The 55,206-nt window shown below is 62.8% G+C and carries 61 protein-coding genes and 1 pseudogene (1 of these 62 only partly in view); 32 read left to right on the forward strand and 30 right to left on the reverse strand.

The window, feature by feature from the left end; genetic code table 11:
- Positions 1–576 precede the first annotated feature (576 nt).
- On the reverse strand, positions 577–1,725 hold the full coding sequence (locus NF699_14125) for an SMI1/KNR4 family protein (GenBank protein ID USU04175.1): 1,149 nt from the start codon (positions 1,723–1,725) through the stop codon (positions 577–579).
- 175 nt (positions 1,726–1,900) lie between these two features.
- Here NF699_14125 and NF699_14130 point away from each other — a divergent pair, with 175 nt between their 5' ends.
- Positions 1,901–2,728 carry a hypothetical protein gene (locus tag NF699_14130; protein ID USU04176.1) on the forward strand — a complete coding sequence of 276 codons (828 nt, stop codon included), beginning with the start codon at positions 1,901–1,903 and terminating at the stop codon, positions 2,726–2,728.
- 251 nt (positions 2,729–2,979) lie between these two features.
- Here the strand turns inward: NF699_14130 and NF699_14135 are convergent, their stop codons facing one another.
- Both NF699_14135 and NF699_14140 read right to left on the reverse strand, forming a co-directional pair.
- Positions 2,980–3,327 carry a lysozyme inhibitor LprI family protein gene (locus tag NF699_14135; GenBank protein ID USU04177.1) on the reverse strand — a complete coding sequence of 116 codons (348 nt, stop codon included), beginning with the start codon at positions 3,325–3,327 and terminating at the stop codon, positions 2,980–2,982.
- Positions 3,328–3,440: 113 nt separating this feature from the next.
- Positions 3,441–4,331, reverse strand: coding sequence for an EamA family transporter (locus NF699_14140; GenBank protein USU04178.1), 891 nt, complete (start codon positions 4,329–4,331; stop codon positions 3,441–3,443).
- A gap of 106 nt (positions 4,332–4,437) precedes the next feature.
- Between NF699_14140 and NF699_14145 the strand changes: the two genes are divergently transcribed.
- Positions 4,438–4,911 carry an Lrp/AsnC family transcriptional regulator gene (locus NF699_14145; GenBank protein ID USU04179.1) on the forward strand — a complete coding sequence of 158 codons (474 nt, stop codon included), beginning with the start codon at positions 4,438–4,440 and terminating at the stop codon, positions 4,909–4,911.
- Between the two features lie 242 nt (positions 4,912–5,153).
- Here NF699_14145 and NF699_14150 read toward each other — a convergent pair whose 3' ends face one another.
- Together NF699_14150 and NF699_14155 are read right to left on the reverse strand one after the other, a co-directional pair.
- Positions 5,154–5,534, reverse strand: a complete 381-nt coding sequence (locus NF699_14150) for a glyoxalase superfamily protein (GenBank protein USU04180.1) — start codon at positions 5,532–5,534, stop codon at positions 5,154–5,156.
- Between the two features lie 265 nt (positions 5,535–5,799).
- Positions 5,800–6,840 (reverse strand): annotated as a pseudogene (locus tag NF699_14155) (beta-lactamase family protein).
- A 712-nt stretch (positions 6,841–7,552) separates the two neighbouring features.
- Here NF699_14155 and NF699_14160 point away from each other — a divergent pair.
- The 3 genes from NF699_14160 to NF699_14170 all read left to right on the forward strand — a co-directional run bounded on the left by NF699_14160 (position 7,553) and on the right by NF699_14170 (position 10,915).
- Positions 7,553–8,587 (forward strand): hypothetical protein, encoded by a 1,035-nt coding sequence (locus tag NF699_14160; protein ID USU04181.1) that lies wholly within the window; start codon positions 7,553–7,555, stop codon positions 8,585–8,587.
- 410 nt (positions 8,588–8,997) lie between these two features.
- The gene (locus NF699_14165) at positions 8,998–10,122 is read left to right on the forward strand and encodes a catalase family protein (GenBank protein USU04182.1); all 1,125 of its coding nucleotides are present in this window, start codon (positions 8,998–9,000) and stop codon (positions 10,120–10,122) included.
- 223 nt (positions 10,123–10,345) lie between these two features.
- Positions 10,346–10,915: a sigma-70 family RNA polymerase sigma factor gene (locus NF699_14170; GenBank protein ID USU07104.1), complete on the forward strand. Its 570-nt coding sequence runs from the start codon at positions 10,346–10,348 to the stop codon at positions 10,913–10,915.
- Positions 10,916–11,090: 175 nt separating this feature from the next.
- Here NF699_14170 and NF699_14175 read toward each other — a convergent pair whose 3' ends face one another.
- Together NF699_14175 and NF699_14180 are read right to left on the reverse strand one after the other, a co-directional pair.
- Positions 11,091–11,921, reverse strand: a complete 831-nt coding sequence (locus tag NF699_14175) for a trypsin-like serine protease (GenBank protein USU04183.1) — start codon at positions 11,919–11,921, stop codon at positions 11,091–11,093.
- 175 nt (positions 11,922–12,096) lie between these two features.
- Entirely contained in the window at positions 12,097–12,444 is a 348-nt protein-coding gene (locus NF699_14180; protein ID USU04184.1) for a glyoxalase, read from the reverse strand.
- Between the two features lie 925 nt (positions 12,445–13,369).
- Here NF699_14180 and NF699_14185 point away from each other — a divergent pair.
- Entirely contained in the window at positions 13,370–14,290 is a 921-nt protein-coding gene (locus NF699_14185) for an AraC family transcriptional regulator (protein ID USU04185.1), read from the forward strand.
- Positions 14,291–14,454: 164 nt separating this feature from the next.
- On the opposite strand, the gene NF699_14190 is transcribed toward NF699_14185, so the two are convergent.
- Both NF699_14190 and NF699_14195 read right to left on the reverse strand, forming a co-directional pair.
- Positions 14,455–15,096 carry a Crp/Fnr family transcriptional regulator gene (locus NF699_14190; GenBank protein USU04186.1) on the reverse strand — a complete coding sequence of 214 codons (642 nt, stop codon included), beginning with the start codon at positions 15,094–15,096 and terminating at the stop codon, positions 14,455–14,457.
- 250 nt (positions 15,097–15,346) lie between these two features.
- Positions 15,347–15,889 carry a hypothetical protein gene (locus NF699_14195; protein ID USU04187.1) on the reverse strand — a complete coding sequence of 181 codons (543 nt, stop codon included), beginning with the start codon at positions 15,887–15,889 and terminating at the stop codon, positions 15,347–15,349.
- 326 nt (positions 15,890–16,215) lie between these two features.
- Between NF699_14195 and NF699_14200 the strand changes: the two genes are divergently transcribed.
- Positions 16,216–16,932, forward strand: coding sequence for an IS6 family transposase (locus NF699_14200; protein USU04188.1), 717 nt, complete (start codon positions 16,216–16,218; stop codon positions 16,930–16,932).
- A 78-nt stretch (positions 16,933–17,010) separates the two neighbouring features.
- Complete coding sequence (locus NF699_14205) at positions 17,011–17,313, forward strand: hypothetical protein (GenBank protein USU04189.1); 303 nt, start codon at positions 17,011–17,013, stop codon at positions 17,311–17,313.
- A 47-nt stretch (positions 17,314–17,360) separates the two neighbouring features.
- Here the strand turns inward: NF699_14205 and NF699_14210 are convergent, their stop codons facing one another.
- A complete protein-coding gene (locus NF699_14210; GenBank protein USU04190.1) occupies positions 17,361–17,669 on the reverse strand; it encodes a hypothetical protein in 309 nt (102 codons plus the stop codon).
- A 43-nt stretch (positions 17,670–17,712) separates the two neighbouring features.
- Positions 17,713–18,048 (reverse strand): hypothetical protein, encoded by a 336-nt coding sequence (locus NF699_14215; GenBank protein ID USU04191.1) that lies wholly within the window; start codon positions 18,046–18,048, stop codon positions 17,713–17,715.
- 197 nt (positions 18,049–18,245) lie between these two features.
- On the opposite strand from NF699_14215, the gene NF699_14220 reads away from it, so the two are divergent.
- The 3 genes from NF699_14220 to NF699_14230 all read left to right on the forward strand — a co-directional run bounded on the left by NF699_14220 (position 18,246) and on the right by NF699_14230 (position 20,697).
- On the forward strand, positions 18,246–18,641 hold the full coding sequence (locus NF699_14220; protein ID USU04192.1) for a BLUF domain-containing protein: 396 nt from the start codon (positions 18,246–18,248) through the stop codon (positions 18,639–18,641).
- A 92-nt stretch (positions 18,642–18,733) separates the two neighbouring features.
- Positions 18,734–20,323 (forward strand): GAF domain-containing protein, encoded by a 1,590-nt coding sequence (locus NF699_14225; GenBank protein USU04193.1) that lies wholly within the window; start codon positions 18,734–18,736, stop codon positions 20,321–20,323.
- A gap of 11 nt (positions 20,324–20,334) precedes the next feature.
- Positions 20,335–20,697, forward strand: coding sequence for a response regulator (locus NF699_14230; protein USU07105.1), 363 nt, complete (start codon positions 20,335–20,337; stop codon positions 20,695–20,697).
- Positions 20,698–21,006: 309 nt separating this feature from the next.
- Here the strand turns inward: NF699_14230 and NF699_14235 are convergent, their stop codons facing one another.
- The gene (locus tag NF699_14235; GenBank protein USU04194.1) at positions 21,007–21,780 is read right to left on the reverse strand and encodes an alpha/beta fold hydrolase; all 774 of its coding nucleotides are present in this window, start codon (positions 21,778–21,780) and stop codon (positions 21,007–21,009) included.
- A gap of 326 nt (positions 21,781–22,106) precedes the next feature.
- Between NF699_14235 and NF699_14240 the strand changes: the two genes are divergently transcribed.
- From NF699_14240 to NF699_14255, 4 genes are all read left to right on the forward strand, one after another.
- Positions 22,107–23,027 (forward strand): AraC family transcriptional regulator, encoded by a 921-nt coding sequence (locus NF699_14240; GenBank protein USU04195.1) that lies wholly within the window; start codon positions 22,107–22,109, stop codon positions 23,025–23,027.
- A gap of 117 nt (positions 23,028–23,144) precedes the next feature.
- On the forward strand, positions 23,145–23,876 hold the full coding sequence (locus NF699_14245) for an SDR family oxidoreductase (protein USU07106.1): 732 nt from the start codon (positions 23,145–23,147) through the stop codon (positions 23,874–23,876).
- 14 nt (positions 23,877–23,890) lie between these two features.
- Positions 23,891–24,784, forward strand: a complete 894-nt coding sequence (locus NF699_14250) for an SDR family oxidoreductase (GenBank protein ID USU04196.1) — start codon at positions 23,891–23,893, stop codon at positions 24,782–24,784.
- 306 nt (positions 24,785–25,090) lie between these two features.
- A complete protein-coding gene (locus NF699_14255; protein USU04197.1) occupies positions 25,091–25,960 on the forward strand; it encodes a dipeptidase in 870 nt (289 codons plus the stop codon).
- A 46-nt stretch (positions 25,961–26,006) separates the two neighbouring features.
- On the opposite strand, the gene NF699_14260 is transcribed toward NF699_14255, so the two are convergent.
- The 4 genes from NF699_14260 to NF699_14275 form a co-directional block, all read right to left on the reverse strand.
- Complete coding sequence (locus NF699_14260; protein ID USU04198.1) at positions 26,007–26,708, reverse strand: DUF1311 domain-containing protein; 702 nt, start codon at positions 26,706–26,708, stop codon at positions 26,007–26,009.
- Between the two features lie 171 nt (positions 26,709–26,879).
- A complete protein-coding gene (locus NF699_14265) occupies positions 26,880–27,833 on the reverse strand; it encodes an AraC family transcriptional regulator (protein ID USU04199.1) in 954 nt (317 codons plus the stop codon).
- A gap of 153 nt (positions 27,834–27,986) precedes the next feature.
- Positions 27,987–28,616 (reverse strand): DJ-1/PfpI family protein, encoded by a 630-nt coding sequence (locus NF699_14270; protein ID USU04200.1) that lies wholly within the window; start codon positions 28,614–28,616, stop codon positions 27,987–27,989.
- A 127-nt stretch (positions 28,617–28,743) separates the two neighbouring features.
- On the reverse strand, positions 28,744–29,496 hold the full coding sequence (locus NF699_14275) for an SDR family oxidoreductase (protein ID USU04201.1): 753 nt from the start codon (positions 29,494–29,496) through the stop codon (positions 28,744–28,746).
- Between the two features lie 126 nt (positions 29,497–29,622).
- Between NF699_14275 and NF699_14280 the strand changes: the two genes are divergently transcribed.
- The 4 genes from NF699_14280 (at position 29,623) to NF699_14295 (ending at position 32,017) form a co-directional block, all read left to right on the forward strand.
- Entirely contained in the window at positions 29,623–30,483 is an 861-nt protein-coding gene (locus NF699_14280; GenBank protein USU04202.1) for an AraC family transcriptional regulator, read from the forward strand.
- A 237-nt stretch (positions 30,484–30,720) separates the two neighbouring features.
- Positions 30,721–31,023 carry a hypothetical protein gene (locus tag NF699_14285; GenBank protein ID USU04203.1) on the forward strand — a complete coding sequence of 101 codons (303 nt, stop codon included), beginning with the start codon at positions 30,721–30,723 and terminating at the stop codon, positions 31,021–31,023.
- A gap of 96 nt (positions 31,024–31,119) precedes the next feature.
- On the forward strand, positions 31,120–31,587 hold the full coding sequence (locus NF699_14290; GenBank protein USU04204.1) for a hypothetical protein: 468 nt from the start codon (positions 31,120–31,122) through the stop codon (positions 31,585–31,587).
- A gap of 43 nt (positions 31,588–31,630) precedes the next feature.
- Positions 31,631–32,017 carry an ester cyclase gene (locus tag NF699_14295; GenBank protein ID USU04205.1) on the forward strand — a complete coding sequence of 129 codons (387 nt, stop codon included), beginning with the start codon at positions 31,631–31,633 and terminating at the stop codon, positions 32,015–32,017.
- 16 nt (positions 32,018–32,033) lie between these two features.
- On the opposite strand, the gene NF699_14300 is transcribed toward NF699_14295, so the two are convergent.
- Positions 32,034–32,906, reverse strand: coding sequence for a LysR family transcriptional regulator (locus NF699_14300; protein ID USU04206.1), 873 nt, complete (start codon positions 32,904–32,906; stop codon positions 32,034–32,036).
- A gap of 136 nt (positions 32,907–33,042) precedes the next feature.
- Between NF699_14300 and NF699_14305 the strand changes: the two genes are divergently transcribed.
- Complete coding sequence (locus NF699_14305; protein USU04207.1) at positions 33,043–33,819, forward strand: SDR family oxidoreductase; 777 nt, start codon at positions 33,043–33,045, stop codon at positions 33,817–33,819.
- A gap of 69 nt (positions 33,820–33,888) precedes the next feature.
- Here NF699_14305 and NF699_14310 read toward each other — a convergent pair whose 3' ends face one another.
- The gene (locus NF699_14310; GenBank protein USU04208.1) at positions 33,889–34,893 is read right to left on the reverse strand and encodes an enoyl-CoA hydratase/isomerase family protein; all 1,005 of its coding nucleotides are present in this window, start codon (positions 34,891–34,893) and stop codon (positions 33,889–33,891) included.
- Positions 34,894–34,970: 77 nt separating this feature from the next.
- On the opposite strand from NF699_14310, the gene NF699_14315 reads away from it, so the two are divergent.
- A complete protein-coding gene (locus NF699_14315) occupies positions 34,971–35,396 on the forward strand; it encodes a helix-turn-helix transcriptional regulator (GenBank protein USU04209.1) in 426 nt (141 codons plus the stop codon).
- On the opposite strand, the gene NF699_14320 is transcribed toward NF699_14315, so the two are convergent.
- The gene (locus NF699_14320) at positions 35,367–36,254 is read right to left on the reverse strand and encodes a LysR substrate-binding domain-containing protein (GenBank protein USU04210.1); all 888 of its coding nucleotides are present in this window, start codon (positions 36,252–36,254) and stop codon (positions 35,367–35,369) included. The two genes, NF699_14315 and NF699_14320, sit on opposite strands and share 30 nt — an antisense overlap.
- A 128-nt stretch (positions 36,255–36,382) precedes the next feature.
- Here NF699_14320 and NF699_14325 point away from each other — a divergent pair, with 128 nt between their 5' ends.
- Positions 36,383–36,778, forward strand: a complete 396-nt coding sequence (locus NF699_14325) for a RidA family protein (GenBank protein USU04211.1) — start codon at positions 36,383–36,385, stop codon at positions 36,776–36,778.
- A gap of 1 nt (position 36,779) precedes the next feature.
- Positions 36,780–37,934, forward strand: coding sequence for an NADH:flavin oxidoreductase (locus tag NF699_14330; protein USU04212.1), 1,155 nt, complete (start codon positions 36,780–36,782; stop codon positions 37,932–37,934).
- Here NF699_14330 and NF699_14335 read toward each other — a convergent pair.
- On the reverse strand, positions 37,900–38,298 hold the full coding sequence (locus NF699_14335; protein USU04213.1) for a RidA family protein: 399 nt from the start codon (positions 38,296–38,298) through the stop codon (positions 37,900–37,902). The genes NF699_14330 and NF699_14335 overlap by 35 nt on opposite strands.
- A gap of 129 nt (positions 38,299–38,427) precedes the next feature.
- On the opposite strand from NF699_14335, the gene NF699_14340 reads away from it, so the two are divergent.
- The gene (locus NF699_14340; GenBank protein ID USU04214.1) at positions 38,428–39,012 is read left to right on the forward strand and encodes a TetR/AcrR family transcriptional regulator; all 585 of its coding nucleotides are present in this window, start codon (positions 38,428–38,430) and stop codon (positions 39,010–39,012) included.
- A gap of 29 nt (positions 39,013–39,041) precedes the next feature.
- Here the strand turns inward: NF699_14340 and NF699_14345 are convergent, their stop codons facing one another.
- Positions 39,042–39,428 (reverse strand): helix-turn-helix transcriptional regulator, encoded by a 387-nt coding sequence (locus NF699_14345; GenBank protein USU04215.1) that lies wholly within the window; start codon positions 39,426–39,428, stop codon positions 39,042–39,044.
- A gap of 97 nt (positions 39,429–39,525) precedes the next feature.
- Here NF699_14345 and NF699_14350 point away from each other — a divergent pair, with 97 nt between their 5' ends.
- Positions 39,526–40,251 (forward strand): SDR family oxidoreductase, encoded by a 726-nt coding sequence (locus tag NF699_14350; GenBank protein USU04216.1) that lies wholly within the window; start codon positions 39,526–39,528, stop codon positions 40,249–40,251.
- 100 nt (positions 40,252–40,351) lie between these two features.
- Here NF699_14350 and NF699_14355 read toward each other — a convergent pair whose 3' ends face one another.
- Complete coding sequence (locus tag NF699_14355) at positions 40,352–41,236, reverse strand: LysR family transcriptional regulator (protein ID USU04217.1); 885 nt, start codon at positions 41,234–41,236, stop codon at positions 40,352–40,354.
- A 100-nt stretch (positions 41,237–41,336) separates the two neighbouring features.
- Between NF699_14355 and NF699_14360 the strand changes: the two genes are divergently transcribed.
- Positions 41,337–42,176 (forward strand): SDR family oxidoreductase, encoded by an 840-nt coding sequence (locus NF699_14360; protein USU04218.1) that lies wholly within the window; start codon positions 41,337–41,339, stop codon positions 42,174–42,176.
- On the opposite strand, the gene NF699_14365 is transcribed toward NF699_14360, so the two are convergent.
- Complete coding sequence (locus NF699_14365) at positions 42,149–42,400, reverse strand: hypothetical protein (GenBank protein ID USU04219.1); 252 nt, start codon at positions 42,398–42,400, stop codon at positions 42,149–42,151. The genes NF699_14360 and NF699_14365 overlap by 28 nt on opposite strands.
- Positions 42,401–42,475: 75 nt before the next feature.
- On the reverse strand, positions 42,476–43,066 hold the full coding sequence (locus tag NF699_14370) for a TetR/AcrR family transcriptional regulator (GenBank protein USU04220.1): 591 nt from the start codon (positions 43,064–43,066) through the stop codon (positions 42,476–42,478).
- Between the two features lie 75 nt (positions 43,067–43,141).
- Here NF699_14370 and bdcA point away from each other — a divergent pair, with 75 nt between their 5' ends.
- Together bdcA and NF699_14380 are read left to right on the forward strand one after the other, a co-directional pair.
- Positions 43,142–43,855 (forward strand): SDR family oxidoreductase, encoded by a 714-nt coding sequence (gene bdcA, locus NF699_14375; protein ID USU04221.1) that lies wholly within the window; start codon positions 43,142–43,144, stop codon positions 43,853–43,855.
- A gap of 7 nt (positions 43,856–43,862) precedes the next feature.
- Positions 43,863–44,510, forward strand: coding sequence for an NAD(P)-binding domain-containing protein (locus NF699_14380; GenBank protein USU04222.1), 648 nt, complete (start codon positions 43,863–43,865; stop codon positions 44,508–44,510).
- A 145-nt stretch (positions 44,511–44,655) separates the two neighbouring features.
- Here NF699_14380 and NF699_14385 read toward each other — a convergent pair whose 3' ends face one another.
- The 4 genes from NF699_14385 to NF699_14400 are packed head-to-tail and all read right to left on the reverse strand — an operon-like array spanning position 44,656 to position 49,312.
- Positions 44,656–45,678 (reverse strand): beta-lactamase family protein, encoded by a 1,023-nt coding sequence (locus tag NF699_14385; protein ID USU04223.1) that lies wholly within the window; start codon positions 45,676–45,678, stop codon positions 44,656–44,658.
- Positions 45,679–45,689: 11 nt separating this feature from the next.
- The gene (locus NF699_14390; GenBank protein ID USU04224.1) at positions 45,690–46,685 is read right to left on the reverse strand and encodes an AraC family transcriptional regulator; all 996 of its coding nucleotides are present in this window, start codon (positions 46,683–46,685) and stop codon (positions 45,690–45,692) included.
- 23 nt (positions 46,686–46,708) lie between these two features.
- A complete protein-coding gene (locus NF699_14395; GenBank protein USU04225.1) occupies positions 46,709–48,187 on the reverse strand; it encodes a S41 family peptidase in 1,479 nt (492 codons plus the stop codon).
- A 45-nt stretch (positions 48,188–48,232) separates the two neighbouring features.
- The gene (locus tag NF699_14400) at positions 48,233–49,312 is read right to left on the reverse strand and encodes a helix-turn-helix domain-containing protein (protein ID USU04226.1); all 1,080 of its coding nucleotides are present in this window, start codon (positions 49,310–49,312) and stop codon (positions 48,233–48,235) included.
- 229 nt (positions 49,313–49,541) lie between these two features.
- On the opposite strand from NF699_14400, the gene bla reads away from it, so the two are divergent.
- The gene (bla, locus tag NF699_14405) at positions 49,542–50,468 is read left to right on the forward strand and encodes a class A beta-lactamase (protein USU04227.1); all 927 of its coding nucleotides are present in this window, start codon (positions 49,542–49,544) and stop codon (positions 50,466–50,468) included.
- A gap of 197 nt (positions 50,469–50,665) precedes the next feature.
- Here bla and NF699_14410 read toward each other — a convergent pair whose 3' ends face one another.
- A complete protein-coding gene (locus tag NF699_14410) occupies positions 50,666–51,109 on the reverse strand; it encodes a hypothetical protein (protein ID USU04228.1) in 444 nt (147 codons plus the stop codon).
- Positions 51,110–51,218: 109 nt separating this feature from the next.
- On the reverse strand, positions 51,219–52,481 hold the full coding sequence (locus NF699_14415; GenBank protein ID USU04229.1) for a glycoside hydrolase family 47 protein: 1,263 nt from the start codon (positions 52,479–52,481) through the stop codon (positions 51,219–51,221).
- A gap of 431 nt (positions 52,482–52,912) precedes the next feature.
- Here NF699_14415 and NF699_14420 point away from each other — a divergent pair, with 431 nt between their 5' ends.
- The 3 genes from NF699_14420 to NF699_14430 form a co-directional block, all read left to right on the forward strand.
- Positions 52,913–54,325, forward strand: a complete 1,413-nt coding sequence (locus tag NF699_14420; protein ID USU04230.1) for a PLP-dependent aminotransferase family protein — start codon at positions 52,913–52,915, stop codon at positions 54,323–54,325.
- Between the two features lie 124 nt (positions 54,326–54,449).
- Complete coding sequence (locus tag NF699_14425; protein USU04231.1) at positions 54,450–55,193, forward strand: SDR family oxidoreductase; 744 nt, start codon at positions 54,450–54,452, stop codon at positions 55,191–55,193.
- Positions 55,190–55,206, forward strand: the 5' end (the start) of a protein-coding gene (locus NF699_14430) for a hypothetical protein (protein USU04232.1). The gene runs 385 nt beyond the window's last position; 17 of the gene's 402 nt are visible here — the first part of the coding sequence; the start codon lies at positions 55,190–55,192; its stop codon lies beyond the right edge, outside the window. The genes NF699_14425 and NF699_14430 overlap by 4 nt, the downstream gene beginning before the upstream one ends.

Raw genomic sequence — 55,206 nt, forward strand, 5'->3', positions numbered from 1 at the left:
GCCCTGGCCCACCACTCATCCAAGCCAGCGCTGAGCTCATGGTTGCCTCATACCGATTGGTGCTGCGCCTTTCCATTTTCACGTACAAAGGGTTTCCAGAAGGCTTTCGCGTTTTCACCCGACCATCCTTTGCGAGACGCACCGGCCTTTTCGATCACCGTTCTCAATCGGGAAGAGCACATCTTTCGGTCGTCACAGTCAATCGTTATGGCAACTGCTGCTTCATGACGGACAATAGGTTATGGTGGATATTAATTGGGCAGAGCTGTGCGAGTTGCGTGTGTCAGGCGGCCGGGGAGGAGTAAGCCCCACGGAAGGTCAACTTGGCGCCTTGGTGGATTACGTTGACGAAGGTGCCCCGGCTTTTGCTGCTAGATGCTCGATTGTCCGAGCGGATGGAACGGTGCTTAACCACACAGCAATCGAGCGACTTGCGTTGGATAGGTCAGCTTCCAGGCAGGCAGGTGGCGGTCAGGCCGAGATTATCTAAGGCTTCGGCCGGCGGCTTCTCCTGCCGTGCATAACGATGGCCACATTGAGAACTATTAGTGGTCCATGTGGGTGCCACGTCGCGCATCACGTCGGATGCCGCAGCTGTGGCAACAGTGATGCAAATGGACCGAGATCCTCCAGTCGGACGCCCTGCGCTGCCGCGAGGCCTTGGGCGACGACGAGATTGGGCTGTCCTCCATTGCGGTAGTCGAGCAGCAGTGCGCCATCGCCGGCGGCATCGATGACGATCAATCGATCAGCCGCCTCGATCCCCTCTGCCCACGGCCGCTCCGCGGGCGGGAAGACGACCCGCTCGCAAAGCTCGGCAAAGCTTACCCAGAACTCTATCGGCGCGACCTGGCCGATCACGCGACGCCGGGTCGCGCCCGTTCCCAACCAGGCGGCAGCCGCGCCCCCGCCGTTCTGCGCCGCCAACACCGCACGCAGCGACTCCGGCAGTTGCACGCGCAACCGCTGCTCCGTCGCGGCGAGCATCGCCTCGTCCGCACGTTGCGCCGGCAGCTGGTCGCCTTTGTGCCACTCGGCGACATTACGATAGAAGTGCGGCGCCTCCTTATCCCAAAAGAGCTTCGGCCATATCTCTTCAGGCGTCTCGCCCAACGGTCTGCCCGACGGGTAGACGTACTCTTCACGCCAGCGATCGCGGCGCAATGCTTTCAGGAAGTTATCGAAATCGGCAAAGCGCATGTCGACGGGATCATCCCCGCTATCATAATCGACGATCAGCACAGCCGGGTCGCTGTCAGACGTCGTGTAGTCCAGCAGCGTCATGTCGCCGTAGCGCGCTTGCAGGATCACCAGCCGGGCGGCGTCCGCCGGAACATCCTCCGGGTCAGTATCCAGATCCGCATAGCTGCTTGCCACCGTTTCCAGTTTCTGGATCCGTCGAAGGCTCGAGTAATCGGGTGCGAACGCGCCGCGCCAATCTTCGAACACCGGCCGGGGTGCGGCGACGCGCGGTGCTACGAGGTGGCCGACATAGCCGCCGTTCCGCATGGCATAGATCCGCCGCAGCGTTTCCGGCAGCCGCACGCCCAGTTCCGTCTCGGCCGAGACGATCGCGCCCTCGTCGGCGGCACCAGGCTCCTTATCGACACGGTCCCCGCGGAACGCGAGCGCCTCGCTCGGCGCCTCCGACCGTGCCGGACCGGAGAACAGGGTATCGGCGGTGATCGGATCAGGATCGATCACGAGATCCGGCGTATCGTCCATGGGTCTGGTCCTCGTTTGGCTAGGCTATGACCGTTCGCCAAGTTACGGTCACCTGCGCATCAAACACAACTCATGGCTTGGTGGCATGTATATGTCGCGCGGCTTTCCCGCCGCACTGGAAGGTATCGCCCGGGTCATGAGGCGAGGTGATCCGGCGTGATGAGGAGATCGTGTTTTGCCCAGCACTAGCGTTTTAGACTTCTGGCCAAAATCACTGCTTGGCATTCCGATGGCCGCAGCGGTCTTCGGTATACAGGTCGTGCCGTTCGTCCGATGGTTCGTGGAATGGCTTCAGTACGTGCCAGGCGGGCTGCTCTACGTGACTGCGATTGGAATCGGCTATGAGGCGGTTTCCGGTCGTGTTGCGCTAGCATGGCTGGCTGTGCCCATCGCTGTTGCAGCGCTTTCGCCTCTGCCGCACTGGCAGGAGCGGGGGCAGGCCAAATGGGAGCGGGCGCGCGTGGCTGGCAAGAGCCAGACCGGCTTCGGTCCCGGTGCCGGCGGGCTGGCGATCACCGTCGAAGGGGCTGACACTGCCCGAGCCCTTGCAAGGCGCTATGCTGTGACCACGGTCTATTCCCGTCGGGAATTCGGATCGATGGATTATATCGCTTTCACGCGACCGGCGCAGACTGGCGATGAGCCCGTGCCGGCACTGGTTTCTAAAGAGCCTGAAGGCACGATAACGGTGTCTTCCAGCAGCTACCCGTTTAAGCACGGCTTGCTCGAAGGGTATACGCCCAAGTTGAATGCGACGTGGCCCGACGGACGGACGCGTGCGCTCATCGGAGTAGGCCTGTACCGGATCAGCATTCCCGCTTATCCACTCGCAGGCTGCCCGACACGCTTTTGGTCCGGAGATGAGTCCTGTCGAGTGCGATGGGCGCGACCGATCGAACAAGCCTTCGGATACAGCCTAAGCGCCGACCCGGATCGTCAGGCCGCCGACATCGCGCGATTGATAGGGCTCAAACCTTTGACAGAGGAAGGTGGCACTCAATAGATCCAGTCCTGAAACTCGATCGTTTTCGGGACAGTGGACGGCTTGACGAGGGCAGCTATCCGCGTTGAAGTTTCCGATAGCTGCCTGGCAGCAAAGTCCCCAGAATGAGCCGTTCCGAGCGGCTGGCTGGGCACGCCCAAGCGGCCGGTCCGCTCATATGAACGAGCGGCAGGTTTCGAGCAGCGGGAGCGAGCGTGTGAATGGCCGGGATTGGGTCATCGGACCTGGCCATCGGGGAAGCGTCGACGATGTCAGCGATAGCGCATTAGCCAACCGATCCGGCGGGTGGTCTGCTTCGTCAAACAGGCAGGATGGTTCAACGTCTCGATCGTGCCGGCACCGTCGCGATCGTCAAGCGGACAGGCCGCATCACGCTCCCGAATCCACGCTCGTTGCGACGTTCGGAGGGTGACCCGACTGGCAGCAGGTAGGCGCCTCATTGTCTTGGTATACGTCGCGTTCAGTTGAGCATCTGCCCGTTTGTAGTCTGCGACGAAACAGGCCGACATCGCGGATGTCACGCCCTGCGCCGCCTCGCCTGCGTTCAGGCAGCGATCGAGCGGGCTGGAGGCGGCAAGGGCAAATACGAGGACGAGCATCGGTGATCTCCGTTGTCCGATGAACGCCGGGCACCACCTGCGGTTGCGACGTTAGCCGTCGTCCTGTCGCGTCAGCCGGTGCCCGGCTCGCCGCTGTCCGCCAGCAACGCTGGTCAGATCTGGAGCGGAACGGTGCCGCGACGAGCGGTCATCGCCGCGCCGATTGAGGAGCATACGATCAGCCCGATCGCCAGCCACTGTCCGGTGCTCAGCACCTCGCCGAGCAGCGCCAGGCCCATCAGCGCACCGACCGCCGGTTCGGCGCTCATCAGCGTGCCGAACGTATTCGACGGCAGCCGCCGGAGCGCGATCATCTCCATGCCATAGGGGATGGCGCTCGACAGGATGCCGACGACGAGCCCTAGGGCGAGCACCTCCGGACGGAGCAAAGCGGTACCGGCTTCCGCGATGCCGACCGGCGCCGCGACCAGAGCTGCGACGATCATGCCACCGGCGGCCGCGGCCGGGCCGTGCGCCTCGCTCGCGCGCTTGCCGATCAGAATGTACAGAGCCCAGCACGCACCGGCGAATAGCGCCAGCACGATCCCGCGCCAGTCCAGCGAAGCCGAACCGCTCCATAGGGGAAGCAGCAGTGTCAGGCCGGCCACGGCCAAGCCGATCCAGACGAAGTCGATCCGACGTCGCGAGGTGAAAACGGCGACCGCGAGTGGGCCAGTGAACTCAATCGCGATGGCGACACCGAGCGGGATGTATGTGAGCGCGTTGTAGAAGCTGAGGTTCATCGCGCCTAGCACGACGCCGTAGCCGACCAGCGGCCGCCAGCCGGCGTCGAGGCGCAGGCGCCACGGCCGCAGGATGACCGACAGGACCAGCGCACCGACGATCAGGCGGATCGCGGTCGCGCCGTCGGCACCGACGATCGGGAACAGGCGCTTGGCGAACGACGCGCCACAGGTGACGGACACGAGCGATAGTACGAGAGCGCCGAGCGCCCGATAGTCGGTGTTCGAGGACGTATGCGGTGTGCGAAGGGCAAGGGTCATGGTTGTTCTCGGATTGGGATACTGCCGAGAAAGTACTGGCCAAGCGGGATCGGCGTGGTTCGATTTGGCGCTGAACCGATAAAGTTTATCGGCTAGATGGCTCACGATGAGCAAGGCTATCGCCCTCGATGCGTTCGACCGAAAGCTGCTGGAACACCTGCAGTTCGATGCGCGGACTCCCATTCCCATCCTCGCGGAGGAGATCGGGCTGTCGGCGCCGGCCTGCTATCGCCGCATACGGCGCCTGCGTGAAACCGGCGCAATCAACCGGGAGGTGGCGGTCGTCCACCCTCGTACCCTCGGTTGGCCGGTGTCGATGCTCGTGTTGGTCACGATGGAACGCGAGAACGCGCGCACGGTCGACGAGATGATGCGGATGTTGAAGAACATTCCCGAAGTGATCGAGGCCTGGAACGTCACCGGCGATCACGACTTCGTCGTCCGCATGCTGGCGCGCGACATGGAGAGCTACGACGAACTGGTACGCGAGTTGTTCGCCGCGGACGATCGCGTGCGCAGCTTCAAGACGCTGGTCGTCATCCGCCAAGTCAAGGATGCGAGCCCCGTTCCCGTCGCATAGGCGACACACTGATCAGCCGTTTCGGGGCCTGGATTCACATCCACAAGGCTGTGCAGCTTTTCGCCATCCGGGACTGGTCAGCAAGCTGAACAAGAGGCCGCTTTCGAGCGGGGCACTGAGACTGCTGAGCGACCGTTTCTGGGCCTCATTCGCCTCAAAGCGGCCGAGCGGCTGCCGCCCAATACCAGTCTCGTGATCCTCGTAAGAGCCGCCCGGAGGCGGCCCTTAGGCGGTGAGGAGGGTCAGGTGCGTCGTTCGCCTACATCGATCCGATTGCCATCCGGGTCAGCGAAAACGAAGGCACGTTGTCCGTAAGCCTTGTTGGCAAGACCCTTTATGATCCGCACGCCTTCAACCTCACAGATGGCATAGAGCGCCGCCACGTCGCTGACGAACATATGCATGACATTGACAGTTGAGGCTTGGTGGTCCGGCTTTTGGACCAAATGGACTTCGGCGCGATCCTTTTTCATTACTAGGAAGCCGACCGGATCGCCGTTTTCAAACACCTTCCGGAAGCCCAGCACGCGCGCATAAAAATCCTGCGCGGCCTGAATGTCGCGGACACAGATGCCAGGCGCAACACGGCCGAAGCTGATCTCGGCCACAGCGGAGTCCGCCATCATATCTTCCTTTTCGGGCAGGGGCGGCGGTGCGCGTGCCGGTTATGGAACGGTGTCCGAGCCGTTTTGCTGCTTTGTCTGCCGGAACATGTCAACACAGAGGGATGGCCGCGGCGCGATTCCCCCAGGTCGCACCATTCAACTGCCGAATTTGCATGCCCGAAACCGGGCATTTGCCGACATGAACGAATGGCGGAATTTGGGAACGCAAATAGCGGCGCGAATGGCCGCATCTGGGTCCTCGGCGCTATTCAATGCCAATGATTCAGTATTTTGGCAGGCCAGGGTACTCCCATCGATATGGTACGCCAGTCTCGCCAAGCACCGCCCGGACTAACGCCGGGAACGCTCGCTCGGCGCGCACGTCGTTAGACAGGATCAGCACGCAGCGTTGGCCGCGCTTTATGCAGACCAGCGTGTTGGCGGTGATGTCGTCGTGCCCGCCTTTGTACCAGCCGGGTCCCTGTGGACCTTTGAAAGCAATCACGCCGAGCGCTGCGGCAGCCGCGGGGCGTTCCGACGGGGTTGCGTCGGGCAACAGCGTCGGGAACTGCTGTCGGGTGGTGATTGGCAGCGTTCCTTCGGAGAACACCTGCTGGGCTCTCTTGGGCAGGCCGTAGCCCCGTACCATCGCGGCCGCCATCTTAGCTAAATCACTAATAGTCGTGTCCATCGAACCAGCGGCCCGCACGCGGCCGCGCTGGTCATGAGGGCGGGGCCTGCCCTCCGCGTCCCAACCGTCCGCTAGGTCGGAAGCGAACCGGTCCTGCCACCTCAGGCTAGTGCGCGTCATGCCGAGCGGCACGAAGAAACGACGCCGCAGTTCTTCCTCCAGATCGAGACCCTTGCCACGCTCCAGACCGAACTGGAGCAGCATCATGCCTTCGCCCGAATAAGCGTAATGCGTTCCCGGTACGAAATGGATACGCAGCCGGTTATCGGGCTCCAGGAAGGCGAAGTTGGCGAACCCGGTCGAATGGGTCAGCGTCATGCGCGGCGTGATCGCGCGCCATTGCTCGTTGTTGCTTAGATCCCCCCAATTTCCGTACGCATCTAGGTTGCCTTAGGAGGGTAGCGGCTGAGGCAGAAACGCGGCGATCGGCTGGTCGAGGCTGATCCGCTTCTCTGATGCAAGCTGCGCCGTCAAATATCCTACGACTGCCTTGGTCAGTGAAGCGCCGTACATGACGGTCTCGCTGGTGAGCGGATCGCCGGCCGCGTTGCGCGCACCATAGACGCGCATCCTAGATACCCGACCACGATCAATGACGGCGATTGCCAAACCTCGCGCGCTAGTGGCGGCCATGGCGGCCTGAGCGGCCGCGTCGACGTTGTTTTCGCTGGCAGCTGCAACCAGGATAGGCGCGGCAAGTAGCGCTATCGTGGTTCGACCCCGAGCAATCTTGCTTATCATCGTTACGAGCCCCCGAACGAACGATCGGGTATCCGCGCTCTATTGGCAAGCGCGGCCGCAGAGACATGAATAAGCGTCTGCTTTTACAACGCGGTGGAGCAGCGCTGAATGACCGGGATTGGGTCTGGCCGGAAGCCGTAGGGCAGGGGACCGCTCGCCCAATGTCGGTCGTTTTGTCTAAATACGTGCCGTCGCGGATCCCGGCGTTCTAGCCGCCAGAGCGATTCCCATTTTCTCATGTCCGGTAGGCAATTTCGAGAAAACTAAATCGGGAAAAGATTTCGGGAAAGTGGCTCCTTCAGCGGTTGTGGCAACAACATCAATCTCCGCTTTCCCTTTCTACCTTCCCAATCGGGAAAGCGCTATACCCGCATAACGTGTCAGGTGTCGTCGCATCCGCAGTCGCAGACGAAACGTAATTAACCGCATGACGTGCCGTCCTTCGGCTACATGGGGACCGTAGGCGCCTATACGTTCGCAAGGTTGCGGCGGAGCGCACCTGCCGGCTCACGTGAGCGAGCATCGGACAGGAAGGGCGACCGTGGGAGCTAGATTTCAGTTCCGTCCCGGCAGAGCGGCACTGGCGATGTGCTGTTCGCTGACGATGGCGAGCGCAGCGCAAGCCCATGTGAAGTGGTTCTGCGGCGTCATTGACCCCTCGCTTCCGCCAGCAGCGCCTCGCGACGTGCTGTCGCCTACTTTTCTGCTGGCAGTACCGCTCTTCGCGATGCTAGTGGCGGCCGGCGCCCTGCTCGACGCTGTTCTTGCCCGAACCGCGCTGGGATCGGCGGCAAGGTTCACAGGCAGGGACGCGATCGGGGAACTGATCCTGCGCGTCGGCATGTCCGCCTACGCGGTTTGTCTCTGGGCCAATCTGGCCGTGGTGATGTGGGCGGACAGCTCGGTCGGGTCGATTCTCACGCCTGATCTTCTTGGTCGCGGGAGGGTTCTGGCTGGCGTCCAGCTCGCGTTTGCAGTGCTGGTGCTCATCCCCCGCGCGTCCATTCCCGCCGGCGCCGCGCTCGGTGTCCTCTATGCCACCGGCGTCGCGCAATACGGCGCGTTCTACATGATTGATTACCTCTTCTTCCTGGGCGCTGCGGCTTATCTGGTGATGAGCGATCCCTGGCTGAAGCGACATTCGGGCGCGGGCACCCGGCGGCTTGCCGTGCTGACCGTCAGCATCGGCGTCAGCCTGATGTGGACCGCGATCGAGAAATTCCTGTTCCCCCAATGGACGATAGCGATTCTCCTCCATCATCCCGCCATCGCGGCGGGATTCGAGCTGCCGACCGTCACCACGATCGCCGGCTTCATCGAGTTCAGTCTGGCATTCTATGTCCTGGTCGGGCGCGACATCCTGATCCGGGTCAGCATCGCTGCGCTAATGGCGTTGTTCATGCTGGCGATGCCGGAGTTCGGCATGGTGGACGTCGTCGGGCACATCCCGCTGATCGCAATCTTTCTTGTCCTGCTCTTGCATGGCGAGACGTCGATGCAGCGACAGTTCAGACGCGGCGCTTCAAGCGTCTTCGCCTCGGCAGGGTGGGTCACGATCCTGTATATCATCGTGCTAACCGGGATGACGCTCCTCTATTACGGCCTCCACGCAGTTTCTGCGGCAATCCGGTCAGCGTGATGTGCAATGCTCTGTTTCGGGATCGACCGTTCATGCGCTTCTGAAATCACCATCCCAGTGGGAATGCGCCGGCCGTTTCGACCGCCGTTCGTTTCCGGCAAAGGTAGGTCGCCGCCTCTGACTGCTGTTGTCCAAGCCCAGCCCCGGCAGGAATTATGGTGCCGGTTTGTTACACCTCGAAACCCCAAAGAGCCGACTTCGGGAAGGTGGCTTCACAACCCGAGGTTATGACACGACCACACTGCGCCCTTCAACGGAATTGTTTTCAAGGGAGACGCTGAGCCGTCGTGTAATCAACAACCTCAAAGAAATTTGCGGTCTCGTGTGGCTTCATTGGCGTTCATGCGTTTGAGGCCGTAACGACCCAACCTGCAATGCATTCCGGGCGCATCTCCAGCGAAAGAATCCTCATGGCCGACGCGATCTCCCATTCTGCGATCCGTTACACGCCCGCTATCGAAAAGCCGGAGGCCGATGAGGGGGAAACCATCAGGGGCCTGAACGAGCAGTTCCATCTCATTCAGGAGCAGACTGCCAAGGATTATGGTTCGGCCGTGCGCGGTGTCCATGCCAAGGCGCACGCGATCGTAAAGGGCCGGATCGAAGTCCTGCCCGGGTTGGCGGCACCGCTGGCACAAGGGCTTTTCGCCACGTCGGGCTCCTACGATGTGTTGATGCGGTTCTCGACATTGCCGGGCGATATTCTCGACGACAGCATCAGCGTACCGCGCGGCGTAGCGATCAAACTGTTCGACGTTTCTGGCGACCGCCTGCCGGGTTCCGAGACGGACAGCACGCAGGATTTCGTTCTCGTCAACGGCCCTGCCTTTGCCGCCCCCACGCCCAAGGCGTTCCTCGCCAATCTGAAGATGCTGGCCAAAACCACTGATACGGGCGAGGGTCTGAAGAAGGCCCTGTCGGCGACGTTGCAGGTGGTTGACGCCGCACTGGAAACGATCGGGGTCCAGAGCCCTACGGTCCAGACGCTGGGCGGTGCGCCGAACACTCACCCGTTGGGCGAGACCTATTACACGCAGGTGCCGTTTCGCTACGGCGACTATATCGCCAAGCTCTCGCTGGCACCGGTGTCGCCGAACATGACGGCGCTGACGGGTGACAAGGTCGAAACCTCGGGTCGCCCCGATGCCCTGCGCGAGGATCTGGGAGAGGTGCTGATCGAGCAGGACAGCGTCTGGGAGCTGCGGGTCCAGCTTTGCACGGACCTGGAAGAGATGCCGATCGAGGATGCTTCGGTCATCTGGGACGAGAAGAAAAGCCCGTTTGTCCCGATTGCCCGACTTACCGTTCCTGCGCAGATCAGCTGGGAGCATGGAACCAGCGACGGTCAGGACAAGGCGATCGCGTTCAGCCCATGGCACGGCCTTGCTGCGCATCAGCCGATCGGGGGCGTCAATCGGGCGCGCAAGCCGACCTATGAAGCGTCCGCAAAATTTCGCGGCGAATTCAACGGGTGCCCGATGCACGAGCCGCGTTCGCTCGGCGATGTTCCCGCAAAGGCCATGACGATCGACTGAAACGTGCGGGAGAAAAGCGCTCCCACGCCGCCCTCGGCACATGCCGGAATTTTGTGCTGATGGCTTCACACTCCTGTGTTCGCGTGAGGGGGCAATGGCACAAACGTCAAAGCATTCGTCAAATTGCTCTTGTATACAACGCGCTACAGCGGGCACATCGATGCGACTAACCTCGGCTTCTCCATCCGACATATTTCTCTCAGCGAAGGCCGGCTCGGTTCTGATGCAATCGGCCGCGAGCGAGGCGCGGCTGCACCTGATCGAGCAGTTGGCCCGAACAGGTCAGGGGGAGCAGGATGCGTTCCGCACGGTGTACGTTCTGACTTCGGCCAAGCTGTTTGGTATATGCCTGCGCATTTGCGGGGACCGCGCCGCTGCCGAGGACGTGCTGCACGATGTCTACATGATCGTCTGGAAGCGCGCTGGAACGTATGAGCCGTGTCTCGGCAGTCCGATCAGCTGGCTGGCGACCATCGCTCGAAACCGTGCAATCGACTGGCGCCGCAGTCAGACAAGACAGGCCGCCGTGCCGCTCGACGACGCGCCCGACTTGCCTGACCCAACGGTTGATGCCGAAGCGGGAATGCTGCTCGATGAGGCATCGCGGGGGGTTTTCGCCTGCCTCGCCGCGCTGGAAAGTCATCAGGGTAACGCGATCCGGAACGCGTTTTTCCATGGTTTTACCTATGCGGAGCTTGCCGAACGCCATTGTGTGCCGATCGGCACGATGAAGAGCTGGATACGCCGCGGTCTACGACAGATGCGCCACAATCTCGAAGTAGCGGGTCATTAGGCGACCGTGGCTTAAAAGCAGGCGCATATCGTTCCGCTCGCGATGCACAAACCTTAGCGTCCAAACTGAACGGTTGTGACACTAAGCTCGTACAGCGATCCTTCTCAGAACACGCGAAATGTCGGTTTTGAGAACCCGTGAGCTTTCCCTCTTCACCATCCCAATTGGGAGGTCGTCAGCCCTTACTGTTCGAAGCAATGATACCCTCAATCCAACGGGCGTAACGCGACAAGCGAATGATATAGGCCGTCTCTCCGTATCGCCCGGCGGCATTACCGATGGCGATATGACCGCCTGACCATCCCCACGACGTGAGGCCGATCAGCTTCCAACCGCCATGGTCGCGCATGACGATCGGGCCTCCGCTATCGCCGCCCCCGAAGATGCCTTCGAGCGGCAGGGCACGACTGCCCGTGTCGAATCCATAGGTAAGCCAGTGCCCGTTCGTGCTTTCGATCCGATTTTGCGCGCGATGAAGTACGGTCCGATGTGTGGTATCGTCGGCAATACCATCTTGGCCGGTGCCGGTCTGTCCTTTGCCGATTATCTCGACGGTGTGCCCGACTTCACGATCCCCCGTATAAATCGAGGCTGGCGTAACATCGGTGACGGGTTCGGACAGCCGGAGCAGCGCCACATCATCGTTGTCGAGGCGTGCCGCCAGTCGGGATGCCTCGCTCTCCCCTTCGCTCTCCCGCACTTGCCGCCAACCGGGGTGGACGATCACCTGCGACACGTTGCGGATCTTTCCCGCAATCGTGACGTGATCGATCGGCTTTCTTTGCCATTGCGTGGCATGGGCGGCGGTGACGACCCAGGAAGGAGCGATCAGAACGCCCTCACCCTCGATCGGGATATCCGCAAGCGGAGGGAAATAGTCGTTGGAAACCAAGTAACGGGCATTGGGTACGTCGTGTCGTCGCACGATGGCAGCGACGGGTGCGGCAAGCGTCGATGCGGTGATCGCGACGCCGAGAGTCAGGGCTACCGTCGATCTATATGCCACCCAGTCCTCCGTCAGCCACGCACCGCAATGCGGATTTGCAACCGGTATGGCGCTGGGTGGCTATTGGCCAGCAATTCTCTTTTCACCATCGATTCCGAGAACGCCGATGCCTTCTCGCCCGCCGTTCCCTTTTAGCAAAGTCGGAAAGTGTATCCGTGGCGCTGCAGACAGGTCATCACGATCTTTCGGTTATATGCCACAGCACTCCGGAAGGATCGTGGATGAAGCCGACCGTCAAACCCCAAGGCTGAACCGCAGGAGCTGTTGGGGCTGGCGCGCCAAACCGTTCTGCCACGGCTGCGGGATCATGGCGATGCCACCATTCCTGGCAGTCCGAAACCACCAGCTGCACCATGAAATTCTCAGCCAGCTTCTTCACGTAAAAGTTCTTAAGGAGGAAGCTGGCGTCGCCGTTCGACATGACGGCGATGCTGTCGTCACCATATTCGACCATAAAGCCCAAGGCTTCGTAGAACGATCGGGATCGACCATGATCGCGCGCAGGGATAAATGGGCGTAGCATACTTATCCTCTAATATGGGCATGCAGATCTCAAACCCGTGTTGGTGGAGTTAATGACCATAGCTTGGCTTTGTCGATTCCGGCATCGAGTCATACAGGCGAGCCGCCATTCCCGAAACTCGATCCTTTTCGAGAAATTCGGTTTACCGTTAGGTAGGGGCAATGCGTGTAGCATGAGCCCCGCCTCAACATGAACGAAGGGCCGAAGTTGGGAAGCGGAGACTACCGCGCGAACGTCCACAACTGGGTCTGCCCGGCCGCGAAGCTGCCAGTCGGGTTGCGACCCAAAGACAGACGTAGCCGAGGCAAGTTGCCGGTCTTGGAAGCTGACATTCTGAACCGGGGTTCTGACACACGCAGACCCCTAGAAATCTTGGTTGCGTCTGCTGCGTCAAAACTGACCGGTTGTGACACTGCCCGCATTCTCGAAAAGGATGGTGAGTCGGGAACGCCTGTCACGCGAGTGGTTGAAAGCTGCTCCAATCGCCCCGGGCCACGCTCTCTATGCATAACGCGTACCCGAAAGCGCAGCTCTTGTACCGGCAGTCCCACGATCGATCAAAGTCAGGAACGTGTGAATTGCCTCCGTACTATTCCCGGCGGCACTCAGGAGGGCGTGCGCGCGGGCGAAGGCGATGCTCCACGTCGACGTAATAAGCGTAGCGGCGAGATATCGTCCGTCGTTTCTGTGGGTATCGACCTCGCAGGAACGGTGGATTTGTGTGGTCGCGACGGAGGATGTCTCCGCCATTGAACTCAACAAATGTCGTCATGCCGATCGCGGCATAAGGATTCACCAACCGAGTTGGCCTCCTTCTCGAAGCTAGGCCCTGGATGCATCCGCGCGAAAGATTGAGCGTATCTCAATAGGATAGCTGCACAGGACAGTGGTGCTGACCCGATATCGCAGCAAGCGAGGAGGTGACGTGGCGACGACTGATGGCCTCTCTCTTTTTCGCGCAGTGCTGAACAGGCTTGATGCGGCATCGGATGCTCTGACAATTTGCGAGGTCGCGGCAAACCTCCGTGTGATCGCGCCAGTGAGCAGCGCTATGGGTGCCTTGCTAGTGATCGACGGATCGATGCACCTCCATTGCGGGCGCGAACGTCAAATCGTACGATCGGGTGAGACGGCCATAATTCCGGCGTCTAAACCGATCTGGTTTGCAAGCTGCCGACAATCGATCGGTGCAGCGATCGACAGCCGCGGTCATTTAGTTAGGCGCGGTAGCTGGCTGGTTTCAGACGTTACCTGCGGTCGTAAGCGGGTGCTACAAGTTGCGATGGTCAAAATATCAGGAACGAAAGCCGATTGGCTGGACGAGCCCGCATCAGTGTCCCTGACCGCGTGCGACAGTGGGAAGCAGTTGTTCGAGCTATTGCGCACACAATGCGATTCTCATGATCCGGGTACCCCCGCGCTCGCTCAGACGCTTGTCAATGCATGCCTTGTGCAGGCTCTGAAGACGTCGAACGTCAACGAGGTGCCTCAACGTACTCATTCGGAGGTGCGCAGCCCGCTCTTGGTACGGGCCCTAGACGAAGTACGAGCCAGACCTGCTGAGATGCATACAACGGACACGCTTGCGCATGCTGCGGGCATGAGCCGGTCTACCTTCATCCGTCAGTTAGCGCGATTCGCACACGCTAGCCCGATGGAGTATATTCGGCGCGTTCGGCTAGAAGAGGCGGCGATAATGCTGCGATCTGATGAAGCCGCCATCAAGACTATTGCGGCAGCAACTGGCTTTCGTAGCCGAAGCCATTTCTCCCGCACTTTTCGACTGCACTACGGGACCGATCCATCTGCCTTTCGTGATGCTAATGCCGAGCGGCACGCCCGTTAATCGGAATAGGCCTGTAGTAGGTTGTAATCGCCTGCTTCAGGTGCTTTGATACCTTCGCCGACCGGGGTGTCTAATCGAAATCAAGGTTGCCGATGATCTTATCGCCGGCTTCGACAAGGACGCCAGCACGCATCGTTAGATTTCCATCGAGGATCGCCAAGGCGTCATTCAGCGCCTGTTTCAGCATTTCGCTGTCGGGGCAGGTCGCTGCACAGTCTGAGCCTGTCCAGATCCACGATGGTTACGTAGGAATTGTTACGTGTTATCAGGCCGTCTGTGACGAGCCGCTTCAGCGTCCGGTTAACGTGAACAGCGGTGAGGCCGATCGCATCGCCGATGTCATCCTGGGTTAACGGAAAGTCGATCGTGAAGTTTGTCCCGTATGTCGGACAGCCAAGTCGGACCGCGAGATTTGCAAGGAATGCGGCCAACCGCGGCGTTGCTGCCGTCCGTCCGATCGACGTGAGCTGCGATTTAACAGCTGCCGTTTTCTTGACGCTGATCTGCAAGATCGAAATCGCGAGCGCGGCATCGGTGGCTATGGCATCACGAACATGTTCGATGTCGATGCGCCGGAGAGTGGTCTTGTTGATCGCGCTAAGGGTTTCAGAGATTTCAGCCTTAAAAAGATCATCGACCCCTATCAAATCGCCGGGCAGGTAGAGCGCAGTTATTTGCCGGCTTCCGCTCGACAATATGGCAGATCCAGCAACCCACCCATCGACTACGTGATATAGAGATTTAGCGGGCTGTCCTTCTAGCTGGATGAGCCTGTTACGCCGATAGTCTACCAAGCTAGCTGGCACATCGCTTATGCCGCGTAGGTGGTCGACCGGAGCAGTCGGTCTCCAAAGAACCCGTTCATCATAAATCTTTTCCGCGCCCCCCTCCAGGGATCCATACGGAAGGGAAAGGTACAGGGTGGATTACGTAAATCAATAAGATACCAAACGTCGCATTGCCCCCTGTCGTCTGCCTGCAGTTTGGTTGGCATGGCTCAGACGGCTTTCGTGCCGCGCTGCCGCAAACCGCCGTCCGCGCACGGCGATGCCTACATCAACCGCCAGTGCGAGGCTGCTTACAACTACTCGGCCGCGCACCCGCCCACATCGTGCTGCGAGCCCGCTGTTCCAAGTCTGGGCAGATGGGCTGGATAGATTGATCGAGGATGTTGCCGGGCGCGAAGCGGCCTGAAAGGATCAGGGCAGCGATGCCGAGGTGAGAATGGATATCGACGAACAGATTGCGGGTGCTCGGCAGCGGCTGGCGGATGCAAGGATAGAGGCGGAATTGATCCGTGCGGCTGTCCGAAGTCAGAGGGCGGCGCTGCACGCCAAGCTGATCGAGATCGAGGATATTCGCGTTGAGGTCCGGGCGACCCGCGAAGAGCTGGCGCAGACGCGGGCGCGGGGGGCGGGGGGGGGGGGGCGAAAGTCCGGCGGGTGAGATGCCGGATACCGCGTAGTGCAGTCGTGCGCGTCGGACCGTGTTGCGACGTAAATGTTGAGCCGAAAACGACGGAGCGATGAAGTTCAACGACGAAGATTTTCCGGCAAATCGGCGGATCGGTTGCTGCAGCTGACCAAATTCCCGAGCCATCTTAGAGCCGCTAGGGCGAGAATAACAATTCACCAGCTTCTATACGGCCCGTCCATCGGACGAGCGCGGTTCCCCCGCGTGCGAGGACGGTGCGACCCCGTCGGGCCACTCCATATTAAGCCAGGCCGTGGATCTGGCACCCGCCCTTGCCGTGCAACTGAGTAAACATCGCCGGGTCGCTGTCCTGAGCCAGCGGGTTGCGGCATGGAATGCCTGACTTTGTTCGGGCTCCGCACCGCGGAACACGACCGGCCGCCTCATAGGCCGCGTAGGCTCTGTCAGACCAAATGCACCGATCATTAGGGGAGGGGGCGTAGGGGCGGCGAATGCCCCGCCCGCGTAAATCCGCCAGTCCGTTTCGCTACTTCAACTCCTCGCCTGAGGTGATCCGACTGGTGGTGCTGATGTACGTCCGCTTCCCGCTGTCGTTGCGAAACGTGGAGGACCTGCTGTTCGAGCGCGGGATCGACATTTGCCATGAGACGGTACGGATGTGGTGGAACAGGTTCGGGCCGATGTTCGCAGGCGACATCCGTCGTCAGCGGGTGAACCGGATGCGAGGCTTCCGTCACTGGCGCTGGCACCTGGACGAGATGTACGTGAAGCTGAATGGCGAGATGGTGTACCTGTGGCGCGCGGTCGATCACGAGGGCGAGATACTCGAAAGCTACATCACCAAAACCCGCGATAAGGAGGCAGCGCTCACCTTCATGAAGAAGGCGCTCAAGCGCCATGGCTCACCCGAAAAGGTTACGACAGACGGCCTGCGCTCGTACCGCGCAGCGATGAAGGACTTGGGCAACGCCGACAAGCAGGAGGTGGGACGCTGGGCCAACAACCGGGTAGAGAACAGCCACCTGCCGTTCCGACGACGAGAACGTGCGATGCAACGTTTCCGGCGGATGAAGACGCTACAAAAGTTCGCTTCCGTCCACGCCAACGTCCACAACCATTTCAGCCTCGAACGTCATCTCGTCGATCGACAGACCTACAAGGACCGACGCTCCGCAGCGCTTGCGGAGTGGCAGATCCTCGCGAGCTAAGCGGCTGCGCTCAAAGCCCCTTGTGCATCTTGTGGAGAGCGGTTCGCATTAGACTGACAGCACCGTTTTGGCGGCTTCATGGAGCATGGCGGACAGACCGACATCGGGTATCACGGCAGCGGACAAGCCGGCAGCGAAGGATCCGACACTGCGAACGCCACAACGAAGGGTGATGACACAGCAGAGCAGGGGAATGCCGAACCGAAATTAGGACCAACAGGACCCGATCAGGATTTTTCCGCCGACTACCCGAGGGATGTCATGTTGGCCGGACGCAAGGTGGAGGTGATCGACACATCGGGTATTGCCGCCGCAGAGGCCGCCGGAACATCCGGGCTCGAGGCCGACGTCAATGCTCGGAATGCACCCAGCTCCGGCTGACGAGGGGCGCGATCATGGGCGAAGCTCTGATCCATGATCGCACGCGATCAAAGCTCGTTAACGTCCTCGGCATGGAACTCTTCGAACGCTGCACGCACTTCGTCTGCAATGCTGTAGTCCTCGATATCAACCGAGACCACCACTCGTCCTGCCAGTGCCGCGTCGTCACGATCCTCCGGGGTCGGTGTGCCAGCTTCGGTATCCGACCCTGCCTCTTCAACACCTGCGGTGTTGTCAGATCCTTCGGGTGCGATGAAGATGTCAGTGCGTTCGATCGAGAATTGCTGCACCAGACGTTCGACCGTCATCTCGGCTTCGCGTCGGGTGTCGAACTTGGCGCTCAGGCTGGTGCTCATGATGTGTCTTTTCCATTGAGTGGCTTGGCTGAGCAAGCAGGGATTAAACGTAGGCTGTCGTGTCAGTCAGCGCCGTCGTTGGTCTCGATATCTCGCCCAGCTTCAGCCAACTTTCGTGTTTCTTGCGGACCGTCTGTATCTGCATGTGAGGCCTGATCCTCATCCTCTGTGAGGAAAGGCCCCTATCGTTTTGCGGGCCGTCTGCCTGCCATGTTGCATGAAAAGGCTTCTGATCGTCGTTCAGATTACTTTCGTTGCCATCGTCAGTAACGCTTGCCTCGTCTTCACCACCATCCGTGTTGAACGGCCGCTTTGCCGCTTGGTCATATAGCTCATCATTACTGGATTGCTGATTTGAGGGGATGTTGGCGCTGTCCATCGACATTCTCCATTCACCACTTTAACGCGGCAGCCTCAGGAACGGGCTCAGAAAGGGTCCACGCGGCATTTCGCGGACCCAGATTGTTTGTTTCGCCATTTTTCTCAATGGCGAGCCACGTCGCTCGGGCAAATACGTGATCTCGCCACCGTTGGCATGTTAATGGGGCTAAACGCGATACCGTCCGTTTCAAACACATGTTCCGCCGCATCATTTACATAAGCCGCTCCCTTATTGGAGCCGACCCAGACGGGATCGCGGCGATCGTATCGACGTCGATCAGCCGGAACGCCGCAGTCGACGTCACGGGGATGATGTGGGCGAATGTCGACAGTTTCGCGCAAGCGATCGAAGGCGACCTCGAAGCGGTTGGCCAAACCATGGATCGTATCCAAGCCGATTGCAGACACACTGACATCGTTATGTTGTTGGATCGCCCCGTATCCTCGCGGCAATTTGGAAGCTGGTCGATGCGACGTGCCGGTCACGACGACCACAGCACATCGGGGACCAGTTTCATGGTCGGCTTTGCGCTGAGCGAAGGGACGTCGGCAGCGAAGCGATTGTACGATATCGTCCTGGCGAATGACTAGGTCGTTCAATCGCTTGACACAGCTCACCTGAGCGCCGCTTACCTCAGACTCATTGCCGCCGGGGGGCGGGTGGACGAAAGCGAGACACACGGGTGGGCAGCGAGCAGGACGCACAGCGATCGCGGGCCGTGGCGCGGCTTGTGGTGCTGGATACGCCGGAAGAGCAGGCGTTCGACGATATCGTCTTTATCGCCTCCCAAACCTGCGGCGCACCGATCGCCCTCATCAGTTTGCTCGACACTGATCGCCAGTGGTTCAAGGCACGTGTCGGGCTTGATGTCACTGAGACACCGATCGACCAGTCAGTATGCCGTGTGGATATTGATGATGCTAATCTCCTGGAGATCGTCGATCTAACGCAGGACGAGCGCACCAGTGTAAATCCGCTCGTGACCGGTCAACGGGCGTTTCGCTACTATGCCGGAGCGCCTTTGAAGCTGCGTTCCGGTGACGTCGTCGGTCGGCTGTGCGTCATTGACACCGAAGCCCGACCTGACGGCCTGAGCGACACCCAGAAAACGTTGCTTGGTGCACTTGCGCGGCAAGCCAGCGACCATCTGGAGCTGCGCCGCATTGCCCGCGCCAGCGAGCGCATGGTGGAGTTGCAGAAGGCGCTGGTCGAAATAGGCGAGTGCATCCGCGACAGCGCTGACGTAGCGATGATGACCCATCGAACCTCAGCGGTAATCGGTCGGGCACTCGAGGTTGATCGTGCCGGCTTTGGCTTTGTCGATGACAAGGTCGTCAGCGTCGAGATCGAGCAGGACTGGACTGCGCCTGGCGTCGAGAGCATCGCCGGAAGGCACCGCTTCGAGGATTATGGTGCCATTCGCGATCACCTTGCCAAGGGTGAACCGCTGGTCATTGAGGATGTGGCAACCGACTGGCGCACTGCTGATGATCCTGCGGCCATGCGAAACGTCGGCGTCGAGGCGCTGGTCAACATGCCCGTGCGTCAGAACGGGCGCACAGTCGCGGTGCTGATCGTCCATTCAGCTGTGCGCCGTATTTGGCTGCCTGAAGAACTGATTTTCCTCCGCAGTGTTGCCGACCGCCTGGAGGCGGGCGTATCGCGGATCCGCGGGGCGCAGCAGCAGGAGATGCTCAATGACGAGATCTCGCACCGCCTCAAGAATATGCTGTCGATGGTGCAGGCGATCGCCAGTCAGACCCTGCGGGATATTCCCGACCGCAGGCCTGTCGAGACGTTCGAGCAGCGACTGGTCGCCCTCAGTGCGGCTCATGACGTTCTGCTCCAGAAGAGTTGGTCGGATGCTGATCTGCGCGCCGTCGCAGAAGCGGTAATCGAGACGGTTGGGTTTGGTGACCGCGTCAGCCTTAACGGTCCCGCTGTCGCGCTTGGCGCACGGGCAGCGCTTTCATTCTCGCTGGTCATGCACGAATTGATGACGAATGCATGCAAATATGGCGCGCTCTGCAGAGGTGGAGGGCGTGTCGAGGTGACATGGTCGATCAGGGACGCTGATGACGACGAAGAGACGCTCGTCCTTCACTGGCGCGAACAGGGCGGGCCGCCTGTTGTCGCTCCGAATCGTCGCGGTTTCGGCTCCAAGCTAATCCGACTGGGCCTTGTCGGAACGGGTGGTGTCGACCTTCGTTACGATCCATCTGGTTTTGAGGCTGACCTGCAAGCCTCTTTACGCCACCTGGCCGAAGCCTGAGCAGGACATTGATGACCCCTAAACCTGTCGTACTGGTCGTAGAGGACGAGCCGCTCCTCAGACTGTTTGCCACCGACATGATCGAGGATGCTGGCTTCCAGGTGATCGACGTCGCCAATTCGGCCGAGGCAATCCTCGTGCTTGAGACGCGCCCCGACGTCCGGATCGTATTTACCGATGTCGACATGCCCGGCGGGATCGATGGCATTAAGCTCGGCGCCTGCATCCGTGACCGCTGGCCGCCGATCGAGATCATCATCACGTCTGGTAAGCCCTGGCCGATCGGGATCAAGGCGCCTGAAAGGTCGGTCTTCTTCTCCAAACCTTATCGGCAGGACCGGGTGATCGAGACGATCCAACGCATGGCGGCGTAACGCACCTGCACTTCCTCAAGCCTGCTCTGGAGTCAAAGGCTGGCAAGCATCTTCGCTTGGCGAGAAGCCGTGAGACTATACTCTGATTTGGCTCTTTGGAACGGCCTGACTATCCGCAGGGGTTTAGCTGGCGCCATACCCAAAAGCACTTGTGATCCGTCAATCTGGTTGATCCGGGGTGCCAACAAGCTCCGAAGAAATTGGATTAACGAATGGCCGAACATGGGAAGCAGGCAGCGTGCTCGGAATGGCGGCTTGTGGGTCGATGCTAGGATCATCGCGCAATCGAGCCGTGAAGCGGGTGGAGCATCACCTCGTCGCGTCGAGAATGACGGCGACTGTCTCCTCCGGCGTGTCCCACATAGGAAAGTGGCCGCTGCCATCAAACCAGTGGAGCTCGGCGCCGGGAAAGGCTGCCTGCGCGCGCGCAGCCTGTCTGGGGAGGCAGAGCCGGTCGTGCCTGCCCCACCCGATGACGACCCGGCCGGTGCCGGCAGCGGCGGGACCGGACTGCTCAGGTCCCGTGGCAAGGCTCCGGACCAGCGCATCGAACGTCGGCGTTGTACTGAGACCTTCCAGCTCGGTCGCGACGGTCTCCCCGTCAAGCGCCCAAGGACGCGCGGAGAGCTGCGCGAGCAGCGCCGTGCGCGACGCTGCATTCCGGCTCAACGCCGGCAGGCCTGGCCGGATGGCCCGCAGTAAGCGACCGGAGGCGCCGATGGTGGTTTTGAAGAAGGTGCGCTCCCAGCCCCGCCAGAAGCCGCCCGGATCGAGCGCGACGACGTTCCCGACGAGTCCGCGCCGTGCGAGCTCAAGCACGATCCGCGCACCCATGGAACTGCCGACGACATCGACGCCGGACAAGCCAGCCTCCGCGATGTAACGCTCGACGCTGCCGACCAGACCATCGAACGTCCCGCTGTCGGATTCGGCAAGGGTAGCCCCATGGCCGGGAAGGTCGACCGCGATGACCTTTCGCGAGGCGCTGAGTGGGTCCAAGACGGTACTCCACGATTGCCAACTCCCGCCCAGGCCGTGGATCAAAAGCAGCGTGCGGCCAGTGCCGCGCTCAATCGTGTTCATGCCGTCTCCGCCTCGTCGTTGTGAGAAGCTCAACGAGCCCGGTCGCTTCGCGGGCCCGGCTTTTATCGGCCGACGGGCGCTGGAGATCGGCCCATAGGCCCGCGCCGGCAGGCGGTGGGGCCGGGAAAGTCTGCCTGTTCAGAAAAGGGTCATTGAACATGAACGAGCGACCGCTTGCGAGTAAGCGCTACGACTGCACTGAATGGCCGATTTTGGGTCTCTGCAGCAACGTTTCGTTTGTTGATAAGGCGGCCGGTATGCCCATCGCGACAATCCGGCGTACCATCGGATCATACGGAGCAGGATAAAGAGGAGGGCATTAGAAGATGAGCGGATCGCTTTACGCATATTCCGAAGCAAGCCGCCGCTGCGCATCGATGCAGCCCAATCGGCTGATCGAGAGCAGCGCCACCTCTGAATGGACCTCTCTACTGCTCGATCGGCACGAAGGATCGGGTCATAGCGACACGTTCGAAACGCATCCGACCGACGACTTGACGCTCGTCGTCGCGACAGCCGGACGTCACGACCTGCAGGCGCTGGTGGGTGGGCGATGGCGAACGGCGCTGTATCAGCCGGGCAACGCCGGCATGACGCCGCCGGGCGAAACGGCGCGCCTGCGCTGGAGTACGCCGTCGGAGCGGCATGCGTTCGGCACGTTGCACCTCTATCTGCCGGGTTCGCTGCTGGCGCAGATCGCCGACGAATATCGTCGCAGCGGTCAGTCTGCGGATATCGATCGGTTGTCGATTCTGACGTTTCGCGACGACATCGTGACGGCGCACGCAAATGCTCTAATTGTCGCGCATCTTAGCGGCGAACCCGACCTCTACGCCGCTGGAGCGGCACGGTGGCTGACCACGCACCTCCTGTCTCGGCAGGCGCAGTGGCGGAACGTTGCCGATGATACCCGTCGGCCGGCGACGTTGAGCGATCTTCGGCTTGTCCGGGTCATCGAATTTATGAGCTGCCACCTCGACCGAGCGCTGACGCTGGACGAACTCGGGCGCGAGGCGGGTATCAGCGTCCATCATTTCGGTCGTCGCTTTCGTGAGCATGTCGGGATGGGGCCGGGGGCCTATCTGACGACGTTGCGGATCGATCGCGCCTGCCTGCTGCTGCGAACGACGGACCTTGCCGTCAGCGACGTCGCCTTTCGGTGCGGCTATTCCAGGGCCAGCGGGTTTTCCACCGCCTTCCTGCGTCACAAAGGATGTACGCCGAGCGCCTTCCGCGCCGAGCGCTGACTTTCGCTAAGCCGCGGAAGTCTTTCTCGATCGCGCACCACGCCCGAAAAGTCGCAACCGTTACGGATGTTCAACGTACTCCTTGTGGTTGTAGACGGAGGACGGAACGTGGCATCAATGAGCGGACGGACGGCGATCGTAACGGGATCGTCGCAGGGTATCGGCGCAGCAATCGTCGAGCGACTGGCCAAAGATGGCTGGTCGGTGACGGTGAACTTCTCGGGTAACGAGGACACGGCACGGGCGCTGACGGACAAGATCGGTAGCGGCGGCGGCCGCGCGATCGCGGTCAAGGCGGATGTCAGCGACCCGACAGCGGTGGCCCACCTGTTCGAAGAGACGACGCAGGCATTCGGCGCGGTCGATGCGCTGGTCAACAATGCCGGCATCATGAAGCTCGCATCGCTGGCGCAGACCGAGGACGACCTGTTCGACCGCCAAGTCGCTATCAACCTGAAGGGGGTGTTCAACTGCCTGCGCGAAGGTGCCCGGCAAATCCGCGAAGGCGGGCGGATCGTCAGCTTCTCGTCCAGCGTGGTCGGACTGTACCAGCCGACTTACGGTGCCTACGCCGCGACTAAGGCGGGCGTCGAAGCGATGACGCACATCCTCGCCAAGGAACTCGGCGCGAAGAAGATTACGGTCAATGCCATCGCGCCGGGACCCGTCGCGACCAAGCTGTTCCTGGACGACAAGACCGATGAACAGATCGCGGCGGTGACCAAGATTATCCCGCTCGGCCGGCTTGCCGAGCCCGACGACATCGCCGCGGCGGTCGCCATGCTACTCGGACCCGACAGTCACTGGATCACCGGCCAGATCATCCGCGCCAACGGCGGCGTCATCTGAACAGGAGAGCAGTCATGAGTTTAGTTACACTCGTCACCGGCGCATCGAGCGGTTTCGGCCAGATGATCGCCCGCGACCTCGCGGGCGCTGGCCACACGGTTTACGCTTCGATGCGCGGCACGACCGAAAAGAATGCCGACAAGGTCATGGACAACGCCGCCTTCGCCAAGGAACACGGAGTCGACCTGCGCTCGATCGAACTCGACGTGCAGGACGAAGCATCGATCAGCGCGGCGATCGATGCCGTGATCGCCGAGCATGGCCGGCTGGACGTGCTGGTCCAGAATGCCGGCCACATGATGTACGGGCCGCTCGAATCGTTCACGCCCGAGCAGCTTGCGCAGCAATACGACGTCAACGTGCTCGGCACGCACCGCGTGAACCGTGGCGTCCTGCCGCACATGCGGGAGGCAGGATCGGGGCTGATCGTCTGGGTATCGAGCTCCAGCGTCGCCGGTGGTGTCCCGCCGCTGCTGGGACCGTATTTCGCAGCGAAGGCCGGCATGGATGCGCTGGCGGTCTGCTATGCAAAGGAACTGGCGCTGCTGGGCATCGAAACATCGATCGTCGTGCCAGGCGCCTTTACCAGCGGCACCAACCACTTCGCGAACGCCGGACACCCCGAGGATACTGCGGTCGCCGATGCGTACACGGCCGCCTGGCCGGAAGGGTTTGCCGATCGCATCCAGAAAGCGCTGGCCGGCACCGTGCCGGAGGACGCCGATCCGGGTGCGGTCGGGCGGGCGGTGGTCGACATCGTCGCGGCACCAGTGGGCAAGCGCCCGCTCCGCGTCCATGTCGATCCCGCCAGCGATGGTGCGGCGGTGGTCTTTGCGGTGATGGACCGGGTGCGCGAGCAGTTCGTCGACCGGATCGGCTTCCCCGAACTCCTCCACCCCGCGCGCTGAACACAATGGGGCGGGGTCGCTCGTATCGACGGCCGACCCCGCCCATTGTGTTCGAAGGCAGTCTTGCCGCTTATGATCGGTGGGAAACGGTAGGGGGAAACATGACGATCAATCGACGTTCGATGATCGCGCTTGGGTTGGGTTCGGTGTTTCTGGGGCGGCGCACGCCGATCGATGTCCCCGGCAGCAGGGCGTCGACTGTCGATCGACGCCAATCTGGTCCCGCCGATCGAGGGACCGGGCCGGCTCTAACCGCGGGCGACCGCCATCATTCGCGCAGCGCGCCTCACCGCCCTGCGGGTCAACGTGGATGGGGATGGTACGGCTGCGAGCACCGCCGAGGCGATCGACGTGGTTTCGGCCGCGATCGGCGCGAACGCCGGTCTCCTTCGGCACGTTCGCACGATCGCGGACATCGAGGCGTGCCGACGGGATGGTCACCTAGGTTTCATCTTCGGGTTCGAGCAGACGGGGCAGTTCGGCGGGCAGGTGGATGCGATCACGCGCTACGCCGCGCAGGGCGTCCGCATCATGCAGTTGAGCTATAACCAGGGATCGCCGTTCGGATCGGGGGTGTTGAGTGCCGCGCCAACGGGGCGGACCGCTTCGGGACGCGAGGCGGTCGCGCGGACGAATGCCGGAGGTGTCACGATCGATCTCAGCCATTCCGACGAGCGGACGACGTTGGACGTGCTCGCCGTCACCGCCGCGCCGGCGGCCATCACGCATGCCGGCTGCGCCGCGATCACGCCGCATCCCCGCAACAAGAGCGATGCGGTGCTGCGTGCTATGGCCAAGGGCGGCGGGGCGGTGGGCTTCTACGAATTGCCCTTCCTCGCCCAACCGCCCAAGCAGCCGGATATCGACGATTACCTGACGCATGTGCTGCACGCGCTGCGGATCTGCGGCGAGGATCACGTCGCGATCGGCAGCGATGGCGCCGTTCAACACCTCGCCCGCCAACATGCGCGGCTATCTCGCCTTGGTGGCGAAGCGGCAGGCCCAGGGGATCGGCGCGCCTGGCGAGGATCGGCCGCCGTTCGTGACGGGGCTGGATCGGCCCGACCGGATCGAGATCGTCGCCATGCGCTGAACCGGCGTGGTGTGCCCGCCCGCGTCGTCGACAAGATCGCGGGCGGCAACTGGCTACGCGTTTTCCGCGACACCTGGGCATAACGCCCCCAGCGGCCGGGAAGCCGGGGGCAGGGCGACGTCGGCTACCTCAATAGCGGCAATACCCCTCGTCCTTCGAAACCATCAGGCAGTCCTTCTTGCCCCGCAGAGCGCTTAGGTCGACCGCATCGCCTTTGCTCGGCCGCGCGGTCTCGGTAACGCCGTTCCGACGGAAACTCAGGCCGCCGGGCGTGATCGTGCCGGTGAAGACGCCCTGCATGTGAGCGTCCAGACCCCATTGGTTGTCGATCACGAAGCCGGCACCGCGGCGTGCGATCTTCATGTACGTGCCCTCGCCGCCCCGCCATCGGCCGACGAACGCCGACGCCGGCAGGACGCTTGCGCTAGTACCTTGGGATGACTTTGCGCCCAGCGCCGTGGTGCGCGCCTGCGTCGTGCTGACCCAGCACTGCGCCACGTACAGCGAGGTCGCGGATCCGCCGCCACGGCCCTTGGCGAGGCAATCGCGATCGCGCGACTTCAGCCAGGCACGCTGTTCGGCTAGCAGCGTCTGCTGCGCCGCCGGGCGAAGGCGCGCGCGCAGTGCGTTGTAGCGGGCGCTCATCGCCGCATCGACGGTGCGCAGGTCGGCTGCGGCACAGCGCTGCATCTCCACGGTAGTCGTGCAGCGGGCCGGGCGCGGGCCCTGGAATGCCGGATTGGCCATGAAGGCCCCTGCGGTCTGTGCGGTCGCCGGCAATGCCGTGATCGCTCCGGCCGTTGCCACGGCCGCGAGAATGAACTGTTTCATGGACCTGCCCCTAAGAATCTGATGATCGTTGGCCGAACGATGTCGGTGTTTCGATGAGCGTCGGGTGAACCCCTCCGCTGGGCAGGCCGCATGGGCGCATTCTCCGTCGTCCCCGGCGACGCCTCGGATCCAGACGATGTGGATGCCCGAAGGTTGCTTCGGGCAGGCCGTTCAGCACGGATCGCGAACGATATCGCGGTTTCGCGAAACTCTGCGCCGTGTCCGATAAGCAGATGGCGTCATGCCGGCCTGGCGAAGGAAGGCCGTGGAAAATGCGCTCGGACGCGGATAGCCGCACCGCGCCGCGATCAAGGCCAGGGGCAGATCCGTGGTGTCGAGAAGGAGGCGGGCACGCTCCATGCGAAGTTCGGTGACGTAGGCGGCGGGCCCCATGCCGGTACGCTCCCGGAACCTGCGTCCGAAATGGTGCACGCTGATGCCGGCCTCCCGCGCCAGTTCGTCCAGCGTCAGTGGGAGGTGGAGATGGCAGCTGATGAACTCGATGACGCGGGCCAGTCGGCGATCGGTGATGGTCGGGCAAAGCCGTGGTTCGTCGGCGATATGATGCCATTCGGCCTGCTGCGACAACAGATGCGTGACCATCCAGTTCGCCGCGCTGGCTGCGTAGAGATCGGGTGCGCCGGACCGTATCGCGCTGAGCAAGGCGGACACCTGTCCTGCGAGGACCTCGTCGCGGAACGCGAGCGCGGAGATCCGCACCGTCGCGATCGGCTGTCCGATACGACGGTATTCGTCGATCACGTCGGACACGAGCGAGCCCGGCAGATAGACGTGGACCGTGCGATAGCGTTCGCGCGTGGTGGCGGCATCCAGGCGTACCCGGGCGGTTTCCCCCGCCGGCGTCAGGCAGGCCACGCCAGGCTGAAAGACCGCCGACCGCCATCGACCCTGAAGGAACTCGCTGACCTCGGGACTACCGGCAACGGCGACGGTCAGGCTGAGGTCTTCGGTTGCACAGGTCTCGAATATGCCGGTCTCGCCGGAGCCCTCCTGATTGTTGAGGAGCAGCGAGGTCCATCCGACCGCATTACTCGTATCGAGCAACGCCAACGGGATTGCGGATGCGCAACCGAGACTCGCCTGAGCATGATGGTGCGCGCGCATGGACTGTATGACTCCTTGAGGAGTGCCTTGGAAAGACCGGCTAGAGATCAGCCGAGCGGCTGACCGACTATGTGTTCGCGATGCGCATTCAACGCCGCGCCGGCCAGTCCGTTCATGCGCGGAATTGCATACCGCGGTGTTCGGAACCGATTGTCATTCGTTGTCGGCAAACGGATCGTCGGCCGGATTATCGTTCCAGCAATACTCGGCGGCACGTGCGACGCTGTCGGCCATGGCGTGGCCGTACAGCTTTTCGACTAGGCCAAGCGCCATGTCCGTACCGGCGGACACGCCCGAAGACGTCATGAACTTGCCGTCCAGCACCCACCGGGCCGTCTTTTGCCAGTCGACGCGGGTGGACTGGCCAGCCACCCAGGCGAACGCGACCTTGTTCGTGGTGGCGCGCCGACCGTCGAGGATGCCGGCTCTGGCAAGCAGGGAAGAACCGGTGCAGACCGACGTCGTCCATTCGGTGCCCGCGCTCTGGCGGCGCAGGAAGTCGAGCATCGCCGCGTTGTTCACCTGGACGCGCGACCCCTGGCCCCCCGGGACCATCAGAATTTCGAACTGCGGTGCCGTTTCGAACGAGGCGGTCGCGAGCGAGGTCAGCCCCTGTGCCGATCGGACTGTCCCGCCGGCCTGAGACACGAGGACCAGTTCGTAGTCGGGCAGCCGACCCCACATCTGGACCGGGCCGAACACGTCGAGCGTTTCGAAATCGTCGTAGAGGATGATCCCGATCCGCTTCGGCTCGGTGTCGGGCGCTTGCGTGTTTTCGGCCATCGCTATCTCCAATCGAGTCCCACCGGCGGCTATCGACGGAAGTACACCGAATCTCCTGCAACCACTGCGTCGTTACCGGAGCGTGAGGTGATCGTAGTGGACGGGCGATTGCTTGGCGCGCCGCCTGTCACCAGCGGTGACGCGATTGGCTGGCATGGCCGTCATGAAAGAACCCGCCGGTCGCTCCCAACGGCCCCAGGGTGGCGAGGTCGACGACGATCCTGGCGGCTTCCTCCACTGTGCGATGGCCGGTGTGACCGTTCAGGTCGGTGGCGGTGTACCCCGGATCGGCCGCGTTGACCTTGATCCCGTCGGCGAGAAGCTCCTTGGCCAGCTTTATCGTAAGCATGTTGAGCGCGGCCTTCGAGGCGCAATAGCCGGCGTAGCCGACGTTCCAGAACAGCCCTGCCATGTCGGTCGCATCGGACAACGAACCCAGGCCGCTGCTCATCATGACGATTCGCGCGGCGGTGGCGCGACGCAGCAGTGGCAGGAACGCCTGTGTGACTGCCAGCGGGGCGAAGGTGTTGACCTCGAACATCGAACGGATGTCGTCGATGCGTTCTTCGCTGGCGCGGAACGGCATTCCGATACTGATGCCGGCGTTGTTGACCAGCACGTCGAGCGCGCCGATCTGCTCGCCGAGCCGGTCGGCGGCGGCTTGCACGATGGCGGGGTCCGTCACGTCCAGCGCGAGGGCGTGGGCATTCAGTCCGGCTTCGCGGAGGTCGGCGGCGGCGGCTTCTCCCCGATCGGCGTCGCGGCATCCCAGCCAAACCGAATAGCCGCGCTCGCCGAGCTGGCGTGCGATGGCGAGGCCGATGCCCTTGTTGGCACCGGTGACGAGAACGCTCGGCGCGTTCGAAGAGGTTTTTTCCATCGTCGCGATATCGACGCAACTGGCTTGACGTGCATTGTCGATCGTACCGGATGCTTGCCTGATTCGGCCAACATGATCCTTTGGCCCAGTCTTGACAGCACGATCGGCCCGGTGAGGATATCGGCGATGCTGACGACCCTGATACCGAGCGCCACGCGCCATGCATCCGCGGACGGGCGGGCAACCGCGATGCCGCAGCTGACGATCTGGACCGCAGACAAGCCGACCGATCCGATCCCGGCGTTATTCGAACCCGAATTCTATCTTCTGCTGCAGGGCGCGAAACGGATGACGATCGGCGATCGCATCATCGACGCCGCCGGCGGGATGAGTGCGGTGGCATCGGTTGGTCTGCCGTTCACCAGCCAGGTTGTCGTGGCGACACCGGAGACGCCTTACCTCGGCATCGAATGGAAGATCGATCCGTCCGTCATCGCCGACTTGCTGCTCCAGATGCGCGAGGAGGACGATCAACTGACCGGTGCGATTTCGATGGCGCAGGTCGACGCCACTGTGATCGAGCCACTCGGGCGGCTGCTACGCCTGCTCGATACGCCCGGCGAAATCCCGGTGCTGGCGGCGCACTACGAACGCGAGCTGTGTTTCCGCCTGCTGCAGGGGCCGCTGGGACCCCGGCTCCGCCAGATCGGCCGGCATGACGCCCGGTTCGCGCAAATCAAGCGGGCTGCGGAATGGATTGGACGGAACGCCGTCAGTCCGATCAACGTCGTGCGGCTTGCTGCCGACGTCGGCATGAGCGTGACGTCCTTCCATCGGCACTTCAAGGCGGTGACGGGTCACACCCCGCTGGCCTATCATCATCAGCTTCGGCTGCTGGAGGCACGCCGTCGATTGGCGACCGGAACCATGACCGTGACCGCCACCGCGTTCGACATGGGCTATGCCAGCGCCTCGCAATTCAGCCGCGAGTACAAACGGGCGTTCGGCGTCGCGCCCGTCCATCACACGGTGCCGATGCGCGCTTAGGATCGCCCCGCCGGTTTCGAACGCTTTCCTCAGATCACTCTGGCGAAACCATTCAGCACGCTCGCGAACGTGCTGCGATTGTCGGCGAATCCTGGCTCGTCTAGTCCGCGCTTGGCGCCCGACACTCTGACCGTGGGTGGTTGGGCAGTGCGGGTGGACCCGCGTGATGCATCAAATCGCGAGCTGCGAAATGCCCTCTACTCGCTCTACACCCCTTTCGAGATAGGATCAGAGACCATGACCACCGACGATCCTGTGGCGCCGGCATACACCATATCGGCGCTCGCGGATCTGGCTCCGCTCGCCGAAGCCGTGGAGCGGGATGCCTGGCTCGACCTGTTCGATGCGGCACCTGCCAATGTTCGCCAGATGCTGGGCCTGTCCAGCGGCTGGATTGCCGACATGGGACTCCTCGCCAGCACCGCGATCCCGATCAACGAACTCAACCGGGCTATGGCGGTGGGCGCAGACCGCCAGCCTTCCGAGCGGGACCTCGACCAGGCGATTGCGTGGCTCGATGCACATGCAGCTGTGGGTTGAGCGTTGCAGGTGGCCGACCGGATCGAAGGGGCCGAAACCCACGCTTCACTACAGCGACGCGGTCTGCAGGTTTCGGGGCCGGGCTGGGCAAAATTCGTGCAACGACTTCCTGCAGCGGCGCGGCGTGTCGAAGGATCGACGTTACGAACGAGCCTGGCGACCGCGGACACCGCCCGTGTGTTCGGTAGCGTGGTACAGGCGGGCTTCGGTCTTCCGGACGTGACGGTCGACTGGTTCGCGGCCTTGGTCGGGCGGCCGGGCTGGCAGTGCTTCGTGGCTCATGTGGAAGATCAACCCGCGGGCGGTGGCGCCTTGTTCGTCGCGGGCGATGCAGCGTGGGGCGGCATGGCGGCCACCCTGCCGACCTATCGCGCACGAGGCTTGCAGGGCAGTCTGATCGCCGCGCGGTTGGCGGCGGCGTACCGGAGCGGCGTCCGTCTGCTCACCAGCGAGACGGCTTACAGCGCGATAGAAGGCGAGCCGGGGTTCTCGTCCTATCGTAATCAGGCACGCGCGGGTTCGACCATGCTCTACGCACGGCCGAACTGGAAAAGGCCTGTCTGACCATGACTGCCGGTGCGACGCAGGCCAACCCAGGAGAAAGCCGATGACCGTTCCGACCCTCGGTGAGCGCTACCTTGCCTATATCGATCGACTGAACCGACGAGACTGGAACGGCTTGCGCGACTTCGTCGCCGACGACCTGATCTATAACGGTGAGAGTATCGGCTTCGCGGCCTATCGCGCCATGCTGGTCACCAACTGCAACGACATCCCGGATCTTCAATTCGTGATCGGCATGGTCGTCGCGGACGGCGCCCATCTCGCCAGTCGGCTGCTGTTCGACTGTACGCCAGTGGGCTTCTTCATGGGTCTGCCGGTGAACGGTCGACGCGTGACGTTTTCCGAGAACGTGTTTTACCGGTTCGACCGTGCGCGCATCGCCGAAGTGTGGTCGGTCGTCGACAAGGCGGCGATCGAGGCACAGCTGTAGCCGGGACCGCGCCGGCTCAGGTCCGTGCGACGTTCTTCAACATGTCGACCACCGCGCGTGTCGCGGGCGCCAGGGCCTCGCCGCCAGCATAGCAGAGGAAGAACCCAGGGCTGCTCGGCGACCAGTCGGCCAGCACGCGTTCGAGCCGGCCGTCGCGAAGGTGGGGCAGGGCAAGATGATCGATACCATGCCACAGGCCGATGCCGTCCAGCGCGCCGGCAAGCATCAGGTCGGGATCGTCGGTGATGAGCGGACCGGACACATCGACAACTATTTCCTGTCCGTCCTTCCGGAAAAGCCAGCGGTACAGCGAACTGCCGGGGCCGCTGAGGCAACCGATGCAGGCGTGCCCAGTCAAATCCCGCGGGTGCTGCGGTCTGCCTTGGTTTGCAAAATAGGACGGTGCGCCGACAATTGCCGCAACGAACGGCGCACCTAGAGCGACGGCGACCATGTCATGGCCGATCTCCCCGCCGCGTTGGATGGCCAGATCATACCCCTCCGCAACGAAGTTGGCGGTATGTTCGACGGTGCGCACATCGAGGATGACACCTGGGCAAGTATCCGCCAACCTCACCAGCATCGGGGCGACAAGCGTGCGGATGGCCAGCCGTGGCGCGGCGAGCCGCACCTTGCCTACCGGTTCACCTGCAGCAAGACCGGCGCTCGCCAATGCGCGGTCCAGGCCGTCGAGCAACGGTCCGAGCTCGGTCAGGAGGCGCTCACCAGCTTCGGTTAGCGCGACCGCCCGGGTCGTTCGGTGCAACAAGCGTGTCCCGAGTCGGACCTCGAGCGCCTTCACCCGATGACTGAGCGTCGAAGGCGCCAGCCCGAGGTCGCGCGCGGCATGGCGGAAGCTGCGCGTCTTGGCGACGGCGGCGAACGACATGATCTCCGCGAAGTCGGCGGGAAGTACGCGTCTGGACATTGATGGCTCCTACGCAACAACCCGTTCGGCTGCCGACGACTTATAGTCCCCCGCTTTAGCAGCCATGTTTCTGAGCACGTTACATAGGACAGTCAGCATGAACAATGAGGGTCATCGTCGCCTCGACGGCAAGGTCGCCATCGTCACCGGTGCCGGCAGCGGTATCGGCGAAGCGTCGGCTCGCGCGTTCGCGCGGGAAGGCGCGACCGTGGTATTGGTGGGACGTCGCGAGCAGCCGCTGCGCGCCAACGCCGATGTCATCGAATGCGGGGGCGGCGTGGCGTTCGTCATAGCCGCAGACGTATCGGTGGCGACCGATGCCGGTCGGATCGTCGGCGAGACGGTCGCGCGTTTCGGCCGACTGGACTACCTGTTCAACAACGCCGGGATCCAGGGACGGGGCGGCCCGATCGTCGACATGGAGGAGGCTGCGTTCGACGAACTGCTCGCCATCAACCTTAAAGGCCCGTGGCTGATGACGCGAGCGGCGCTGCGCGCGATGATTCCGGCGGGCCGCGGCGGTGCCATCGTCAACACGTCGTCGTTCCTGTCGACCGCAGCGACGGTAGGAACCTCGGGGTATTCGGCGAGCAAGGCCGGGCTCGATGCAATGATCCGCGCGGTGGCGCTGGAAGCAGGCCCACACGGCATTCGCATCAACAACGTCAATCCGGGCGTGATCGACACGCCGATGCTACGTGCGCACGGCGACGACATCATTCCGCCCTTGGCCGCGCGCGCCGCGCTTGGCCGGGTGGGTACGCCGAACGACATCGCGGACGCGGTAATTTGGCTCTGTACCGACGAGGCGCGGTTCATCACCGGACAGTCGCTGCTAGTCGACGGTGGCATCACCATCCCCGGCCCGCGCTGAGCGAGAGGTGTTTTCGTCCACGCGCGAAACTCGATCGACCGATGCCCAGAGGCGACTTACGCGGTGCCGCTACCTGTCATGCAGGATGGCTTCCAGGTTGCGTTCGCCGTCGCGCGTCTGTGCACCGGCCCTCAACGCCTTGCGGGTGAGGTCGGCGGCGGCGGGTGCGGAGAAGGTTTCACCGAGAAGGCGGTTCTGCTCCAGCAGGGCGTCGAGGGGATTGCCGAAGTTCGCGTCCAGTGCTGCCTTGGCCGCGGGAATAATGCCGGGCGGCAGGGCGGCGATGTTGCGCGCCAGGCGGTCCACGAAGTGGTCCAGTTCCGCATCCGGGATCGCGCGGTTGATCCAGCCGTAGCGCTCGGCCGTTGGTGCATCGAACAGGTCGGCGCCGAGCACGATCTCCATCGCGCGTGCGCGTCCCACCAGCCGCGGCAGGTATACCGTGCCGCCGGCCCCCGGGATGATGCCCGTCGGCGCCTCCATCTGCGCGAGATAGCCGTGTTCCAGGCTGGCGAAACGCATGTCCAAGGCCTGTAACAGTTCAGCCCCGCCACCCCGCGCCCGGCCCCGCAGCTTCCCGATCGTCACCTGCGGCAGCTTCCGCAATCGCTCGAACAGACGCTGCATCGGGTTGAGCCGCTGATCCTGGTTCTCGCCCACTTCGAGGTTCGCGAACGACGACGGATCGTCGACGAAATTCATGTCACCGTGCGGCACGAAAAAATCGGGATCGGCGCTTTGCAACACGATGACGCGAACCGCTGGATCGTCGACGACCCGGGCGGCGAAGCGATCGAGATCGGTCATGAGCTTTGCGTCGAGCAGGTTCAGGGGCGGATTGGTGATCGTGACCGTCGCGACGCCGGCCGCAACGTCGATCCGCAGGGTCGATACGTCACTATAGGCGGATGCGGACTCGTTACTTGGCATCGTTTTACCTTTCGGGAGATTGTCTGACTGGGCCGTGCCCACGTCGGGAAAAAGGATCGCGAGCGTCAGCAGAACGACCGCCGTGGTTGCGCGACGACCCAGCCTCGATCGTTGCCGCCAATGGGTAAGATCGTTGCTTCGCATGGCCTGGGTAGTAGCGATTGTGTACCAGTCCACAATCAGGCAAAGTATTTGGACCTGGTAGTTGGAGATGTACCGCCATGAGGACGTCTGACGCCCCATTCACGAGCCGCGAGCTGCTGGATCAGATTGCGGACAAGTGGACGGCGCTCGTCCTGGGGTCGCTCTGCGCGGCGCCGCTCCGCTTCAACGCGTTGAAGCGAGACCTGGACGGCATCACGCAGACGGCGCTGACCACCGCGCTTCGTCGACTCGAACGCAACGGCATCGTCGCGCGGCGCGTGCTGTCGGAACGGGTGATCGCGGTGGAATACGCCATCACGCCGCTCGGCCGGAGCCTGCAACCGCTGTTCGCGGCAATCGACGGCTGGACGCACGATCATCTCGAAGAGGTGGAGCGCGCTCGGGCAATCTTTGCGCAGGCTTCCGGCAGAGAGCCGGTAGCGTCCTCGCCGGAACGATCCTCTTCATCGCCGTCAGGAGAGGAGAGCCGCCTCCGACTGTAGCCAACCGACCACGGCGGCAACGGCCGCACTCCGATTGCCGGGCTTCGCCAGGACGTGATGGCGGAACCCGGCAATCGTGACTGGCGAGATTTGGACTAGCTGCCCGGCCGCGAGTTCGTCCCGGACCAACGCCAGGCTGACCAGCGCAACGCCCTGACCCGCCACGGCCGCCTGGATGGCGTGCCCTTCGTCGGAAAAGCGCAACAGGGGGGGGTCGTTGGGTGGCGAGAGTTCCGCGGCGGCGAACCAGCGCGCCCATATCGGGTTGCTCGGATCCCTGCGTCGCCAGCTGAGATCGATCAGCGGTTTTTGCACGAGATCGGCTGGAGCGTGGACATCGAGCAGGGGATTGCAGACCGGCGCGAACCGATCGGCGAACAAGGGAACCACGTCGAACCCGGTATAGCCGCCGGCGCCGTAGCGGATCGCGACATCGACACCGGCCTTGTCGAGATCGACGACGTCATCGGTGGCGAGAAGATGAAGGTCGTACTGCGGATGCAGCGTACGAAACGCGTGCAGGCGCGGCACAAGCCAGCGTGCGGTGAACGCCAGCGTCGCGGTGATCGTCACCTGGATACGACCACGCCGCCGGGTGAGCTTTTCGATGGCATCGGCAAAGGCATCGAACCCGTCGCGCAGCACGGGATAGAGCTGCGCTCCCGCGTCGGTCAGCACGACCCGGCGGGTGCGGCGCTCGAAGAACGCCAGGCCAGTAAATTCTTCGATCGCGCGGATCTGGTGACTGATGGCGGTGGGCGTGACGGCGAGTTCGGCCGCAGCCTGCTTGAAGCTGCCGTGCCGCGCAGCCGCCTCGAAAGCACGCAGCGCGGACAATGGCGGGAGCTTCCGTGACATAGATGAACTGGCCTTATCTATCAGGTGACGATTTGGCATTTGTCAGCGCGGGCTACAAGGGCGATCTCGTCGTCATCGCAGTGGCATCGGTGAGCCATTCTTACCAAACGCCGCAATGGAGAAAGACGATGACGCTTCAACAACTGGTAACGACCCCCGACAATTATGCACCTTTCCTGCTGTCGCAGGGCATCAGGCACGGCGATCTGCTGTTCATCTCGGGTCAGGCGGGCGCCGATGACGACGGCAAGATCGTCGAAGGCGGCTTTCGCGCGCAAGGTCGGCAGGCGTTCGCCAATCTGCGTCGCGCGCTTGAGGCCGGCGGCTCAAGCCTCCACGACGTCATCAAGGTGACGATCTTCGTCACCGACATGGGCAATTTTCGAGATGTCGTCGAACTGCGCCGCGAGTTCTTCTCGGCGCCGTATCCCGCGGACACGATCGCCGAGGTGAGGGCGCTGTACGATCCCGCCGTCATGATCGAGATCGAAGCGATCGCTGCCGTCCACGACGAGGAGAAGTAGGATGGCTGCCGTAAAAATAAGCGCCACGCCCGCGGCCACGCTCTTCGATCCGCTGAGGATCGGTGGCCTCGCCCTGAAGAACCGCGTGGCCGTGGCACCCATGACCCGCGTCAGCGCCACCGAAGCCGGGCAAGCGACCGCTCGCATGGCGGACTATTATGCCGGTTTTGCGGAAGGCGGCTTCGGGCTGGTCATTACCGAGGGGCTCTACACCGATCGGTCATGGTCGCAGGGCTATCTGTATCAGTCTGGGCTTTCGGACGATGCACAGCGCGATGCGTGGCGGCCGGTCGTCGATCGTGTGCATGCCGGCGGCGCGTGCTTTGTTGCGCAGTTGATGCATGCCGGAGCGCTCTCGCAAGGTAACCGCTTTCGCGCCGGAACGCGTGCGCCGTCCGCTGTCCAGCCGACCGGGCAACAGATGGCCTTTTATCGCGGCACGGGGGCCTACGCGCTTCCGGACGCGATGAGCGTGGCGGAGATCAAGGACGTGGTCGCGGGCTTCGCGTCGGCCGCGGTTCTCGCGCGCGAAGCCGGGTTCGACGGCGTCGAAATCCACGGTGCCAATGGCTATCTGCTCGACCAGTTCCTGTCGGAGCGCGTCAACGTGCGTACCGACGGCTACGGCGGTGAGGTGTCCAACAGGCTCCGTCTCACGCTCGACGTTGTGCATGCTGTCCGCAGCGCAGTCGGCGCGGACTTCACGGTCGGCGTGCGCAGTTCGCAGGGGAAGGTCAACGATTTCGCGCACAAGTGGCGCGACATCAGCGAGGCGATCGAGGTGTACACGCTGCTGGGGCAGGCGCCCGTCGACTATATCCACACCACCGAGTTCAAGGCGTGGGAACCCGCCTTTGGCGAGGGCGACAGCCTGGCTGCCCTCGCGAAACGCCATAGCGGTCGGCCGGTTCTGGCGAACGGTTCGCTTCAGGATTCGGCGCGCGCGGTGGAGATGCTTTCGACGCACGGCGCGGACATGGTGACGCTCGGCCGTGGCGCGCTAGCCAACGACGACTGGCCAAACCGGGTGGCAACAGGCGAGGGCGGCCTCGTCGACTTCGACAGCCGCATATTGTCGCCGCTCGCCGATCTTCAGAACGCCGATCGCACCGTCGCCAGAATTAAGGGCGCTTCGGAATTTGCGCGACGACCTTGATTTCGAAATCGAAACCAGCGAGCCAATTGACCCCTAGCGCGGTCCATGTCGGGTACGGCGCCTGATCGAATATCCCGCTTTTGACCGCCATGATGGTTTCGAACTGGTTTTCGGGATCGGTGTGGAAGGTGGTCACGTCGACGATGTTGTCGAACCCACACCCCCCTGCCAGCAGCGTGGCCTCCAAATTGGCGAACGCCCGCCGGACCTGCGCTTCGAAATCGGGTTCGGGCGAACCGTCGTCGCGGCTGCCGACCTGACCCGAGACGAACAGCAGATCGTTGGCGCGTACTGCTGCAGAGTAACCGTGCTCCGCGTACAAGGCGTGCCTGTCGGCGGGGAACACTGCGTCGCGCTGAGCCATGTCATCATCCTATCTTCGCTGGACATTTCAACGTGGCAGGAACACTGCATACGTCGCGTATGTGAGAGCACGGAATTATGTTTCCCGTCAATTCACATACGTTGCGTATGTCAAAAGGAGATTGCGTCTGTGCCGCAACGACGTGTCGACAAGATGGAAGAGAACCGCGCCAAGCTTGTTGCCGCAGCGCGCAAGGCGTTCGGGACGACAGGTTTCGCCAACGCCTCGATGGACGATCTGACGGCCGAAGTCGGCCTCACCCGGGGGGCGCTGTATCATAGCTTCGGCGACAAGACGGGCTTGCTGGCTGCCGTGGTGACGCAGGTCGACGGCGAGATGGCTGCGCGGGCGCAGCGCGCGGGAGCAGGTGCCGCAAGCAACTGGGAAGGGCTGCTGGCAGAGGGGGCCGCCTATATCGAGATGGCGCTGGATCCGGAGGTGCGACGGATCGTGTTGCTGGATGGTCCGGCCTTCCTGGGGGATCCTTCCCGATGGCCGAGCCAGAACGCGTGCCTGAGCGTCACCAAGGATTTGATCGAGAAATTGATAGCGGAAGGCGTCATGAAGCCGGTCGACATCGAAGCGGCATCACGCCTGCTGAGCGGCGCAGCGTTCAACGCCGCGCTTTGGGTGGCGGCTAGCGATGAACCGCAGATCGTTCTTCCCAAGGCCGTCGCCGCCTTCCGCCTCATGGCCGAAGGCTTTCTGGCCTGACTTTGGGGCGTCGGTGTTTGCGCGACGGATCATTCCTCCAGAGTACGCCGCGTTGTGGCGGCATCGAAATCCTGTTGGGCGCGCTCCATCTTGGGTCCGTTTGCCAGCGACCAGCCATAGAGCGCGGCGAACGGCTCGCGAAGCGACGCGCCCAGCGCCGTTATAGCGTACTCGACGCCGATCGGTTGGGTCGGCAGCACGCGCCGGCTGATCAGGCCGTTGCGCTCCAAGCGCTTTAGCGCATCCGCCAAGGCCTTGTGCGTGATTCCGTCCAGCCGGCGCTTGAGGTCGTTGAAGAGGGCCGGTTGCGTGCACAATACGGTGAGGATCAGGACAGTCCATTTGTTGGCGATCTGCTCGAGTATCGGTCGCGTCGCCGTTACGTCGAGCGGGAGTTCGATGGTGTCGGTCGCCACAGGTATACGCCCTCATATTTAGGCACCCCTAGGTGCGTTCTTGTGCTTAGATATATAGATTATATCTGGTCGTCACTACGACATGGAGTGAAGACAAATGAGCAAGCTTGCAGGGAAGATCGCAGTCGTCATCGGCGGTCACGAAGGCATCGGCGGCGCGATCGCGCAGCGCTTCGCAGCCGAAGGCGCCACGTTATATGCGACCAGTCGGCGCGCAGACGAGGGCGACACGGTTCACGGCGCCGGCAGGCTTCGCGCACGCCGCGTAGACGCCTCGGACCCACAGGCGCTCGACGCGTTCTATGCGACTGTTCAGCGCGAAGCCGGACGGGTGGACGTCCTGGCCGTCAGCGCCGGAATCGCCGAATTTGCGACCATCGACGCGGTCGATGAGGATCATTTCGATCGCACATTCGGTCTGAACGTGCGTGCGCTGCTGTTCGCGACCAAGGCTGCGACCGCGATCATGCCCGATGGCGGTGCGGTGGTGCTGGTGGGCTCGATCGCGGGCGGGATCGGTACCAAGGGCTACGGCGCCTATGGTGCCAGCAAGGCGGCGGTACGCGCGTTCGCCCGGACCTGGGCCAACGAGCTCGCCCCGCGCGGCATCCGCGTCAACGTCGTGGCACCGGGGCCGACCGACACCGCGATGATCGCGGCGGCCTCCGACGAGGTACGCTCGACGCTGACGCAGATGATCCCGCTCGGGCGGATGGGCCGCCCCGAGGAGGTGGCATCCGCAGCACTGTTCCTCGCCAGCGACGAGAGCAGCTTCGTTACCGGCATCGAACTGCCGGTCGATGGCGGCATGGCGCAAATCTGAGTTCGATCGAGACGGGGAAAGCGCATTCTCGGTCGCGGCGATCGGCGAGGTCGACGCAGCGGCGCAAGCAGAGGGCGATGCCGCTTGGGATCTGACGTCCCTAATGGTGCCGGAGATGATCGATAAATGCTCTCAAAGGCGGCAGAACATGCCGCCGACCGGGATAATAGAGCATGTATCGCTCATCTGCGGGGCACCATCCGCGTAGGAGTGCGCACAGCGATCCGTCGGCGATCTGTTGCGCGACCGCCTGCTCCAGCACGAACGCGATCCCCATACCCGCAACGGCCGCTTCGATCATCAGCGTCATGCGGTCGAGCGTCAGCGACCCGGGCACGTCGATGGCGTACTCTTCGCCGTCGCGAACGAACTCCCACGCGTAGCGTTCGCCCCGTGGCAACCGCGTTCGTATGCAGCGATGCTGGAGCAGGTCGCGCGGATGCAAGGGTGTACCGTGCGCATCGAGGTAGGCCGGCGAGGCGACCGGAAGAAAGCGCAGCGGATCGCCGAAGGGCACCCCGATCATGTCCCCCGGCACGGTTCGGCCAAGCCGGATACCGGCGTCGCAGCCTTCCGCGACGATATCGACCATCCGCTCCTCGTGCCGCAGGTCTAGATCGATCCCTGGGTACCGCGCGAGGAATGTCGGAACGATCCCGACCAGCAGGTAGGACGCCGCAGAGAGCGGGGCGTTGATCCGCAGGTCGCCGGATATCGGTTCGCCCGCCTCAGACGCCGTCACCGCGTCGTCGAGTTGGGCGATCAGCGGCGCAACGCGGGCCAGCAGCGCTTCGCCCTCGGGCGTCAGCGCGACGCTGCGGGTCGTGCGATTGAACAGCCGTCTCCCGAGCTTCCGCTCCAATCCGGTGACGATGTGGCTGATCGTCGAGGGGGCGATGCCCATCGCGCGCGCCGTGCTGCGAAAGCTCGCGCTGGAGGCGATGGCGAGGGCGATCCGCCATTCCTGCAGGGATGGTTTGTCCATTGGTGGCGTGTATCGAACACGCCGTTCGTTCTCCACGTCATTATATCAAGTATCACGAACAGCCACATCTCTGACGACGATCACCATAGGGATGCATGACATGGCCAACACATGGCTTATCACCGGCGCCAACTCGGGCTTCGGCAAGTTGATGACCGAAGCGCTGCTGGCCCGCGGCGACAGCGTCGCTGCGCTGGTACGGACGCCCGAGACGCTGCAGGCAATCGATGCCGGCGATCACTCGGGGCGGCTGATCCCGTTGCGACTGGACCTCACCGACGATGCGACGATCGTTAGCGCGGTCGATCGCGCATTCGCGGAGCTCGGCCGCATCGACGTGGTGGTCAGCAACGCCGGCTACGGGACGTTCGGCGCGATCGAAGAGCTATCGCCGGCGCAGATAAGGCGGCAGCTCGAGACGAATCTGATCGGCACCATCCTGTTCATCCGCGCCGTCCTGCTGCGTCTGCGCCGGCAGGGCGGGGGGCGCATCGTGCAAGTGTCGTCCGAAGGTGGCCGGATCGCCTATCCAGGCTTTTCGACCTATCATGCCAGCAAATGGGGCCAGGAGGGCTTCGTCGAGGCGGTCGCGCAGGAAGTGCGGTCGTTCGGGATCGAGATGTCGCTGGTCGAACCCGGGCCGACCGGCACCAACTTCCTAAGCGGCGTCGACATGGGCGATCCGCTGCCGGACTATGCCGGAAGCCCGGTTGCCGGCCTGCGCGATGCGTTGCAGGGCGGCGGCTTCGACGTAACCTACGGCGACCCTGTCCTCATCGCACAGGCGATCATCGCGCTTGCAGAAGCGCGAGAAATGCCGCTCCGCGCGCCGCTCGGCAGCGTCGCGTGGGAGAATATCAACCGGGAAGCGCGTGCCCGGCTCGAACTGCTCTCGACGCAAAGGGATGCCGCCTACGCCTGCGACGAGGAGACGGCCTGATCAGCAGGTCGCGAAGGCACTGGTCGCGGGACGATCGTCCATCCGCTGCGTCGGCCGAGGGTCGGTGAGCGGATCGGCGGCAGCCGATCCATGATCGCGGTCAGCGCCAGCGCGGTCTGCAGCTCGATTGCGCTATGGCCCGCGTTGGTCCGGACGTAGCTGACCGGCGTCGCTCCTACGGCGGCCATGGCCTCGATCAACGCGATGCCTGGGTCAGCGGGCACACCTGTCCTTCATGTTCGGGCAGATCTTACGCGATCAAGTCGCCCCTCGTCGCACAGGTTGAGCCGAGCTGCAGCTTAGCTGGAACAAGCCTGCGCAACGGCCAGCCCGGCCAGGCGGGCGGTAGCTAGGAGCTGATCCAAGCCGTGCCCGGTGCGGGCCTTAGCCGACAGTCCGGACATCGTCGTGCTCACAAAGTCCGTCAATTCCACCGCCTGGTCAGGGCAGCGAACAGCGAGGTAGTCGCGGATCACGCCTTCGGCGCCGAGATTGTAGGCAAGGGCAGCTTCGCGCGCGTCCCGATCAGCGGAGCGGACACCTTCCAGAACGAGGCACCCGGCCGCTTTGGGGTCGGCTGCGTAGTATTGAGCCGCCTCCTCAAGGACAGCAGTCAGGCACTCCGATACCGGGCGGTCACCGCGAAGCAGACTGGCAAGAGGTACGGCGTTGATGTCATTGTAGCGCGTGAGCACACGAGCGTAGAGCCCGGCCTTGCTGCCGAAGGCAGCGTAGAAGCTCGGTGGGTTGATGCCGAGCGCAGCGGTCAGATCCGCGACGCTGACCCCATCATAACCGCGTGCGTGAAACAGATGCTGGGCCGTGGCGACCGCTTCTTCCGGATCGAAGCAGCGAGGGCGGCCACGCCCGCGAGGTTTATCTGTAGTCACTATTACAATAATCCTTGACCTGCATCTCCGGAGTTTTATGTAGCGAGTCTTACATTAAAACTCAAGGAAAGTGTCATGGCGACGTTTCAGGGAAAGTCCGTCCTCGTTCTCGGAGGGAGCCGCGGGATCGGGGCAGCGATCGTTCGGCGGTTCGCTTCGGAAGGCGCCGCAGTGACCTTCACCTATGCCGGGTCGCGGGACGCAGCCGAGCGACTGGCGGCAGACACTGGCAGTATTGCCGTTCAAACCGATAGCGCGGATCGCGACGCGGTGATCGCGCGAGTTAGGGAAACCGGACCGCTCGACGTGCTCGTCGTAAACTCCGGTTTCGCGATCTTCGGCGATGCGCTGGAACAGGATCCGGACGAGATCGATCGCCTGTTCAGGGTCAACGTCCATGCGCCTTATCACGCTTCGGTCGAAGCGGCCCGGCAGATGCCGGAAGGCGGTAGGATCGTCGTGATCGGCTCTGTAAACGGCGATCGCATGCCGGTGCCTGGCATGGCCTCATACGCCCTGAGCAAATCAGCACTGCAAGGATTGGCCCGCGGGCTGGCGCGCGACTTTGGACCTCGCGGGATCACGATCAACGTCGTGCAGCCAGGTCCCATCGACACTGACGCAAACCCGGAAGATGGACCGATGAAGGAGCTGATGCACGGGTTCATGGCGATCAAGCGTCATGGCCGCCCCGAGGAGGTCGCCGGCATGGTGGCCTGGCTGGCAGGGCCTGAGGCGGGCTTCGTGACCGGTGCCATGCACACGATCGACGGCGCGTTCGGGGCATAGAGCGGCAATGACGACTATCGGCATCATCGGCGCGGGCGAGGTGGGCAGCCACCTCGCCCGCGCGGCGGTCGCGAGCGGCTATACGGTCGTGATCGCCAACTCGCGCGGACCTGAGACATTGGCGGAACTGGTGGACCAGCTCGGCCCGGCTGCACGGGCAGCAAATGCGGTCGACGCTGCTGTGGCTGGCGATTTCGTCGTCATCGCCGTCCCCCTCAAGCTCGTGAACGACATGCCTGTCGATGCACTTGCCGGCAAGATCGTGATCGACACGAACAACTACATGCCGTGGCGAGACGGAAGCTACCCAGTCGTGGACTCTGGAGAGAAGACCGAGCACGAGCTACGACAGGAGCAGCTTTCCGCCTCCAAGGTGGTGAAGGCATTCACGCACATACAGGCGCCTCGGATCCTGACCTGGGGGCGGCCAGCTGACTCACCTGACCGGCTAGCCTTATCCGCATCCAGTGACTTTCCTGAAGCTGTGGCTGTCGTCGCACACCTTTACGGCGAATTTGGCTTTGACACCGTCGACAACAGTCCACTCAGCGAGTCCTGGCGGACACGCCCGGGCCAACCTGCCTGGAAGCAAAGTGCGCAGTCTCGCTCGGAACTCGCTGCCAATATCGCTCGTGCGCTTCGGACGGGAACATGAACGAACGGCTGCTTTGCGGAGGCGCGATAATGGTCGCGAATGTCAGCTTCTGGGTCCTGCCGGCCGAGGACCTTCCTTTTCGGGACGCGCGCAACGGTGCGCACGGGAATTCGTCAAATCAACTCGGCCGGGCGTAGGCAGCTTGCTACGGCCGGTCCGTTGCAAGGATGGCCTTCAGGATCGCTTCCGATCGCCGCTGGCCGTAGCCGCGACCGTAAGCACTGGACGTGACAGCAACTACCATATGGTGGCTCGGAATCACATATATCTTGTTACCGCCGTTGCCCGACGCGAAGGAAACGGGGACTGGTTTGCCATTGATCTGCTGAACCTTCGAATACCAGAAATAGCCATAGCCCTCAGCGTAAGGATCGCTGTCGGCGATGCCGACTTTCGGAGCAAGCGCGTTCCGTATCCATTCCGCGCTGACGATGCGGTGGCCCCGATACAGGCCTTCCCCCCGCACCATTTCGCCGATCGTCGCGAAATCACGTGTCGTCAGAGACAGGTTGCCTTGGCCTTTAGTGTAGCCAGCGGCATCCGACGCCCATTCCCAGCGACGGATATCTAGCGGCAAGAACAGCGAAGCCCGTGCGAAATCAGCCATTGATTGCCCGGCTGCCTTCGCGACGACGACCCCGGCGGTATAGGCGGTGACTGAGTTGTAGCGATATCGCGACCCGGGTGGATCGGCGCGGGGGATGGAACGCAAGAATACCAGTGGATCGGGAGCTGCATCGAGCTTGTCCTCGTTGCCCGGCGATGCGGCATCCTCATCGAACGCGGCCAGCCCTGAACGCATCGTCAGGACATCCGTGATGGCCACGTCGCCTATCGCGCTGCCCTTGGCCTCGGGCCAATAGGTGGCAACAGTATCGGCCACTCCATGAATCTTGCCCCGGTCGATCGCTATACCGACGAGCAAGGCGGTGATGCTCTTCCCGGCCGAACGGATGTCGTGAAGGGTGTTCGCCACTTCGCCATTGTAATAGCGCTCTGCGACCACGCGCCCATCGCAAAGTACGACGACCCCACGCAGATCGGGGTGTTCGTCATGCTCAAAGGCGGCAAGAGCCTTGGCGATAGCGGGATCGATAGGCGGAGCAGGGGCCGCAGCGGACAATACGACAGCGCATACCGCAACAGTGAAAGCTTTGACTGATACCACCGACAGGGTTCCTAAAGGGACGAAGCCGGTTCCTGCCGCAAGGCGGCGTCCGTGTCTTGTATCCGCGCAACATGGCGTGATTTACGCCACTGTGTGGGAGTGGTGTCGAGGCGACTCTGAAAGTTTCGGGCCAGATGAGCCTGATCGACAAAGCCGGCCGATTGCGCAACATCAGCAAGTGAAGCGACACCCTTTCCGAGCATCGCTGCCGCTCGTTCCAATCGATGGCCGCGTAGGTATTCGCCGGGCGAACACCCGAGAAAGCGTTTGAACACACGAGCAAGATGGACGGGATGGACCCCGGCATCCGATGCGACCTTGGCAACGGAGATATCGGGATCGTCGCTGGTGAATATCAACTCGACCGCACGGCCGAGCCAGCACGGTGGATAATCTGCCTTTCGCGGCTCGTCAGACGAGAGCGGCAGCACAAGGCCACGAAGTTGCAGGGTGCAGGCTTCCAGCCTGAACGGCGTCGCCGTATCGATCTGATGCGCAATGTCATGGGCAAGTCGATACGCATAGGGATCGCGCAAGCAGAGAGCCGCAGCCTCGGAGCCTGTCCCGCCTGATATGGCGAGAAAGCGGCCCCTGCCGCCGTAGAACCGATCCTGATGTGTTGTGCCTGGCGGATTGTAGATCAGAACCGGCGTATCGGACACCAGCGGGGCGTCGTTTGCCGATGACATGTAGCCGCCAGCGAGTACTAGGACGAAATGCGCTTCATCATGACTGTGTCGCCGGACTTCCTCCTCGGGTGCGTTCGCGGTCAGCAGATGGAAGCTGAAACCCCCGGCCTGCCGACCATCTGGGCCGCTGCCCCAGAAATCCATTCTTCCTCGCCTGAGAACCATGAGGGTGCGTTTGCACCAACCTTGACTATCGCGCCAGCTAACGCCGGTCGGCACGCGTTGCTTCTTATTTCTGCGAGCGGGACATTTTCGGGAGGCTTCCGGCGTTCCCAGATCTCGATCCCAATAGGGAGCCTCGGCCGTCTCGATCGCCATTCCCAATCGGGAAGACTGATAGTTCAACTTACCACGACGACCGCCCGCATCAGCGCGGCATCCCGTTCGGCTTGAATATTGGCAATCCGGGCCGACACGGTGATATCGGGCATTATTCCAGCATCCGGCTGTGATGTATCAGGCCAATAGGCGATCAGCGGCAGATCGACCTCGACGCCTGATGCCGGCAACCCGACAAAGAAAAAGGCACCGCCGTTGATGCCACGGCGGTTGCCGCCGGTCTGCTCGCCAACCAGCGTTCCCAGCCGCTGACGCTGCATGAGGCCTGCGAAGCCGAAGGTCGCCGAAGCGTTCTTAGGGCCGACGAGAACGGCGACCCTGCCGGCGAACCGGCGACCCTTGGGCAGGATAGTGTCGGTGTCGGACGCGTCGCCGGGACGGGTCAGAGTGTAAAAGCCGGCCGCGTCAGGACCGATTGCCGACGCTCCCCAATCCTTGAAGCTGCGATCCCAGGTTTTAAGGTAGGGGGCCAGCCGATCGGGTATCTTGCGGTAGCGTACATGGCGGGAATAGCTGTCGGCGGGCAGCGGCGCTTCGATCAGGCGGGCGATGATCGCCGCCCCGCAATCGAGCCCTCCCCCATTGTCACGCACGTCGATGACGAAGCCCGAGAGTTGGCGATCGACGGCGGTGTCCAGACTGGCGTCGATGAAGCCCTGCCAATCCCATTTTTCATGGAAAACCGTCCAGGTCGGCATGGTTAGGATGCCGACCTGGCCGCGCACCTCGAACGTCCAGCCATAGGGGGAATCCTTGGAGGGATGGCGCAACGCCCCGTTGCGCGCTGCGGCCGTGATCAAGGGGCAAACGATCGTTTCGTCTCTGCCGGTGATCCGCACCACCACACGGGCCGAGGGGCCGGACGATGGGAACAGCAGCGCCCGGAGCACGTCGAATGTCGGCTCATCGGCATCACCGGGTATGCCGAGGTCGGCTACCTTCCGCGCATCGTTGCTGCCGTCCGTGCGGGCATAAGGGAGCATTTTCGCCAGCATGTCGCGTGCGCTGATACCGTCGATCGCGACGGCCTCGCTTCCGATCGGCAGATGATGCCCGCTGCCGAGATCGGCGGTGACGATCATGCGCCGGTCCAGCCATCTGAAGGCGAACGGTAAGCGATCGGGCTTGCCGAACAGTGCCGACGCGACGGCCTGTGTCTGGTTGGCGGGGTTGGGAAAGCTGTGACCGCACCGGATGCTGGCGGTAAACGCCGACAGCGCCAGGTAGAAATCTCCCAGCGTATGGGGCGTCGCGGCGAAGCGATCGAGGCGCTGGCGCTGGCGCTGGAAGTTCGCCGGGGTCAGATAGCGATAGAGGCCGGGATGCAAGCTGGCATAGGCGTCGCACAGGATGGCGATATCTGATCGCATCGCCACGGGTGACAGCAGCGTATCGTTCGCCTTGGCGGGAGCGGGCAGAAAGGCGGTTGCGACTAGGCCCGACGCTCCCGTCAGAAGGTGCCGGCGATCGAGATGTATCATGGTCTTGCTCCGAGCGGATGTGCCCCGAGCCGATGCCGATGCCGGTCAGGTGTTGCGCTGCAAATCCGGGCGTTCCGCGTCATTTTTGACGGTTGAGACGCGACGATAGGTCGAAGGCGTGACGCCGAACCGCTCCTTGAAAACGCGGTTGAAGGTCGCCTTCGATCCGAAGCCGGCATCGATCGCGAGCGTCAGGATATCGCCATCGGTGCCGTCCCGCAGGCGGACGGCAACATGCTCGACGCGCAGCCCGTTGATCGCTTCGGCGAACCCTAGCCCCAGCCCCTCGTTGAGGCCGCGGGACAGATAGGCGGTGTTGGTCCCCAGCCTGCGGGCCAGCTCGGCAAGATCGAGGTCCGGATCGCGCCACCATCCATGCGCTTCGATCCGGTCCATCCATCCGGCCGCGATCGGCCGCCAGTCGCGCTCGATTGGCTCCACGATCGGCTGCGGTCGGGCGTCGGCCTGCCGCCAGCCCTCAATCGCCAGATAATTGCCGACGACAGCCAGCACGACGTAGAAACCGAACATATCGAAGTAAGAGAGCGGCGCGATCAACGCATCAGCGATCAGGTATCCCGTCCGCACCGTCGCTATTGCTGCATAGGCGATCAGCACGGCCCGCACGCGCCTCGCCGCGGCGAGGTCGGATCGGCGTGCCATGAGCCAGCCTCGATGCCGGCGCAGCGCACGCAGGGCTGCAACGGCATATCCGACCATCGACGCTACCAGCAGCGCCGCAAGGATTGGGTCAAGCCAAGGGCGTTGCACCTGCTGGTCGAACGCGCCGCGCAGATCGAGCGGCAGGCAGAAAGCGACAGCCTGATAAGCGAACTGGGCCACCGGCAACGCGGCGTGCCAACGGGGTATCGGGCGATTGAAGATCAGGGCGTTCAGATGCGCGTAGAGCAATGGCCCCATTGCCAGAGGAACGGCGAACGGCGCGAACGAAAGCCACGGCCATCGATCGTAGAAACCTGCATAGCCGATAGTGAACGGCGTCAGCACGCCGCACAGAACGATCAGCAACGCTCCGAGAGAGCGTCGCGCCATCCCGCCCGGCCCGATGATGGCAGCCGCCAGTACCAGCATCTGTGCCTCGAACAGACCGAGGATGAGGGACATAGGACCGATGCTCACATGACCATCAGCCCCGCCCCACCGACAACGTCAATGGGTGATCGAGGTGGACAGGCGAAGGCGTTATGGTTCTCGAAATACGAGACTGGGCAGGTTGCGAGAACGCTGGCGTTTTCTCTTTTCCCGATCCCTTTGAGAAAGCGCCGACCCTCCTGATCACCGTTCGTTTGCGGTAATATAGCCTTCGTGATCTTAACGATGATATGCCGCTTTTATGAAAGCTCCCTCCTACACATCGCTGACGTTCGATCGGCGTACTACGCTGATCGGTGGGGCTGCCCTGCTGCTTCCCGGCTGCCTATCACATGCGCGAACGATACTACCGGAAACCACCAGCATCGGCGAACTTCGTGCGCTTGAGGAGAACGCGGATGGTCGTCTCGGGGCGTATGTTTTCGATCCTGTGCGGGGAACAGCGTTTGGCTGGCGAGAAAACGAGCGTTTCACCCATGCCAGTTCGTTCAAGATGTCCTTAGCTGCCATGCTGCTCGCTAAGGCCGACGCAGGCCAAATCGATCTGAGGGAAACTCTTCGCTGGACGAAAGAGGATATGCTCCCCGTCAGTCCGGTGACCAGTGTGAACCTGGGGAAAGGTCTTTCCGTCCAGGAGTTAGCTCGGGCGGCACTCGTCACTAGCGACAATACGGCAGCTAATGTCCTGATGCGTCGGTTCGGCGGTCCATCGCAACTCACAGCGTTCTGGCGATCGATCGGCGACAAGAGTAGCCGGCTTGACCGATACGAGCCCGAACTTAACGTCACCCCGCCGGGGACCGATCTCGATACCACTACACCCGCCGCCATGGCCGCAACGTCGGCTGCGCTAGTCTATGGCACCATCCTCACCGCAGAAAGCCGCGCGATGCTCCGGGCATGGATGGCAGAAGTCAAAACAGGACAGGACCGGATCCGTTCGGGCTTCCCTACCAACTGGATCTCCGGAGATAAAACGGGAACTGGGATTGGTAAGACGAAGCACATCTACGTCGATCTCGCCTTTGGTGGACCGGCCGGGCGGAGCCCCCTGATCGTCACGGCTTATTTTGAACCGGCGCGACTTGCCGAACCAATGGACCGGGATGCCGTTGCCGTGCTTGCAACAGTTGGGCGCGTCGCAGCCGCGAGTTTGTCCGACACCTGATCCTCAATTTTCGGCTACGGACTTTCCCATAATTCGATCCCTTCGAGAAAGCCTGGCAGTCAGAGGGAGGGGCTCGCCGTCCTAACTTCACTTTGGGCGCGGACATGAACGAGTGTCTGAAGTTGGGAAGCCGGAAAGGGCGCGCGAATGTCCGGGTGTGGGTCGTCGGCGAGCTTCTGATTTCAGGAAATTGGTTTTTATCGGCTTAGCCGCTGCCGGGTGAGGCGAGGATCCTCATAGAGGTCGCGGCAGGCGCGCAGTCGGAAGCGGTTCCACCAGCGCTGCCAGCGGTGCTCGGCGGCATCGTGAAGGATATGGCAGCGCTGGCATAACGCCTTGAGATTGTCGGGCGCGCTATTGCCCGGATCATGGTCGAGATGCGCGCAGGCGAGTACCACCTTGGTGATCCGCACCGCGCCGAGCGCGACCCCGGTTTTGATCGCGATGCGCCGGCCGCGGTCGCTCCGCCAGCAGCGTGCCTCGCCATCCCACCAGCGCCCATCGCCGAGATGGGCGACGTGGCGCAGATGCGGCCGCCCGCATTGTTCGCAGCGTGCACCGGCGCGGCGGAAGCGGACGGTCGCCGACAGCTGCTGCCAGTCTATCGGATAGAGCCAGCGGTTCTCGGGGCGGATCGGCATGCTGATTCTATGAGTCAGCCGCAGGCAGAACAAAAGGGAAATCTGCCGGCAAGGTGATCCTTCGGTGGACGAGCTACTCAGATGAGAAGGGATCGGTGTAGCTTCTATCCTACGCTTGGTTGCGACGCAGGCCCTTGAGAATGTTGCCCTCGGTCGACAGGTAGTTGTCGGAATAGTCAAAGCGCGGCGTATCGGCGAACAGTAGGTAGTAATATTTCATCTGCTCGGACCACCAATAGCCTGGGCAGTGATCGGCCTGACGCTTGGGCGTTGCTGTCACGTCGGCAAGGTCCGTGTAGCCAAAGGGAGCCTTGTTCCACCGCTTCATCGCCTCATAGTGGAGGCGACCAATCTCGCGCCAGTGTGAGTTTCGATCGATCAGCCAGAGTGTGAAGGCCGCGTCGGCAAGTTCGGGGCGCAGTGCGTTGGTGACCTGGGTCGGGCGTGATGTCGCATAGTCATAGCCTTCTGGCAGGACGCCATAGCGCGCCTGCACGTTGGCCCAGCTCTCGGTATAGGCGGCACCCTGTTTGAGCGCGCCACCTTGGCCGAGCAGGCCGCCATAGAAGGAGGCGAGCTCATCCTGCTCGGTCGAGATCACGGCGCCGGTTTCGAAGTCGACGTCGGCGAACCACAGCTGATGATCCTTCCAGACCTGCTGATGCTTGAGGATGGCGGCAGTGCAAACATCGTACATGCACTTGCAATCGGCATCGCCGAACAGCTGCCAGCTATCCCACAGATACTCGAAGAAGCTGTCGCAATAGGAGCCGATCGTCGCGGTACGCGAACGCCAGGCGCCGCTCAGCACGTCGATCTTGGTTGCCACCAAACCGAGGGGAGAGCGCCGCTCGAAGACCGCGATCATCGCCTTGCGTGCGGCTGCCGCATAACGAGGATCACCGGTCAGCTGGCTGAGCGTGCCCCATTCTGGCAGATAGGTGGCAATATCGGCAGGGCTGGTGACCGCGTCGCGCGGTACGCCGGTTCTGAGGTTGATGAAGCGGTAGGGCATGCCGGTCGGCGTCGCGAAGGCCGGCAGTAGCCGATCCGCCAGATCGCGCGCTTTGGCGAGCAACACCGCCTCACCACTCGCGAGGTGGGCGGAGAGCAGCCCGCCGACGAGACGGATCGACGTCTCGAACACCGAGACCTCGCCATCGACGTCCGCGTCGAAGTGGGTTTTGATCCACGCGACGCCGTCATCGAACCGGGAGTCGAGACCCATCACCCACAGCGTATCGAGCGCCTCGATGAGGCTGAGCCCGAGATGATGCATTTTGAGCGGAAAGCTCGAGAAGGTGCCGCTTACCGGCTTGATTTCGTCCTTGCCCCAGGCACGATCACGGTAACAATCCCAGGACCATGCCATCTGCGCTTTCACATCCTGCGCGAGAGCATGCCATCGCGCGTTGTCTCGCGCGTAGGATGGATCCGCTATCGCTGTGCCGGTCAGCGCGGTTGCCGCGCCGATGACGGTTCGCCTGGTAATCTGCACTCGGCCTCATCCTCTTTCGTTGCGACTTTCTCAGAGGAATGCCGCCTGCTGTACCCGACGTCTACCGGCGGTGATTGCTATAGGCTCATCCGAGAAGGTAACCGGCTAACTCAGTCGCCGCGGAACTGCCGTTCAAGCAGATTAACGAATGTCCAAAAGTGAGAGGCGGGGAAGGCCGCTCGAATGGCCACTTGTGGGTCTCGCTCCCTCCGTTAGGCAATGGTCTTGGCACCGAGATTTTGCACTCGTCGCCAGAGGCATCGGAACGCATTCGTTATGGGACACTAACACTGTACCGTAAGAGCATGGCTTCCCATGCGCACTTCATCATCAAGCCGGACCGTAGGGCGACAATGTCGCTCTCTCATCAAGTGTGCGACAACATCCGAACGGCGATCGACGACGGGCGGCTGGAGGTTGGCGCGCGCCTGCCATCAGTCCGCGATCTGGCAAGCCAGCTGGGTGTAGCTCGAGGAACCGTGCAGGCTGCTTACGATGCGCTAGTGTCTGAATTGCTGCTGAGCACCGCCGGTTCGGCCGGCACCCGCGTGATCGCCAAGCCTCCCCGCCATGCTTCCGCGCCGAGCGAGCCGATCGTCCGGCCGCTCTCGACGATGCTGCGCGGCTTTTCGCTAACGGCGTTGCCCTTTCAGACCGGCGTGCCGGCGCAGGATGCGTTTCCGACAAAGCTCTGGGCCAACCTGCTCGGACGCGCGGTCCGCGATGATGCGATGACGCCGACGACCTATCCCGATCCGCGCGGGCACCCCGCACTGCGAGAGCAGATTGCCGCCTACTTAGCGATCGCGCGAGGTCTCCGTTGCGTGCCCGACCAAGTCATCGTCACTGTATGCTATCGCGGTGGGCTCGCGCTGGCGTTGCAGGTGCTGGGCGCATCGGGGCAGCACGCTTGGATGGAGGAGCCGGGCTACCCCATAACCCGCATGGGACTGGAGATGGCGCGCGTCGGCCCGGTCGCCGTGCCCGTTGACGGCGAGGGAATCGACGTTGCTGCAGGAATAGCGCTCGCGCCCGACGCCAGAGTCGCGATCGTCACGCCAGGGCAGCATTCCCCGCTGGGCGCGACCATGAGCCATGCCCGGCGACGGACGTTGCTGGACTGGGCCGAGGCGGCCGACGGTTGGATCATCGAGGATGACTATCTGGGGGAGCTCCAACTTGGCGCGCGTGCCGCGCCGGCGCTGGCAAGCGGCGATACCGCGGGGCGCGTGATCCATGTGGGCAGCTTCAGCAAGACGTTAAAGCCCGGGGTCGGGATCGGCTTCGTCGTCGCGCCGATGGCGCTCGCCACGCGCTTCGGGCAAGCGGCGGCAACCTTGGGGCCAAGCTTCTTCGCGCCGTCGCAGCTTGCGATCGCTCAGCTGCTCGCCGAGGGTCATTACCTGCGTCACCTGCGCAATATGAAGCGGCTCTATGCCGAACGGCTTGCCGCGCTGCACCGTGCGCTCGAGGCGGATTATTCGCTCGAGACCGTCGCCGGCCCGATCGCACTCCTGAGATTGCCACAGGGGATCGACGATATGGCGCTGGCGCGGCGCGCGCCCGAACTCGGGATCGCGCCGTCGCCGTTGTCGCCTTGGTATCAGGATCTCGAGCGCCGTATGCCGGGGTTGTTGCTGAGCGCAACGAACCTTCGCCCGAACAGGGTGGACGAGGCGGTCGCCGCCTTACGACGACTGCTGGCCGACCGAGAATGATGATCTTGGCCTAGTCGCTTTCGCGGTTCTTGGCTCTACGAGCCTGGGCCAAGGCCCTGCTACCTCCCGTCCTACAGTGAGCCCATGCCGATCCGGCGGGCCGCTTTGCAGAAGGTATCGGGACATGAAGATCGTCGTTATCGGGGGCTCTGGCCTCATCGGTTCGAAGCTCGTTTCGCGTTTGGAGACAGCGGGACACCAGGCCGTCGCCGCGTCGCCGAACAGCGGCGTGAACACGCTGACGGGGGAGGGCCTCGCCGAGGCGCTGGCGGGGGCGGAAGTGGTCGTCGATGTCGCGAACTCGCCATCGTTCGAGGATGCCGCGGTGCTCGCGTTTTTCGAAACCTCAAGCCGCAACCTCCTTGCTGCCGAAGCAGGCGCGGGCGTCCGGCACCATGTCGCGCTGTCGGTCGTCGGGACCGAGCGCATTGCCGACAGCGGCTATATGCGCGCGAAGGTCGCGCAAGAGACGCTGATCCGCGCGTCGGGCATGCCCTATACGATCCTGCATTCGACGCAGTTCTTCGAATTCCTAGGCGGCATCGCGCATTCGGCCGCAGCGGGCGAAGCGATCCACCTATCGACCGCCTTGTTCCAGCCGATTGCGGCCAATGACGTTGCGGACGCGCTCGCCGCGATCGTCGTCGCGCCGCCTGCGAACGGGACGATCGAGGTGGCGGGCCCGACGGCGTTCCGGATGGACGCGCTAGTGCGTCGCTATCTCGAGGCGACCGGTGACGCGCGCGGCGTAGTGGGGGAGGCAGACGCGCTCTATTTTGGCGCGAAGATCGACGACATCTCGCTCATGCCCGCGGCCGGAGCGCATATCGGCGCGACTGACTACGACACATGGTTCGCAGGCCGGTGAGCCGCGTCGTCCT

Source organism: Sphingomonadaceae bacterium OTU29LAMAA1, assembly GCA_024072375.1.
Classification (GTDB): domain Bacteria; phylum Pseudomonadota; class Alphaproteobacteria; order Sphingomonadales; family Sphingomonadaceae; genus Sphingomonas.

Excerpts from the sequence above, each read along its gene's own strand:
- NF699_14210 (USU04190.1), bottom strand. The coding sequence starts at position 17,669 with ATGAGCACCAGCCTGAGCGCCAAGTTCGACACCCGACGCGAAGCCGAG.
- NF699_14380 (USU04222.1), top strand. The coding sequence starts at position 43,863 with ATGACGACTATCGGCATCATCGGCGCGGGCGAGGTGGGCAGCCACCTC.
- NF699_14310 (USU04208.1), bottom strand. The coding sequence starts at position 34,893 with ATGCGAAGCAACGATCTTACCCATTGGCGGCAACGATCGAGGCTGGGT.
- NF699_14285 (USU04203.1), top strand. The coding sequence starts at position 30,721 with ATGACCACCGACGATCCTGTGGCGCCGGCATACACCATATCGGCGCTC.
- NF699_14135 (USU04177.1), bottom strand. The coding sequence starts at position 3,327 with ATGCTCGTCCTCGTATTTGCCCTTGCCGCCTCCAGCCCGCTCGATCGC.
- NF699_14195 (USU04187.1), bottom strand. The coding sequence starts at position 15,889 with ATGGCTCGGGAATTTGGTCAGCTGCAGCAACCGATCCGCCGATTTGCC.
- NF699_14200 (USU04188.1), top strand. The coding sequence starts at position 16,216 with ATGCCCCGCCCGCGTAAATCCGCCAGTCCGTTTCGCTACTTCAACTCC.
- NF699_14140 (USU04178.1), bottom strand. The coding sequence starts at position 4,331 with ATGACCCTTGCCCTTCGCACACCGCATACGTCCTCGAACACCGACTAT.
- NF699_14320 (USU04210.1), bottom strand. The coding sequence starts at position 36,254 with ATGTCACGGAAGCTCCCGCCATTGTCCGCGCTGCGTGCTTTCGAGGCG.
- NF699_14395 (USU04225.1), bottom strand. The coding sequence starts at position 48,187 with ATGATACATCTCGATCGCCGGCACCTTCTGACGGGAGCGTCGGGCCTA.
- NF699_14245 (USU07106.1), top strand. The coding sequence starts at position 23,145 with ATGAGCGGACGGACGGCGATCGTAACGGGATCGTCGCAGGGTATCGGC.
- NF699_14425 (USU04231.1), top strand. The coding sequence starts at position 54,450 with ATGAAGATCGTCGTTATCGGGGGCTCTGGCCTCATCGGTTCGAAGCTC.
- NF699_14415 (USU04229.1), bottom strand. The coding sequence starts at position 52,481 with ATGGCATGGTCCTGGGATTGTTACCGTGATCGTGCCTGGGGCAAGGAC.
- NF699_14360 (USU04218.1), top strand. The coding sequence starts at position 41,337 with ATGGCCAACACATGGCTTATCACCGGCGCCAACTCGGGCTTCGGCAAG.
- bla (USU04227.1), top strand. The coding sequence starts at position 49,542 with ATGAAAGCTCCCTCCTACACATCGCTGACGTTCGATCGGCGTACTACG.
- NF699_14400 (USU04226.1), bottom strand. The coding sequence starts at position 49,312 with ATGTCCCTCATCCTCGGTCTGTTCGAGGCACAGATGCTGGTACTGGCG.
- NF699_14170 (USU07104.1), top strand. The coding sequence starts at position 10,346 with ATGCAATCGGCCGCGAGCGAGGCGCGGCTGCACCTGATCGAGCAGTTG.
- NF699_14315 (USU04209.1), top strand. The coding sequence starts at position 34,971 with ATGAGGACGTCTGACGCCCCATTCACGAGCCGCGAGCTGCTGGATCAG.
- NF699_14160 (USU04181.1), top strand. The coding sequence starts at position 7,553 with ATGGCGAGCGCAGCGCAAGCCCATGTGAAGTGGTTCTGCGGCGTCATT.
- NF699_14335 (USU04213.1), bottom strand. The coding sequence starts at position 38,298 with ATGGCTCAGCGCGACGCAGTGTTCCCCGCCGACAGGCACGCCTTGTAC.
- NF699_14235 (USU04194.1), bottom strand. The coding sequence starts at position 21,780 with ATGAACACGATTGAGCGCGGCACTGGCCGCACGCTGCTTTTGATCCAC.
- NF699_14165 (USU04182.1), top strand. The coding sequence starts at position 8,998 with ATGGCCGACGCGATCTCCCATTCTGCGATCCGTTACACGCCCGCTATC.
- NF699_14125 (USU04175.1), bottom strand. The coding sequence starts at position 1,725 with ATGGACGATACGCCGGATCTCGTGATCGATCCTGATCCGATCACCGCC.
- NF699_14240 (USU04195.1), top strand. The coding sequence starts at position 22,107 with ATGAGCGGATCGCTTTACGCATATTCCGAAGCAAGCCGCCGCTGCGCA.
- NF699_14145 (USU04179.1), top strand. The coding sequence starts at position 4,438 with ATGAGCAAGGCTATCGCCCTCGATGCGTTCGACCGAAAGCTGCTGGAA.
- NF699_14250 (USU04196.1), top strand. The coding sequence starts at position 23,891 with ATGAGTTTAGTTACACTCGTCACCGGCGCATCGAGCGGTTTCGGCCAG.
- bdcA (USU04221.1), top strand. The coding sequence starts at position 43,142 with ATGGCGACGTTTCAGGGAAAGTCCGTCCTCGTTCTCGGAGGGAGCCGC.
- NF699_14305 (USU04207.1), top strand. The coding sequence starts at position 33,043 with ATGAACAATGAGGGTCATCGTCGCCTCGACGGCAAGGTCGCCATCGTC.
- NF699_14150 (USU04180.1), bottom strand. The coding sequence starts at position 5,534 with ATGGCGGACTCCGCTGTGGCCGAGATCAGCTTCGGCCGTGTTGCGCCT.
- NF699_14330 (USU04212.1), top strand. The coding sequence starts at position 36,780 with ATGGCTGCCGTAAAAATAAGCGCCACGCCCGCGGCCACGCTCTTCGAT.
- NF699_14265 (USU04199.1), bottom strand. The coding sequence starts at position 27,833 with ATGCGCGCGCACCATCATGCTCAGGCGAGTCTCGGTTGCGCATCCGCA.
- NF699_14230 (USU07105.1), top strand. The coding sequence starts at position 20,335 with ATGACCCCTAAACCTGTCGTACTGGTCGTAGAGGACGAGCCGCTCCTC.
- NF699_14355 (USU04217.1), bottom strand. The coding sequence starts at position 41,236 with ATGGACAAACCATCCCTGCAGGAATGGCGGATCGCCCTCGCCATCGCC.
- NF699_14420 (USU04230.1), top strand. The coding sequence starts at position 52,913 with ATGGCTTCCCATGCGCACTTCATCATCAAGCCGGACCGTAGGGCGACA.
- NF699_14215 (USU04191.1), bottom strand. The coding sequence starts at position 18,048 with ATGGACAGCGCCAACATCCCCTCAAATCAGCAATCCAGTAATGATGAG.
- NF699_14220 (USU04192.1), top strand. The coding sequence starts at position 18,246 with ATGTTCCGCCGCATCATTTACATAAGCCGCTCCCTTATTGGAGCCGAC.
- NF699_14205 (USU04189.1), top strand. The coding sequence starts at position 17,011 with ATGGAGCATGGCGGACAGACCGACATCGGGTATCACGGCAGCGGACAA.
- NF699_14295 (USU04205.1), top strand. The coding sequence starts at position 31,631 with ATGACCGTTCCGACCCTCGGTGAGCGCTACCTTGCCTATATCGATCGA.
- NF699_14350 (USU04216.1), top strand. The coding sequence starts at position 39,526 with ATGAGCAAGCTTGCAGGGAAGATCGCAGTCGTCATCGGCGGTCACGAA.
- NF699_14300 (USU04206.1), bottom strand. The coding sequence starts at position 32,906 with ATGTCGTTCGCCGCCGTCGCCAAGACGCGCAGCTTCCGCCATGCCGCG.
- NF699_14260 (USU04198.1), bottom strand. The coding sequence starts at position 26,708 with ATGAAACAGTTCATTCTCGCGGCCGTGGCAACGGCCGGAGCGATCACG.
- NF699_14390 (USU04224.1), bottom strand. The coding sequence starts at position 46,685 with ATGGCGATCGAGACGGCCGAGGCTCCCTATTGGGATCGAGATCTGGGA.
- NF699_14325 (USU04211.1), top strand. The coding sequence starts at position 36,383 with ATGACGCTTCAACAACTGGTAACGACCCCCGACAATTATGCACCTTTC.
- NF699_14410 (USU04228.1), bottom strand. The coding sequence starts at position 51,109 with ATGCCGATCCGCCCCGAGAACCGCTGGCTCTATCCGATAGACTGGCAG.
- NF699_14270 (USU04200.1), bottom strand. The coding sequence starts at position 28,616 with ATGGCCGAAAACACGCAAGCGCCCGACACCGAGCCGAAGCGGATCGGG.
- NF699_14280 (USU04202.1), top strand. The coding sequence starts at position 29,623 with ATGCTGACGACCCTGATACCGAGCGCCACGCGCCATGCATCCGCGGAC.
- NF699_14275 (USU04201.1), bottom strand. The coding sequence starts at position 29,496 with ATGGAAAAAACCTCTTCGAACGCGCCGAGCGTTCTCGTCACCGGTGCC.
- NF699_14180 (USU04184.1), bottom strand. The coding sequence starts at position 12,444 with ATGCTACGCCCATTTATCCCTGCGCGCGATCATGGTCGATCCCGATCG.